This is a genomic window from Kitasatospora sp. NPDC058190, from assembly GCF_042883685.1.
In the GTDB taxonomy this organism is placed as follows: Bacteria; Actinomycetota; Actinomycetes; order Streptomycetales; family Streptomycetaceae; genus Kitasatospora.
Genome location: NZ_JBHVVI010000079.1, coordinates 1 through 43836 on the forward strand (window position 1 = coordinate 1; position 43836 = coordinate 43836).

A 43836-nucleotide genomic window follows, 5' to 3' on the forward strand; every position below is an offset into this window, starting at 1 on the left:
ATCGCGCAGGGTGCGCTGGACTACGCGAAGGGCTATGTCCAGGAGCGTCGGCAGTTCGGCAAGGCGATCGCGGAGTTCCAGGGTGTGCAGTTCATGCTGGCGGACATGGCGATGAAGCTGGAGGCCGCGCGGCAGATGACGTACGTGGCGGCGGCGAAGTCGCAGCGCGGGGACGCGGATCTGACGTTCTTCGGTGCGGCGGCGAAGTGCTTCGCGTCGGACGTGGCGATGGAGGTGACCACGGACGCGGTGCAGCTGCTGGGTGGTTACGGCTACACCCGGGACTACCCGGTGGAGCGGATGATGCGTGACGCGAAGATCACCCAGATCTACGAGGGCACCAACCAGGTCCAGCGCATCGTGATGGCCCGCAACCTCCCGTAACGGGTCCGACCTCGAACTCCTCGGAGCCCCCGACCGATTCCGATCGGCCGGGGGCTCCGGCGTTTCCGGGCGGGCCTGACCGCCGGCCGCGGCGGTGTCGTATAAATGATCGTCAACTTTCCTGTAGTGCAGCTGAGTACGGAGGAATGCAGATGACCGCCCACGAGACCACCGGCAGGGTCTGGCTGATCACCGGTGCCAACTCCGGCTTCGGCCAGGCCATCGCCGAGGCCGCCATCGCCGCCGGCGACACCGTGGTCGCCGCCGCCCGGCGCCCCGAGGCGCTGGCCGAGCTGGAGGCCGCCCACCCCGGCCGGGTCGTCCCGGTCCGGCTGGACGTCACCGACCAGGAGCAGATCCCCGCCGTCATCGAGGAGGCCGTGTCCCGGCTCGGCCGGATCGACGTCCTGGTGAACAATGCCGGGCGCGGCGTGATCGGCGCCGTGGAGGAGACCACCGACCGCGAGCTGCGGGACCTCATGGACCTGCACTTCTTCGGTCCGGCCGCGCTCACCCGGGCCGTGCTGCCACACATGCGGGCCCAGGGCTCGGGCGCCGTGGTGCAGATGAGCAGCATGGGCGGCCGGTTCTCCTTCCCCGGTGTCGGCGCCTACTCGGCCACCAAGTTCGCCCTGGAGGGGCTGTCGGAGGCGCTGGCCCAGGAGGTGGCCGGCTTCGGGATCAAGGTGCTGATCGTCGAGCCGGGCGCGTTCCGGACCGGCTTCGCGGGCGGCGGCGCGCTCGCCCACTCCGCCCCGATCGACGCCTACGAGCCGGTGGTCGGCCCGGTCCGCACCGGCCTGCCGGACTCCGACGGCAAGCAGGCGGGCGACCCGGTGAAGGCCGCCGAGGCGATCCTGACCGCGCTGGACGCCGAGCAGACCCCGCTGCGGCTCGCGCTCGGCACCGACGCCGTGGACGCGATCCTCGACAAGCTGGACGGCGCGCGCAGCGAGGCCGAGGCCTGGGCGGCGGTGGGCCGCGCCACCGACTTCCCGGCGGGGGCGTAACACCGCGGGAATCCCCGCGACGGCGGGCGGCCGGACTGCCTAGGCTGCCCGCCATGTCCTCCACGCTCAGCCTCGCCGTGCTCACCCCCGACAACATCGACGCCGCCCTCGACCTGCGGGTGCGCCCGGACCAGGAGGGCCTGGTCACACCGGTGGCGACGTCGCTGGCCGAGGCGTACGTGTACGGGGAGACGGCCTGGCCCCGGCTGATCCTGGACGGCGGCCGGCCGGTCGGCTTCGTGATGGCCTTCTTCGACGTCCGCTTCGACCCGGAGCGGCCCGGCGACCGCCCCCGCTCCGGCCTCTGGCGCCTGCTGGTGGACGCCGGGCAGCAGCGCGGCGGCTACGGCCGGTTCGCCGTCGAGCAGGTTTGCGCGGAGATCCGCCGCCGCGGCGGCACCCGCGCAACGGTCACCTACCACCCGGGCCCGGACGGCCCGGCCGGGTTCTACGCCCGGCTGGGCTTCCGCCCGACCGGCGAGCTGAGCGGCGAACAGGAGGTGGCGGAGGTCGAGCTGTGAGGCCTCAGTCGAGCAGTGCGGCGGCCTGCTCCCGGGCCTGCCGCAGCCACTCGGCCCGCTCGTCGGCGGGGGAGTCGGTGACGGTGCGGAACACCGTCCGCCGGACGTCGGTGACGCCGACGTACGGCAGCACGCAGGCCGCCCAGATCCGTTCCAGCGGGTCGCCGAACTCCTCGCGCTCCCGGGTCCCGGGGGTGTCCGAGGTGTTCAGCACCAGGGCCCGCCCGGCCCGCAGCAGTCCGGCCGGCTCGCCGTCGGCGGTGCCGAGCTTGTAGGCGACGCCGGGGGCCAGCACCCGCTGCACCCAGCCGGTCAGCACGGCGGGCGGCATGCCCCACCAGTTGGGGTGGATCAGCACCAGCGCGTCCAGGGTGGCCACCTCGGCGCGGTGCAGGGCGAGTTGGGGGTCGGTGGTGGCCCCGGCGTCGGCCACCGTGCCGGTCTCCTCGGCGGTGAGCAGCGGCGCGAACCCCTCGGCGTACAGGTCGTGTGCCCGTACCTCGCAGCGGCGCCCGCGCAGCTCGTCCACCACGGCCTGGTACAGCGCGTGGTTGAAGCTGCTCGGCCGTGGATGCGCCAGGTAGACCCCGATCCGCTTCATGTTCCGCCCCCCTCAAGGTGGTTGGAGGCCGATGCTACTGGTGCCGCCGGGGGTTGCGGGGCCGGACGGGCCTCAGGAGCGGGCGGCCGTGCAGTGCGCGAGCGCCTGCGCGGCCGGGACCGGGGTGAAGGGCTCGACGGCGGTGACCGCGAAGCGGGAGAGCCGCAGGTGGGGCTCGCCGGTGTCGGTCAGGGTCCACTGGTGCCGGGTCCGGGCCGTCATCGGGCGGCCGTCCTTGGCGATGCCCTGCCAGTCGAAGTCGATGGCCAGGTCGTACGTCCGGCCGGGCCCCGGGGTGACGGTCAGCTCGCGGACGTGGTGCAGGCTGAGCTGGACCGCCTCGCGGGTGCCCGCGTACCAGGCGGCGACCTCCTCGTAGCTGTGCAGCGCCCGCCCGTCGGGGAAGGTCATCGTCAGGTCGTCGGCGAGCAGTTCGCGCAGCGGCTCGGCGTCGCCGGTGGTCCGCTCCAGCAGCTCCAGCCAGCGGTAGAGGAAGGCGCGGGCCCGGTTCTCGCCGGCCGCGGCGGTCAGCGTGGCGCGCAGCCGGTCGAGGTCGGCCTGCTCGGCGGGGGTGGTGTGCTCGGACATGTTTCGGCCCTCTCGGCGTGGTGGGGATGCATGTTGCGTGCGCACGCACACACTAGAACTGTGTGCGCACGCACGCAACCTCGGTACGATGAACGCCATGGACCGTGCTGATCTCACCCTGGGCCCGCTGTCGGAGCAGGACCACGCCTTCTACGGCCTGGTCTGGGCGGGAACCACCCTCGCCGCCCGGATCGACCGGGAGCTCACCCGGGCGCACGGGCTGCCGCTGTCCTGGTTCGAGGTGATGCTCTGGCTGAACGGCCAGCGGGAGCCGGTGGCCGCCTCCGACCTCGGCGCGAAGACCATGCTCAGCCGCAGCCAGGTCTCCCGGGTCGTGGACGCCCTGGCGGGGCGCGGGCTGGTGTCCCGCGCGCCCTCCGCCTCGGACGCGCGCTCGGTGCGGATCGAGCTGACCGAGCAGGGCCGCGCCGTCTTCGCCGAGGCCGACGCCACCCGGCGGGCCGTCCTCGCGCCGGTCTTCACCGAGCGGCTGGACGAGGCGGACATCGCCGCCCTGGAGACGGTCTGGCGCAAGCTCAAGGCCTGAGCCCCCTACGCCGCCGCCGACTTCCCGGAGGCGCCGGCGATCACCTCGTCCAGCACCTCCCGCGAGCGCAGCAGGTCGGTGATCATCCGGTCGATCCGGTCACGCTCCGCGGTGAGCTCCTGGACCAGCAGCGGCGTGGCAGTCCTGTTCGGGCCGCCGTCGGAGTCCCGCATGCAGGGCAGGATCTTGTGGATGGTGCGACTGTGCAGCCCGGCCGCGAACAGCTCCTGGATGTGGACCACTCGGTCCACCGCCGTCTCCGGGTACTCCCGGTGGCCGCCCTGGGTGCGTTGCGCGAGCAGCAGGCCCTGCTGCTCGTAGTACCGCAGCGAGCGCTCGCTCACGCCCGTCCGCCGGGCCAGTTCACCGATCCGCATGCCGTCCACCCCGTCGTCCCGGTCGAAGCGCCCGTCGAGTCGCTCAAGCGAACCGGACATCGATGGTAGCTTCCGCCCGGCGCCCGCCGGATAACACGCCGATCCGACCTCGTGCGCTCCGGGGGTGGCGAGCGACGGCGGGCCGCTCGTGCCATGATCCCTGCATGGGTTCCAACGTTTTCTTCGACATCACCATCAACGACGAGCCGGCCGGCCGCATCGTCTTCAAGCTCTTCGACGACGTCGTCCCGAAGACCGCCCGCAACTTCCGCGAGCTGGCCACCGGCCAGAACGGCTTCGGCTACGAGGGCTCCGGCTTCCACCGCGTGATCCCCGCCTTCATGCTGCAGGGCGGTGACTTCACCAACCACAACGGCACCGGTGGCAAGAGCATCTACGGCGAGAAGTTCGCGGACGAGAACTTCGAGCTGAAGCACGACCGCCCGGGTCTGCTCTCGATGGCCAACGCCGGTCGCAACACCAACGGTTCGCAGTTCTTCATCACCACCATCGTCACCGACTGGCTGGACGGCAAGCACGTCGTCTTCGGCGAGGTCGTCGAGGGTATGGACCTGGTGAAGAAGATCGAGGGTCTCGGCTCGCAGAGCGGCCGCACCTCGGCCAAGATCACCATCGCCAAGTCCGGCGAGATCGCCTGATCACCGTCCTCCGGGACCGGTGACAACCCACCGCCCCGGAGCGGGGAGTCGGACCTGCCGACCTTCCGCTCCGGGGCGGTGGTGTGCCCGCCCACCCGTGGCGGGCCCTAGGACGAAGGACCGATGGTCGATCGCCCGCCGCCCGGGTGGAATGGGCGGGTGGATCACGAGAAGGCGTACGAGGGGCTGGCACCGGCCGTACGGGCGGCGTACCTGGAGCGGATCGGCGTGACGGAGCCCGGGCCGCCCACGGCGGAGGGCCTGGCGCTGCTGCAGCGGGCCCACCTGCGGGCGGTCCCGTTCGAGAACCTGAGCATCCACCTCGGCGAACCCGTGGTGCTGGAGCCGGCCGCCCTGGTGGCGAAGCTGGTGGACCGGCGGCGCGGCGGCTTCTGCTACGAACTCAACGGCGCCTTCGCCGAGTTGCTGCGCACACTGGGGTACCGGGTGAGCCTGCTGGCCGCCCGGGTCTTCGACGGGGAGCGGCCCGGGCCGCCGTTCGACCACCTGGCGCTGCGGGTCGACCTGGACGAACCCTGGCTGGTCGACGTGGGGTTCGGCCGGTTCAGCCTGCTCCCGCTGCGCCTGGACGAGCGCGGCGCCCAGCCCGACCCGCACGGCACGGTCGTGATCAGTCCGTACGGCGACCACGGCGAGCTGGACGTACGACTGGACGGCGTGCCGCAGTACCGGCTCGACCAGCGCCCGTACCGACTGGCCGACTTCGGGCCGACCTGCTGGTGGCAGACCACCTCGCCGCAGTCCCACTTCACCCGGTCGGCCACCTGCTCGCTGCTCGCCCCGGACGGCGGCCGGACCACCCTCAGCGGCACCCGGCTGATCCGGACCGCCCCCGACGGCGGCCGCACCGAGGAGCAACTCACCGACGCCGGGGCGCTGTCCGCGTACCGGGAGCACTTCGGGATCGTGCTCGACCGGCTGCCGACCCCTCCGTCCGCCTGACGCCGGGGCGGTGGTGTGCCGTCAGGCGGGGGCGGAGCCGGGCGCCCAAGTCCCTTCCCGCACGCCCACCTTGCGGGCGGGCGCCCCGGCCCAGATCTCGCCCGGCCCGGTCGAGCGGGTGAGCACCGCGTTGGCGCCGACGACGGTGCCCGCGCCCACGGTCAGCACGCCGTCCTTGCACACCACCTTGGCGCCCGCGCACAGCACCGCGCCGTCCTCGACCACCACCCGCCGCATCGTGCTGCGCTCCTGCGGCACCCACGGGTCGGCCCGGCCGACGGTCACGCCGTTGTAGAGCGTCACGTTCGCGCCGAGCGTGGTGTACGGGTGCAGCACGGTGCCGAAGCCGCGGTGGAACACGGTGAGTCCGGGCCCGATCTCGCAGGCGGCCGGCACCTCCATGCCGTAGAGCGCGAGCGCCTCCTGGACCAGGCGGCCCAGGAGGCGGTGGCGTCGGCGGTAGACGAGTGCGGTGACGAGGGGCATTCACCCATTGTGGCGGGCTGGTCGCCCGGAGTCGCCGGTTACTTGAAGTCCGGCACCGCGGTGTCGTTCTTGAAGGCGTCGAAGACCTGCTTGGACTTGCCGGCGTCCCACTGCACCGCGGACTCGCCGGTCTTGGTGTGGTAGTCCGCGTTGCCGACCGGGACGGTCATGGTCTTGCCGTTGCCGCCGTTGACGTCCTTCATGGCGAGGAAGAGCGAGCCCAGGTCGGTCAGCCCGCAGTCGTCGTCGACGATCAGGGTGCCGAGCGCCGAGTCGACCAGCGGGTAGAAGGTGAACGGGTTGAGCACGTTGCCCGGGGAGGCGGCCTGGTGGGCGAGGGCGCCGAGGAACTTCTGCTGGTTGCGCATCCGGCCGAGGTCCTGGTCGGCCATCTGGTGGCGCTGGCGGACGAAGGCGAGGGCCTGCTTCCCGTTGAGGGTCTGGTCGCCGGCCTTGAGGTCGAGCCCGGAGTCCTTGTCCTTGACGTCCTGGTCGATGTGCATCTCGACGCCACCGATGGAGTCCACGATGCCGACGAAGCCGGTGAAGCCGATCTCGGCGTAGTGGTCGATGTGGATGCCGGTGTTCATCTCGACGGTCTGCGCCAGGAGCCGGCCGTTGCCGGTGGCGAAGGCCGAGTTGATCTTCGAGGTGGTGGCCTTGACGGTCTTCCCACCGCTCGTCTTGAACTCCGGTATCGGCACCCAGGAGTCGCGCGGGATGCTCATCAGGGTGTTCCCGTGGTCCCCGATGTGCAGGATCATCATCGAGTCGCTGCGCTTGCCCTCGACGTCGTGGCCGGTGTGCATGTCCTCCATCTGGGCATCGGTGAGGCCCTCGCGGCTGTCCGAGCCGACGATCAGCCAGTTGGTGCCCTTGCCCTCCGCCGGGCGGCCCGGGTAGTCGGCCAGCACGTTCTCGTGGTTGAGCTTGGAGTCCGCCCAGAAGTAGGTGGAGACGGCGGTCACCATCACGGCGATCAGCACGCCGAAGACCGACCACTTGACGATCCGCCGCCGCGGCCAGCGCTTGGCCTGGGCACCGGCCGGCCGCGCACCGGCCGGGCCGCCGGGACCACCCGGACCGCCGGGCCGGCCGGGACCACCCGGACCGCCGGGCCGGCCCGGGCCACCGGGCACGCCCTGCGGCGGGACGCCGCCGTACCGGGACGGCTCGGGCTGCCGCGGCGCGGGCGCCCCCGGCCCGCGCGGGTTCAGCGAGGACGGCAGCGGCGGCTCGGCCGCCGCCCCGCCTCCGCCGTTGCCTCCGTACGGGTTCCCGCCGCCGCCCGGGCGGCCCTCCTGCCACGTGTTCATGCCGTCGAGGATGCCCGACCCCGCTCGGCCTGACTCCCCCCGGGGGCCCCACCAGGCCTCTTGTAGCAGTTTTGATGCACGTCCCGGATCGTTCCGCTGAAACGTCCCGTCACCCGCGTTCCGGCTGCCGAAACGATTCTTGACCGCCTCGAACACAGCGTGTTTGCATTTCAGGCATGGATCAGCGTTGGGCACTCACGCGTCGGCGGCACGTCGACCTGCGGCGTGGGGTGGCCTGTTCGCTCTGTCGCGGCTGACACTCGCGCCTCGCGCCCGTCGAGACGCCCCCTTCCGAGCACCGAACCGCAGCGCCCCGCCCGCTGCGGCGCCGTTTCGAAGAGCCGCCCCGCTTCCAGCCAGAGGTGAACCATGGCCACCGTCCTGTCCGTTTCCGGCTCCCCGTCCGCCACCTCCCGCACCACCCGCCTGCTGCGCCACGTCGACGCCCGCCTCGCCGACCGCGGCCACCACGTCATCCCCTTCGAGGCCCGCAGCCTGCCCGCGCACGCGCTGCTGTCGGGCGACTTCGACCACCCCGAGATCGCCGCCGTCACCGAGCTGTTCGCCCGCGCCGACGGCGTGGTCATCGGCACCCCCGTCTACAAGGCCGCCTACTCGGGCCTGCTGAAGGCCCTGCTGGACGTGCTCCCGCAGTACGCGCTCACCGGCAAGGCCGTCCTGCCACTGGCCACCGGCGGCTCGCCCGCGCACGTCCTCGCGGTCGACTACGCGCTGCGCCCGGTGCTCAGCTCGATGGGCGCCGGCCACATCACCCAGGGCTGGTTCGTGCTCGACCGCCACATCACCGCCGGGGAGGACGGCACCACCCTGGTCGAGCGCGAGACCGACGCCCTGCTGGCCCCCGTCGTGGCGGGCTTCGCCGACGCCCTGGAACGGCTGGCCGCACCCGCGCTGACCGGCTGAGCAGCGGCCGGCGCGACCCCGTACGGGGCGACCCCGAGACGGCCCGCGGCGCCCCCTAGGGGGAGGGGGCGCCGCACCCCGTAGAACCTTGGTTGCACCGCTTCATTCCGACGGAGGACGAGCGGCCCGCAACCGACTCCTACCGTGGATCTCACGTCCTCATCCGCCCGAACGCGGCCCGACTCCGTCGGGTCCGCGGCCGACCGCGTCGGCAGGGTGGGGCCAACGGGTGGGCCCACTTCTTAGGAGACTCCAGTGACGACGGCAGCAGCCGTGTACGACCCCCAGCTTCCCGGCGGACCGTCCGCCGTCGCCGCGTCGGCCCGTCAGGTCACCAAGGCGTACGGCTCGGGCGAGACCAAGGTGACCGCCCTGGACGCGGTCGACGTGGACATCCAGCGCGGCCGCTTCACCGCGATCATGGGCCCCTCCGGCTCCGGCAAGTCGACGCTGATGCACTGCCTGGCCGGCCTGGACACGGTCAGCGGCGGTCGGATCTGGATCGGCGACACGGAGATCACCGGCCTCAAGGACAAGCAGCTGACCAGGCTGCGCCGCGACAAGATCGGCTTCATCTTCCAGGCGTTCAACCTGCTGCCGACCCTGAACGCGCTGGAGAACATCACGCTCCCGATGGACATCGCCGGGCGCAGGCCCGACCAGGCCTGGCTGGACCAGGTGGTGGAGACCGTCGGCCTGGCCGGCCGGCTCAAGCACCGCCCCACCCAGCTCTCCGGCGGCCAGCAGCAGCGCGTCGCGGTGGCCCGGGCCCTGGCCGCCCGCCCCGAGATCATCTTCGGCGACGAGCCCACCGGGAACCTGGACTCCCGGGCCGGCGCCGAGGTGCTGACCTTCCTGCGCCGCTCGGTGGACGAGCTGGGCCAGACCATGGTCATGGTCACCCACGACCCGGTCGCCGCCGGCTACGCGGACCGCGTGCTCTTCCTCGCCGACGGCGTGATCGTCGACGAGATGCACGCGCCGACCGCCGACTCCGTCCTCGAACGCATGCGCCGTTTCGACGGCAAGCGCACCAGCTGAGCGGCGGGACGACCTCACCATGCTGCTCAAGACCTCACTGCGGAGCTTCTTCGCCCACAAGGGCCGGATGGCGCTCTCGCTCGTCGCCGTCGTGCTGTCGGTCGCCTTCGTGTCCGGCACCCTGGTGTTCTCCAACACCGCCACCAGCACCTTCTCCAAGCTGTTCGCCGCGACCGCCTCGGACATCTCGGTCCAGCCGCCCACGCCGGCCGAGGACGACCGGCAGGACAGCGACAAGACGCCGACCGTTCCGGTCTCGCTCGCCCAGCAGGTCGCCGCGGTGCCCGGGGTGAGGACCGCCGTCGGCCAGGTCATGGTCGGCAACGCGATCCTGGTCAACCCGGCCACCAACAAGCTGGTCGGCCCGACCAGCGGCGCGCCGACCCTGGTCGGCAACTGGACCGACACCCCGCGCAACCCGGTGAAGATCACCTCGGGCCACGTCCCGCAGGGCTCCGGCGAGCTGGTGCTGGACGCGGACACCGCCAAGAAGGCCAAGCTCGGCCTCGGCGACAAGCTCCGGGTCGACAACGCCGGCGGCCAGCACCCGTACACGATCGTCGGCATCGCCACCTTCACCACCACCAACCCGGGCGCGGCGCTGGCCTTCCTGGACACCCCGACCGCCCAGCAGGTGCTGCTCGGCGAGCAGGCCTACACCACCGTCGAGGCCTTCGGCGACGGCAGCCGCAGCGACGACCAGCTCAAGGCCGACGCCCTCGCCAAGGTCGGCAGCGGCTACGAGATCAAGACCGCGGCCGAGCAGAAGGACCAGAACACCAAGACGATCGGCAGCGGCCTCAACTTCATGAAGTACGCGATGCTCGGCTTCGCCGGCATCTCGCTGATCGTCGGCGGCTTCCTGATCATCAACACCTTCTCGATGCTGGTCGCCCAGCGCACCCGCGAGATCGGCCTGCTGCGCGCCATCGGCGGCAGCCGCCGCCAGGTGAACGGCTCGGTGCTGGTGGAGGCGCTGATCCTGGGCGTGCTCGGCTCGACCCTCGGCGTGGCGGTCGGCCTGGGCGTCGCGGTCGGCCTGATCAAGCTGATGAACGCGATCGGCATGGACCTCAAGGCGAGCGACCTGGAGATCGGTCCCGACGTCTTCGTGGCCGGCTACGCGGTGGGCATCCTGATCACCGTCATCGCGGCCTGGATCCCGGCCCGCCGGGCCAGCCGGATCGCCCCGATGGCCGCCCTGCGCGACCACGGCACCCCGGCCGAGGCCCGCTCCAACATCGTCCGGACGATCCTCGGCCTGCTGCTCACCGCGGGCGGCGCCGGCCTGCTGGTGCTCGCCGGCTCGGCGGACAAGGCGGCCACCGGCGGCCAGTACCTGGGCCTGGGCCTGCTGCTCACCCTGGTCGGCTTCGTGGTGCTCGGCCCGCTGCTGGCCACCGTCGTCATCAAGGTGCTCGGGGCCCTGCTCCCGGCCCTGTTCGGGCCCTCCGGCAAGCTCGCCCAGCGCAACGCGATGCGCAACCCGCGCCGCACCGGCGCCACCGCCGCCGCGCTGATGATCGGGCTGGCGCTGGTGATCGGCTCGTCGGTGTTCAGCTCCTCGGCCGTCACCTCGGCCAGCGCGCAGATCGACAAGTCGGTGGGCGTGGACTACATCATCTCGGGCGGCCGCACCCCGGTCACCACCGACATGATGGACGCGGTGAAGCGGACCCCGGGCATCGACCACGTCACCACCCAGGAGGAGTTCAAGCGCACCAAGGTCCAACTGCCGGACGGGCAGAGCGCCAGGACGGACCTGACCGCCGTGCCGACCAGCTTCTTCGGCACCGACTTCCACCCCACGGTCACCGCCGGCGCGGTGGACTCGGTCGGGCACGGCTCGCTGGGGATCGGCGAGACCTTCGCCAAGGACCACAACCTGAAGGTCGGCGACCGGCTGACCGTCGACTACGGCAAGGGCCGCACCCAGACCCTGCCGGTGGGCGTGGTCTTCCAGAAGGGCGGGCTGCTGGGCGACGGCACCTTCGTCGGCCTCGACACCGTGACCGAGGTCGTCCCGGCCGCCGAGCAGCCGCCGGTCTGGACCTTCTTCGCCAAGGCCTCCGCCGGCACCGACGTCGCCAAGACGCTCACCGCCCTGGAGGACGCGCTCAAGCAGTACCCGCAGCTGACCGTCAAGGACCAGGCCGGCTACAAGGAGCTGGTGCAGTCCCAGGTCAACACCCTGCTCTACCTGATCTACGGACTGGTCGGCCTGTCGATCACCGTCGCCGTGCTCGGCGTGGTCAACACCCTGGCGCTGTCGGTGGTCGAGCGGACCCGCGAGATCGGCCTGCTGCGGGCGATCGGGCTCTCCCGCCGCCAGCTGCGCCGGATGATCCGGCTGGAGTCCGTGGTGATCGCGGTGTTCGGCGCCGTCCTCGGCACCGGGCTGGGCCTGGCCTGGGGCATCACCGCCCAGCGGGTGCTGCGGGACCAGGGGCTCGGGACGCTCTCCGTCCCGACCACCGTGATCGCGGTGACGCTGGTCTCCTCGGTGGTGATCGGCCTGGTCGCCGCACTCGTCCCGGCCTTCCGGGCCGGACGCATGAACGTCCTCGCGGCCATCGCGACGGACTGACCCGGCGGCGGGGGACGCCGGGGCGAACCCTCACGGGGGAACGGGGGAACGGGGGAACGGGGGAACGGGGGAAACCGGGGGGAACGGGGGTCAGGGGCCGGGCGCACAGCGCCCGGCCCCTGCGGCATGGACGGCCACCGGACGGCCGAGACGATCATCCGATGCTGGGATGATCGCCGCATGCTCCCCTCGGACGCCCCGCCCCTGCCCAGCGCCGCGCCCCTCACCGCCGCCGCGGCCGCCCGCTGGCGCGCCGCCCGGACCGCCTGGCGGCTGGACACCCGCTGGCTCGCGCTCGCCCCGGCCGCCTTCCTCGCCCTGGCCACGGCCGTGGAACCGACCGACACCGGCGGCTGCGACGTCCAGGGCATCTGCCAGGACACCTGGGGCTCCGCACTGGCGTTCTGGACGGTGCTGGCCGAGGTGGTCCTGCTGATCGCCAAGCCCCGGATCCGGGCGCTGGTCCCCCCGGTCGCCCTGGCGGTGCTCTGGTACGCCCCCGGCGGCCTGGTCTCCCCGCTCGGCCGCTGGTCGGCCGTCCTGATGAACCTGCTGCTCGCCGCCGTGCTGATCGGCGCCGAACTCGGCCGCCGCCGCGCCCGCCAGCAGCTGGACGAACTGGCGGCCCCGCCCGTCCCCTTCCCGTGGACGGCCGCCGGGGCGCCCTCGCCCGTCCGGCCCGAGGACCCGCCGGCCGGCCGCCGCGTCCTCGGCGGCCTGCTGCTCCTGGCCGCCCTGGCACTCCCGCTGTACGGCCTCTGGGCGCAGGCCGGGCAGCGGGCCGCCGACCGGCAGGCCACCGGGGTGTACGGCACCGCCCTGTCGACCGACCGGGACGGCGTGCTGACCGTCCGCTTCCAGCCGCCCGGCGGCGGCCCGGAGCGCACCGCGGCCCTGGACGTCCGGTGGCAGCGGCAGCCGCAGCCCGGCGAGCCCGTCACGCTGCTGGTGAACGGCGACTCCGTGCGCGCCGCCGGCGACGACTACGACCTCTCCGGCGAGATGGCCTTCGGTGGCCTGAGCGCCCTGCTCGGCGTCCTGCTGCTCGGTTCGGCCGCCGCCGCGAACGCCCGCCGGGCCCGGCCCGCCTACGAGGGCTCCGCGCCCGCCCTGGCCGTCCGGGTCCGCGCCGACGCCCGCGGCGACCTGCTGGTGCTGCCGCTGGACGGCCCGCCGGACGGACCCGCGCTCTGGCGCGTGGTCGAGCGCGACCGCTACCTGTGGTCCCCGTACGGCGACCCGGACGGCGAGGGCCCGGCCTGGGTGCCCGAGTCCATGAAGATCGAGGGCGAGGGCGAGTATCCCGACTCCGAGCCACCGTCCGACGGGGCCGGGCCCTACGACCGGCCGACCCCCGCGCAGGCCGTCGCGCGGCTGGCCCGGACCGGCCGCAGCGTCCCCGCCGTGCTCTACCGCGGCCCGGACGGCCCGGACCGGCAGCTCCTGGTCCGCCCCGGACTGCTGGACCACGACCCGCACTGGGTGGCCGCCGAGGTCGCCGCCGTCGCCCGGGCCCCGCGGTCGAACCGCAAGGCCGAGTACGCGCACGAACAGGAACTCGCCGTCGCCGAGCTCACCGCCGAGACGGTGGCCGCCGCCCACCCGGCCGGACCGGACGCCCGACCGGTGGCCGCCCGCCGCTGGGAGATACCCGTACCGCTGCGCGTACTGCCCGGGCCCGCGATGGCGCTGCTGCTCGGCGCCGCCGTGGTGTTCCTGAGCGGCGACGGCTGGTGGCAGGGGCTGGTGCGCCCGCTCTGGTTCGGCTCCTCGGCGATCCTCGCCTGCGGCCACGCGCTGTCCTGGCAGATCGTGGCCGACCGGGACGGCCTGCGGGTGGCCACCGCGCTGCGCGTCCGCCACTTCCGGTGGCAGCAGATCACCGCCGCCGCCGTGCACCGCCGGCGGCTGATCATCCGGCTGCGCGGCGGCGAGGACCTCTCCGTGGCCGGCTGGCCGATGTCCCGGCTGGCCCGCCACCTCGGCGAGCGGTACGACCCGGTGGAGCTGGCCCGGATGGTCGCCACCGCCGCCCACCGCCCCGACCTGCGCCCCAAGCAGGTGCTGCCGGACCGGCTGGGCCGTCCGCAGCGCCTGGTGAACACCCTTTCGGTGGCCGGCTTCGCGCTGTTCACCGTCGTTCACCACTGGCTCTGAACCTGCCCCGAACCTGCACCGTTCCCACTCCGATTCGGGCCGGGGGGAACGGAGCGGTACGGTGGGCGTGATCACAGCGCCGGTACCGCCCTTCGGGGTGCCCGAGGCCACCCAGACCGGGACAAGACGGAGACGCGTCGGCACCGGTACGGTTGGCCCCGATGAACACCAAGGCTGCTGAGGAGCTGCCGGCTGTTTCCGTGATCATGCCGGTGCTCAACGAGGAACGACACCTGCGCACGGCGGTCCGGCGCATCCTGGACCAGGAGTACCCCGGGCCGATGGAAGTGGTGATCGCCCTCGGCCCTTCCACCGACCGTACTGCCGAGATCGCGGCCGCGCTCGTGGCCGAGGATCCGCGGGTGCGCACGGTGGAGAACCCCACCGGCCGGACCCCCGCGGGGCTGAACGCCGCCATCCGGGGCTCGCAGCACCCGATAGTGGTGCGCGTGGACGGTCACGGCCTGCTCACCCCGGGCTACATCACCACGGCGGTCCGGCTGCTCGGCGAGATGGACGCGGCCAACGTCGGCGGCATCATGCACGCCGAGGGCGAGACCGAGTGGGAGCACGCGGTCGCGGCCGCGATGACCTCCAAGATCGGTGTCGGCAACGCGGCCTTCCACACCGGCGGCCTGGCCGGCCCGGCGGACACCGTCTACCTCGGGGTGTTCCGGCGGGAGGTGCTGGAGAAGCTCGGCGGCTACAACGAGGAGTTCATCCGCGCCCAGGACTGGGAGCTGAACTACCGGATCCGCCAGGACGGCGGGCTGGTCTGGTTCACCCCGCAGCTCAGGGTGACCTACCGACCCCGGCCGTCGGTCCGGGCGCTGGCCAAGCAGTACAAGGACTACGGCCGCTGGCGCCGGGTGGTCACCCGCTACCACCGCGGCTCGGTCAACCTGCGCTACCTCGCCCCGCCGTCCGCGCTGCTCGCGGTCGTGCTCGGGCTGGTGCTCGGGGCCGCCGTCCACCCGGCCTTCCTCGCGGTGCCCGGCGCCTACCTGCTGGGCATCCTGGGCGGCGCGGTGGTCGAGGGCCGCGGCCTGTCCCTCAAGGCCAAGGCGCTGCTGCCGGTGGCGCTCGCGACCATGCACCTCAGCTGGGGCTTCGGCTTCATCACCTCGCCCCGCTCACTGGCCCGCCGGGTGATAAGGAGCATCGGCCCGTCCTCGAAGGACGTGCTCTCCCGGGCGGGTTGAGGGCGGTGACCGCCACCGCCGGTTTCGCCGGGGGCGGTTGAGCGCGGTCCGGGTGCGAGCCCGGCCGCCGTCCTCACCGATGGCGACGGAACCCAGGCCCCCCTGCCGACTACTTGGCGCAGACGTCGGTGTCGTCCGCCTGCACCCGCTGGAGGTCCTTCGGCGCCTCCGTCGGTGCCTGGGCGGGGGTCGCGAGGACGTCCTTGCCGAGCACCAGTACCAGTGCGCCCTTCGGGTCCGCCTTCGGGTCCTGCCGTGCGGCGTCCGCGGGCAGTCCGAGGGCGGCGGCCAGCGCGGCGGCCCCGGCCTCCTGGCCGGCGGGGTACGACACCGTGGTGGTCGCCGTGACCGCCGCGTCGGAGGCGACGGCGGCCCTGGCGAAGCCCTTGGCCTTCAGCTTCTCCACCGTCGGACCGGACTGCCCGCGCGTCCCGCTGCCGTTGCGCACCGTCACCCGGACGTCCTTGGCGTCCACCGCCGGAGCGGTGGTGGACGGGGCGGCGGAGGAGGGGGCGGCCGGGGCCGGGGTCTCGGCCGCCGGCGGGGTGGCCGTCCCGGTCAGCGAGCGGTCGCCCGCGATCATCGAGAACACCTGCCCGGCGTCGGGCTGCTTGAGGATCAGCCGGTCGTCGTCCTTGGGGTCGTCCAGGACCGGCACGGTGGTGAAGGTGATGTTCCTGGTGTCCACCTTGCTGATGTCCTGCGCCAGGTCCTTGAGCTTGTCGACGCTGCCGATGCCGGAGTCCACGGTGAGCGCCTTGGTGGCGGCGTCCGCGAGCTTGTAGAGCTTGGTGGGGCTGGTCAGGGTGTCGTCGCTCTTGATCTTGCGGATCATCGAGCTGATGAACTGCTGCTGGAGCGGGATCCGGGTGAGGTCGCCGCCGAAGCCGACCGCGTGCCGGGTGCGGACGAAGGCCAGTGCCTCCTCGCCCTGGACCGTGTGGCGGCCCTTGGGCATCTTCAGGTGCGAGTCCTTGTCGTCGATGTCCTTGGCCGCGCAGACCTCCACGCCGCCGACGGCGGTGGACAGGGTCTTCACCGCCTCGAAGTTGACCTGCACGAAGTGGTCGACCCGGATCCCGGTCATCTTCTCGACGGTCTTCCAGGTGCAGCCCGCGTCGCGCCCGTCCTGGCCCAGGCTGGTGTTGAACATCTCCCGCGCCGAGCCGGGGATCTTCTTCCCCTGGTCGCTCCGGCACTCCGGGATCGGCACCATCAGGTCGCGCGGGATGCTGATCACGGTCGCGTTGGTGCGGTCCTTGGCGACGTGGAACAGCAGCGTCGTGTCGGCGTGCCCGGTGCTGCCCTCGTCGCCGTACTCGCGCCCGAGGCCCTGCCGGCTGTCCGTGCCGATCACCAGGATGTTCAGCGCGTCCCCGGCGGCCCGGGGCCGCTCGGCCTCGTCGCCCAGCTGGACCTTGACCGAGGTCAGGTTGTCGTTGAAGTGCCGGTACAGGTAGTACGCCCCGCCGCAGCCCGCGACCATCACCAGCGCGCCGGTGCCGGCCGTCCACTTGAGTATTCGTCGGCGCCGGTTCCGCTTGGCGGCGGCCGCCGCCCGGCGCCTGGTCGTCCGGCGGTCCTCCCCGTTGCCCTGGCCGGTTTCCGGTATGTCCTGCTGCACGCGGCTCCCTTCGTCCGGCCGGTCACGGGGCGGCCCACTCGGGTAGCGGGCTGATCCGGACACACTAGACGAGCCGAACGGGGGAATCGCTCCCGGTATGACATCCGTCACGAAAGAGCAATGGATGGGCAAAGCCCGCGTGGGGCGTCAGTGCTGCGCGCAGGCGTCCACGTCGGCCGTGCGTCCCTCGAAGGTGGGTGGGGCGCTCGCCGAGGGCGACGCCGTCGCCTGGTCCGACCCCGCCCCGGCGGACGGGCTCGCCCCCGCCGTGGGCGCCGGGCCGGGCGGCCGGACGGCGATCGGCCGGTCGTCGCGCAGCGCGGTGAACAGCTGGGTGGTCTGTGGTTGCACGAACTCGTCCCGGTCCGAGTCGTAGCGGTACGGGCGGCGCGGCGCGGTCAGGAACTCCACGTCCGGCGAGGGGATGTCGCGCAGGTCCTGGGTGAGGTCGTACAGCGCGCCCAGCGACGACAGCCCGCCGTCCGCCTTGACCGAGGAGGTGGCCGCGTCCAGCACCGGCCACAGCTTCGCCGGGTTCAGCAGCACCCCCTGCGACTGCACCTTGCGGATCAGCGAGGCCAGGAACTGCTGCTGACGGCCCATCCGCTGGGTGTCGCTGCCGTCGCCCAGGCTCTCCCGGGCCCGGACGTAGCCGAGCGCCTGCTCACCGTGCAGCACCTGCCGGCCGGCCGCGAGATCCAGCTTGGCGTCCTTGTCGTGGATCGGCTGCGGCACGCACACGTCGACCCCGCCGATCGCGTCCACCATCGTCTTGAAGCCGTTGAAGTCGAGGATCAGGTAGTGGTCCATCCGGATGCCGCTGAGCTGCTCGACGGTACGGATCGAACAGGCCGGGCCGCCCAGCTCGAAGGCCCAGTTGAACTGCATCAGCCCCGGCTTGCTCCGGGTGCTGCCCGCCTTGTCGCAGGCCGGGACGGTGACCATGACGTCACGCGGGATGGAGACCGCCGTCGCGCGCTTACGGTCGGCGGCCAGGTGCAGCAGGATCGTGGTGTCCGAGCGCTGGGTGCCGGCCTCGCCGCCGTAGGAGGAGTTCGCGCCGGAGCGGTCGTCGCTGCCGATCAACAGGATGTTCTCGGCGCCGCCGGCCCCGGCCGTACGGCTCGGGCGTTCGGCCTCCAGCTCGGCCAGCAGCTTGTCGGTGACCGAGTCGGTCCGGATGTTGCCGTCCAGCGTGCGGTAGGCGACGTAGAGCAGCGCTCCGGCGGCGACCGCCAGGAACGCGACGACGCCGGCGGTGATCATCAGCCACCGCCGGCGCCTGCGCGGGCGTCCGGGTCCGTTCGGGGGAGTGTCCGTCGGGGGAGCGTCATCGGTCGGGGGGTGCTCGGTGTCGTCCTCGGCCATGGCAGGGATCCCTACCCGCCGGGCCCTCGCCGGGGGTCAGCCGAGGCGCAGTGTCACCCGTTCGGATTCGACCCGCTTCTCCCACTGCTCGGCGCTCAGGCCCTCGGAGTTGCGGCACAGCACCACCGAGGCGCCGGCCGCCAGCGGGGCCAGCAGGCCGGCCTCCAGGCCCGCCCAGTCGTCGAAGGAGGACGTGGACAGGACGCGCGCGCCGGGTTCCAGCCCGAGGCGCGCGGCCCCCTCCCGGGCCAGCGCGACGGTCTGCTCGCCGGTCAGCTTCAGCGGCAGCCCGTCCACCGAGGTCTCCAGCGACGGCCCCTCCGGGGGCACGGGGGAGTACGGTGCGAAGCGGTCGCCCTGGCCGGGCACCTCGGCGGCGTAGTCCAGGAAGCCGTCCGGGCGCTGCGGGAAGCGGCCGCCGAGCGGCCGCAGCGCGAGCGCGACACGCTCGCCCTCGCACGACTGGGCGGCCTCCAGGCCGTCCGGGCCGCTCACCACCAGGTCGGCGGCGGCCGGGTCGCCGCCCGGCACCGCCGTCACCCCGACCGACCAGCAGGCCAGCAGCCAGACGGCGCTCTGCCAGTGGGCGGGCAGGAGCAGCGCGGCGCGGTCGCCCGGACCGGCGTTCAGCTCGTCCTGGAGGAGGTTGGCGGTCTTGGCGACCCAGTTGTCGAAGGTCCGGGCGGAGAGTTCCACCCGTTCGCCGGTGGCGTCGTCGTAGAAGGTGACCAGCGGGGCCGCGGGATCGACCGAAGGGGTGCCGCCGCGCAGGTATGCGTGCAGCAGCTCGACGGGGGTGCGGGCATCGGCAGCGAATGGCGCAGTCATGGTGCGCCCCAGCCTACGGCCTTCGGGTGGGAGGCAGGGAGGGGCGGCCGAGCGGGCGCGAGGCGGCGTGGCGGGCCGCCCGGTTTGCGACGACGATCCCCTTTATGTGTCCAATCAAGGCTGCGTGCCCCTCAACCAAGCCCGCGCGTCGTGCCCTCCCGGCCGCGCTGCTCGCCGGATGCACCGCCGCCCTGCTGCTCCAACCCGCTCCCACCGCCACCGCCGCGCCCCTTGCGCCCGCCGCCGAACGCCGTGACTTCCCCGGCGGCGGCACGACCGTCTCGCTCCCCCTGACCACCGGCCACCGGCTCGGGCCACGCGCCACCCGGCCGTTCGAACTCGTCGGCGTCGGCTGGGACGGTCCGGCGGCGGCGATGGCCGGTGCCACCGTCCGGGTTCGCACCCGGGACGCCGCCACCGGCCGCTGGAGCGACTGGCACACCCTGGAAGCCGACGCCGAGGACGGCCCCGACCACGCCCCGCACGCCGCCACCGCCCCGCTGTGGACCGGCCGCAGCGACGGCGTCGCGGTCGAGGTCGCACCGGGCCCGGCCGGCCCGCCGGCCGGGCTGCGGCTCGACCTGGTCGACCCGGGTACCGGCACCGGCACCGATGCCGCGGCCGCCACCCGGACCCTGCCGGCCGTCCCCGCGGACGACAGTCAGGCCCCGCGCCCGGCCATCGTCACCCGGGCCGGCTGGGGCGCCGACGAGTCGCTGCGCGAGCCCGGCTTCGAGTACACCGGCCCGGTCCGCGAGGTCTTCGTCCACCACACCGCGACCGCCACCGACTACGCCTGCTCCGACGCCCCCCGGGTGATCAGGTCGATCCACCAGTACCACGTCAAGACCAGCGGCTGGCGGGACATCGGCTACAACTTCCTGGTCGACCGCTGCGGCACCGTCTACGAGGGCCGCGCCGGCGGCGTCGACCAGCCCGTCCACGGCGCCCACACCCTCGGCTTCAACACCGACTCCGCCGGTGTCGCCGCCATCGGCACCTACGTCGGCGACACCCCGCCCCAACCCCTCCTCGACGGCCTCGCCGCCCTCGCCGCCTGGAAACTCGGTCTCACCGGCCAGGCCGCCGACGGCCACACCACACTCACTTCCGCCTCCGACGCCAGCCGCTACCCCAAGGGCACGGTGGTCGACTTCGCCGCCATCTCCGGCCACCGCGACGCCTTCAACAGCGAATGCCCCGGCGCCGCGCTCTACGCCCGGCTCCCGGCGCTACGCGCGGCCGCGGCCAAGCTGCAGGTCCAGTAGGGCCGTTATCCACCCCCCCGACCTGTCGCCGTCCCCGCGTATCGTTCATAGCCCCAGGCACCACAGGAGGCGACAGCAGTGACGGGCGGCGAGACGGTACGGCGCTGGCGGCCGGGCTTCCCGCTCGACGTGGCCCGGACGCTGCTGCCCCTGCGCCGGGGCCCCGCCGACCCCTCCTACCGCACCGCCGGCGACGGCGCCGTCTGGCGCGCCTCCCGCACCCCGGCCGGCGTCGGCACCCTCCGGGTGCGGCCCCATCCCGCCGAGGGCGAGGTCGAGGCGACCGCCTGGGGCCCCGGCGCGCAGTGGCTGCTGGACCGGCTGCCCGCACTGCTCGGGGCGGAGGACCACCCGGAGGCGCTGGTGCTGCCGCCCGGCCCGCTGCGGGACGCCCAGCGCCGTACGGCGGGGGTGCGGCTCACCCATACCGGGCTGGTCCTGGAGTCCCTCGTCCCGGCGATCCTGGAGCAGAAGGTCACCACCGACGAGGCCTACCGCGCCTGGCGCACCCTGCTGCGGGACTTCGGCACCCCGGCGCCCGGCCCGGCCGAGGGCATGCGGGTGGCGCCGTCGGCCCGCGACTGGGCGATGGTCCCGAGCTGGGAGTGGCACCGGGCTGGCGTCGACCCCAAGCGCTCGGCAACGGTGATGCGCGCCGTGCGGCTGGCCCCGCGCTTGGAGGAGGCCTCGGCGATGGGCCACGAGGAGGCCTTCACCCGACTGACGGCCGTACCGGGCATCGGCGTCTGGACGGCCGCCGAGACCCTCCAGCGCAGCAACGGCGACCCGGACGCGGTCTCGGTCGGCGACTTCCACCTCCCCAACCTGGTCGGCTGGGCCCTGGCCGGGCGTCCCCGCAGCGACGACGCCCAGATGCTCGCCCTCCTGGAGCCCTACCGCCCGCACCGCCACCGCGTCTGCCGCCTCCTGACGGCCACCGGCGCCCACGCCCCCCGCTACGGCCCGAGACTCACCCCCAACGATCACCGCCACCGCTGAGCGGAAGGCCCTGCGATGCGTACACGTGTTGTGTACGCTTGGGGCATGGCTGACGAACTGAACATCCGTGAAGTCCGGGCCCACCTCGCTGAGGTACTGAGCCGGGCCGAGGCTGGTGAGGTCACCGTCATCACCCGCAAGGGCGAGCGTGTCGGGGCGGTCGTGCCGATCGAGATCCTCGACGCCATAGAAGACGCAGAGGACGAGCTCCTTGCCCGTGAGGCTGAGAAGCACCGGAACGAACCCACCGTGAGCATGGCCGAACTCCTGGCAGACCTCTTCGGAGCACCCCCGGGTGCGGCCGGGAGCGCCGCGTGAAGTACGCGTTTCGATTCACCGCGAGCGCCCGGCGGCAGCTACGCGGCATCGGCCAGGTCGACGCCATGCAGATTCTCGCGGCGCTCACCCGGCTCGGCGACGACCCGTACGCTGACGGCCCGGACGTCAAGAAGCTGACGGGCCACACGGGCCTCTATCGGCTCCGCGTCGGTATCTACCGCGTGGCGTACGAGATCCACGACGATGTTCTGGTGATCGTCGTCGTGAAGGTGGACAACCGCCGCGAGATCTGTCGGGGCCTCTGAATCCCTACCGAACCTCGATGAAGGCGTCCGCGCCGCGCTCCGGCCGCTCCCGCGGCGGCTCCGCCGGCCGGCCGACCGCCACGGCCCCCATCGGGTCCCACCCGTCCGGCAGGTCCAGCGCCGCCCGGACGGTGTCACGGCAGAACATGGTGGACGACACCCAGGCGGAGCCGTAGCCCTCACCCGTGAGCGCGACCAGCAGGTTCTGTACGGCCGCACCGGCGGCGACGGTGAACATCTCCCGCTCCGCCGCGGCCCGGCGCCGGTCGGGGTAGTCGTGGGAGCCGTCCATCACCAGGCAGGGCACCACCAGGTACGGTGCGTCGCGCAGGACGTTGCCGCGGGCGGTGCGGCGGGCGATCCTGGCGTCGTCCCAGCCGTCGAGTTCGCGCAGGTCGCGCTGCCAGGCGGCGAGCATCGCGTCCAGCAGCCGAACCCGGGTCTCGGCGGACTCCAGCAGGACGAACCGCCACGGCGTCGTGTGGTGCGGGGCCGGCGCGGTGACGGCGGCGGCGACGGCGCGGCGGACGGCGGCCGGGTCGACCGGGTCGGCGGTGAAGGCGCGGACGGTGCGTCGCAGGGTGACGGCCTGGCGCAGCGCCTCGGAGGTGCCGAGCCGGAACATGTCGTCGACGGCGGGCCGCACCAGCGGCCGGGTGCCGGCGCCGTCCTCGTCGGTGACGAGGTGTCCGAGGCCGCGCACGATCGCGACCGGGACGCCGGTGGCCTTGCCCTTCACCAGGTCGGCGGCGGCGGCGAGTTCGTCGGCGGTGGCGGTGACGGTGAGGACCAGCTCGTTGCCGTGGCTGTCGGTGCGGCCCCGGTGGTCCTCCAGGACGGACAGTCCGGCGGCGCCGATCGCGACGTCGGTGAGCCCGTTGCGCCAGGGCCGTCCGAAGGTGTCGGTGACGAGGACGGCGAGCCGGCGGCCGGTGAGCCGCTGGAGCCGGGCCCGCAGCGCGCGCGCCGAGGCGTCCGGGTCCTCGGGGAGCAGCAGGACGGTGCCGGGGGCGGTGTTGGAGGCGTCGACCCCGGCGGCGGCCATGACGAAGCCGTTGCGGTTCTCGACGATCCGGGCCGGGCCGCGCCGGGCGACCACCCGGACGGTCTCGGCGTCGATCGCGGCGTCGCGGTCGGTGGCGCGCAGCAGTCGGCCCTCGGCCTTGCTGACGATCTTCGAGGTGACCAGCAGGATGTCGCCGTCCTGGTACGTCCCGGCCTTGGCGATCAGCCCGGCGAGGTCGGCGCCCGCGTCGACCTCGGGGATCCCCTCGACGCCGAGGACCTCCAGTGAGGCGGTCACCTGCGCACCTGCTCCGCCAGTGTGAGCGCCGCCCGGGCCATCTCGGCGGTGGCCTCGACGTCGGTCATCAGCAGCGGGACGGCCCGGCAGGCGATCCCGGCGGCCTCGACGGCGGCGACGGCGTTCTCGTCCGCGGTGTCCACCAGCCAGCCGTCGATCAGTGCCGCGCCGTAGTTGAGCGCGACCGCGGCGGCGGTGGCCTCGACGCCGACGGCGGCGAGCACCTTGTCGGCCATGCCGCGCACGGGCGCCCCGCCGATGATCGGGGAGAGCCCGACCACCGGGGCCGGTGCGGCGGCGACGGCCTCCCGGATGCCGGGGACGGCCAGGATGGTGCCGATCGAGACGACCGGGTTGGACGGCGGGAAGAGGATGACGTCGGCCTCGGCGATGGCCTCCAGCACACCGGGCGCGGGCTTGGCGGTGTCCGCGCCGACCGGGATGATCGCCTCGGCGTCGACGGCGGCGTGCAGCTTGACCCAGTACTCCTGGAAGTGGATCGCCCGGGTGCCCTGCTCGTCGGTGATCCGCACGTGGGTCTCGACCCGGTCGTCGCTCATCGGGAGCAGTCGCACGCCGGGCTTCCAGCGCACGCACAGCGCCTCGGTGACCTGACTGAGGCTGTATCCGGCGGTGAGCATCTGGCTGCGGACGAGGTGGGTGGCGAAGTCCCGGTCGCCGAGCCCGAACCATTCGGGGCCGACGCCGTACTCCTTCATCTCGGCCTTGATCGACCAGGTCTCGTCGGTCCGGCCCCAGCCCTGTTCCTCGTGGATCCCGCCGCCGAGGGTGTACATCACGGTGTCGAGGTCGGGACAGACCTTGAGGCCGTAGAGGTGGATGTCGTCGCCGGTGTTGCCGATGACGGTGATCTCGTCCTGCGGTCCGACCGCCGCGAGGAGTCCGCGCAGGAAGCGCGCCCCGCCGATTCCGCCTGCCAGTGCCACGATGCGCATGGGGTCATCCTGCCACGGTCGGACTCTTCGTCAGTCCGCGCTCAATGCCTCTCGGCCTGCGTCCGCGGGTGCGGCTCCGGGTGCTGCTGGGGGTGCTGCTCGGGAACGGCGGTGGCGGCGCCGTACTGGTTCATCTCGGTCAGGCCCGGGGTGTAGAGGTGGATGGAGACGGCGGGTTCGAGCGCGCCGTTGACCACCTCGTGCAGGTAGCCGGAGGAGAAGACGCGCCGGCCGCCGGGGCGCAGGGTGCGGGAGCTCTCGCCCGTGTGGGTCAGGGAACGCTCGATCAGCTCGCCCTGGACGACGGCCATCACGCCGGAGGACTCACCGTGGTCGTGGAAGCCGCTGCTCTGGCCGGGCAGCCAGCTGAGCAGCCAGACCTCGTAGCCGGGGCCGGTCTCCAGCCGGGCGTACCAGCGGGTGAGCGCGTCGTAGCGGACCAGCGGCTCCCAGCGGGCGCGGTCGGCGGCGATCTCGCGCACCAGCCGGGCGTACTCGGCGACGGTGCCGGGGTGCCCGGGCAGGTCGGTGCGGGCGAGGTGGGGGAAGGCGAGCGGGTCGCCGGCGATGGAGACGTCGCTGAGTCCGTCCGTCCAAGGACGGGTGGGGGCGAGGCCCAGGCGGGCGAGCTTGTCGCGGTCGCGGTTCCGTTTGCGGATGCGGATGGTGCGCACAGGAGTCGTCCTCGGAGAAGTCGGCTGGTTCGTCGGGATCAGCCGGATCCGGGATGTCCTGGGACGGGAATCGCGGGCGGCCTCTGTGTGTCCTGGGGGCGGCGCGCGGTGGGACGCGGGCGCCTAGATACAGCAGGAACAGAGGCGACAACAAGAGTTCACGGCACGGCGGAGGGTGGAACCGCTCCGGGGGCTGGCGAACTCTGACATAGGGGCAAGGACACCGCATGCGCGGGGTCGGTGTCAAACCGGAGGATGCGGCATTCGAGTGGGTTAGGTCCGGATCTTTCCCTGATGGGGTGATTCATCACTCTCTATGTTTCGATGGGAAGATCGCCGGGAAGGCAGGCCGATGACCGGCCTGTGACGGTGACCGGGCGTCATTCCGCGAGTGGTTGCGGACGGTTCGATGCCGTCCGAGGCTTTCGGACCGAAAGTCCGATGTGTCCGGATATGTACACTATTCGTAATTGTTTGGTGCCAGGGAGTGAATCCCGGCCTCAATACCAGAGCTCGGCTTGACTGGGCCAGAGTGACGCAACTGTAATTTCACTCGTGTCGTCGGCCGCACGAGGCAACGGCAACCACGGGGACGCCAAGTAGGGGCAGAGGAGGCGCGCCACATGAGCGAGCTCTTTGAGCTGTTGATCGGGGACGGCATCGCGGAGGACGAGGAGGAACTCGGTTGGCAGGAGCGCGCGTTGTGCGCCCAGACCGACCCGGAGTCCTTCTTCCCCGAGAAGGGCGGCTCGACCCGCGAGGCCAAGAAGGTCTGCCTCGCCTGCGAGGTCCGTTCGGAGTGCCTGGAGTACGCCCTCGCCAATGACGAGCGCTTCGGCATCTGGGGCGGCCTCTCCGAGCGCGAGCGCCGTCGGCTCAAGAAGAGCGCGGTCTGACCGGGGCGACCCCCGACCCCGCTGACCCTCCGACAACGACGGACAACCACACAGCTGAACGAGCGCCTCACCGCGACGGTGGGGCGCTTTCGTGTCCCCGGGCAGTTCTTCCGGTGTTCCCGGACCCCTCCTCCACCGCCTCCGCACCGCCTCCGCACCGCCTCCGCACCGGCACCGCGCACGAGGCGGCCATCCGGAGCCGTTAGTGTGGTGCGCCATCCGGTTGCCGTTCACCGGCTGTGTCCACCGAGAACTGGGGCCCGCGCACTCGATGACCGTCTACAGCCACCAGAGCGGCTTCACCGCTTCCAGGCCGCCCGCCTACCCGCGTCACCTGGTCACCGCGGTGATCGTCTCGCACGACGGCGCCCGCTGGCTGCCGCAGGCCCTGGCCGGCCTGCTCGGCCAGGACCGCCAGGTCCAGCGGATCCTCGCGGTCGACACCGGGTCCACCGACAACTCCCCGCAACTGCTCGCGCAAGCGCTCGACGACTTCGGCCTCGCCGACGGGATGCCCGAGAGCGGCCCGCTGATCCTCGGCCGCCGCGCCGGCTTCGGCACCGCCGTCGCCGAGGCCGTCTTCAACAGCCCGCCGCTGCGTCCCGAGGACCTCCCGTACCGGCTCGACCCCTCCGGCTACGACCCGGTCACCGGCGGCTGGGACGACTTCGGCGACCCGCTCGCCCAGGAGGACGACCTCGGCCGCGGCGGCCCGCGCGAGACCCAGCCGGTCGAGTGGCTCTGGCTGCTGCACGACGACTGCGAACCGCAGACCGACGCGTTGCGCCGCCTCCTCCAGGTCGCCGACTCCACCCCCAGCGCCGGCGTGATCGGCCCCAAGCTGCGCAGCTGGTACGACCGCCGCCAGCTCCTCGAGGTCGGCGTGACGATCGCCCGCTCCGGCCGCCGCTGGACCGGCCTCGACCGCCGCGAGCAGGACCAGGGCCAGCACGACCAGGTCCGCCCGGTGCTCGCCGTCTCCAGCGCCGGCATGCTGGTGCGCCGGGACGTCTTCGAGGAGCTCGGCGGCTTCGACAAGGCCCTCCCGCTGATGCGGGACGACACCGACTTCTGCTGGCGGGTCAACGCCGCCGGCCACCGCGTGGTGATCGCCCCCGACGCCGTGCTGCGGCACGCCGAGGCGGCCAGCCGCGAGCGCCGCGCCATCGACTGCGGCTCCTCCCACCCGCACCGGGTGGACAAGGCCGGCTCCGTCTTCACCCTGCTCGCCAACTGCAAGGGCGCGCTCTTCCCGTACGTGCTGCTGCGCCTGGTGCTCGGCACCCTGCTGCGGGCCGTCACCAACCTGCTCGGCAAGGACCCGCGCCAGGCCGTCGACGAACTGGCCGGCCTCGGCCACGAACTCATCCGCTTCCCGCGGGTGCTGGCCGCGCGCAAACGTCGCTCCCGGACCAGGGCGGCGGACGCCCTGGACGACCGCACGCTCTTCCCGGCCCCCGGCGCCACCGCCCGGCTGGCCGTCGAGGGCGTCATCGGCTCGCTCGGGATAGGGGGCGGCGACGACACCGGCAGTCGGCACGGCAGCGTCGAGGCCGGCGGCGACGAGGAGTCCGAGGACCTGGTCGTCGAGCAGTTCGCACTGCTCAAGAAGCTGGCCCGGCGCCCCGCGCCGGTGCTGTTCGCCGCCCTGCTGGTGTTCGCCCTGGTCGCCTGCCGCAGCCTGCTCGGCGGCGGCGAGCTGTTCGGCGGCGCGCTGCTGCCCGCCTCCGACGGCGCCGGCGGCCTCTGGTCGATGTACGCGGACGCCTGGCACCCGATCGGCACCGGCTCCACCGCCGCCGCACCGCCGTACCTCGGCGTGCTCGCGGTGTTCTCCTGGCTGCTGTTCGGCCACGCCGACCTCGCGCTCACCGTGCTGGTCGTGCTCACCGTCCCGCTCTCCGCGGTCAGCGCCTACCTGGTGTCCCGGCCGCTGCTGGCCTCCAAGCTGGTCCGCGCCTGGGCCAGCGCCACCTACGCGCTGCTGCCCGCCGCGACCGGCGCGCTCGCCCAGGGCCGGATCGGCACCGCCGTCCTCGCCGTGCTGCTGCCCCCGCTGGCCCGCGCCGCCGCGATCGCGGCCGGCCTCGGCATCCGCGCGGAGAGCGCCGCCAAGGGCGCCCGCCCCGGCTGGCGACCGGTCTGGATGACCGTCCTGCTGCTCACCCTGAGCACCGCCTTCGTCCCGCTGACCTGGGCGCTCGCGGTGCCGCTGTGCCTGGCCACGCTGGTCGTCGCGGTGCTGCGCGGCGGCGCCTTCGGCTCCGGCGGCACGGCGCTGCGGCTGCTCGGCCTGCGCGTGCTGGTGATCCTCGCGGTGCCGGTCGCCGTGCTGGCCCCCTGGTCCCTGAAGGTGCTGTCGCACCCGCAGTGGCTGCTGCTGGAGGCCGGACTGCCCGGCCTGCACGGCGCCGGGGCGAGTGCGGCCGGCCTGCTGCTGGTCAACCCGGGCGGCGCCGGGGTGCCGCCGGTCTGGCTCTCCGCCGGTGTGGTGCTCGCCGCGCTCGCCGCGCTGCTGCGCGCCGACCGCCGCCGCGCGGTGCTCGCCGCCTGGGGCGCGGCCGGCGCCGGCCTGGTCTTCGCGGTCGCGGTGGCGGGCACCTCCGTCACCCCGGCCTCCGGCGGCCCGGCGGTGCCCGCCTGGGCCGGCCCGGCCACCCTGATCGCCGGGATCGCCCTGCTCGCCGCCGCCGCGATCGGCGCCGACGGCGCCAACGCCCGCGTCGCCGGGATCGCCTTCGGCTGGCGCCAGCCGGTCGCCGCCCTGGTGGTGGCCGCCGCCGTGCTGGCCCCGCTGGGCACCGGCCTGTGGTGGGCACTGACCGGTGCCGGCGGCCCGCTGCACCGCGGCGACGCCGGCCAGGTGCCCGCCTTCATCGCCGAGGAGGCCGGCACCACCGACCGGTCCCGCACCCTCGTCGTCACCGGGGAGAAGGGCGCCGTCCGCTACACCGTGGTCCGCGGCGCCGGCCTGACGCTCGGCCAGGCCGAGTCCACCGTCGACCCGGCCACCGGCACCCAGGACGGCCTCAACAAGATGGTCGGCAGCCTGCTGGCCGGCTCCGGCGCCGACCAGGCGAACGCCCTGGCCGGCTACGGCATCGCCTACGTCCTCGTCCAGCGCCCGGTGATCGACGCCTTCAAGGACGTCCTGGACACCACCCCCGGCCTGGTCAAGGCCAATCAGGACGGCGACGCCGCGCTCTGGCAGGTCAACGGCGCCCCGGCGGTCCGCGCGGTGATCACCGCCCCGGGCGCCAACCCGGTGGTCGTCCCGGCCGGCGTGCGCGACCTCAGCACCACCGTCCCGGCCGGCCCGGACGGCCGGGTGCTGCGCCTGGCCGAGGCCGCCGCCCCCGAGTGGAAGGCCACCGTGGACGGCACCGCCCTGGAGCCCACCACGGTGGACGGCTGGGCGCAGGGCTTCAAGCTCCCGGCCGCCGGCGGCAAGCTGTCCGTCACCCGTGAGGGCAGCCTCGCCCACACCGGCTGGATCTGGGCCCAGGTGCTGCTCGGCCTCACCATCCTGGTGCTGGCCCTGCCCGGCCGCCGCAACCACAAGGACGACGACCTGCCCGAGGAGGTGGTGGCCGCCGCCGCGCTGGCCGCCGCCGCCCAGGCGCAGGCCCCCGCCCCCGGCAGCCGCCGGGCCCGCCGGATGGCCGAGCGCGGCGAGGGCGCCGAGCCCGGCGCCGAGGAGCCGGGGGTGTACGAGGGCCGGCCGGGCGCGGTCCCGGCCCAGCCGGCCGGCGAGCCGGTGACCGAGGCGGTCCAGGCGGCCGCCGCCGTCCAGGAGGCCGAGCCGTACACCGACCCGTACCAGACCTATCAGCAGGCCGACCCGTACAGCTACGACCAGTACGCGGCCCAGCAGCCGGTGGCCGCGCCGTACGGCGGCCAGGGTTACGACACCCAGGGGTACGACGGGCAGCAGCAGGCCTACCCGCAGCAGGGCTACGAGCAGTACCAGCAGGGCCAGTACGGCTACGACCCGTACCCGCAGCAGCCCGAGCAGCACCAGCAGCCCTGGCTGCCGGGCCAGCAGCAGGGCGAGCCCTACTACGACCCGAACGACCCAGGCGGCCGGTACCCGCACCAGCACGGATCGGGGAGCTGACCCGCGATGAAGAAGCCCGCTTTCAGGAAGAAGTCCGCCGACCGGGCCGAGGAGCCCTTCGAGCCGGCCGAGGCCTTCGAGCCCGCCGGGGCTTTCGAGCCCGCCGGGGCCTTCGAGCCCGCCGGGGCCTTCGAGCCCGCGGGGTCGGCCGAGCCCGCCCGCGCCGAGGCGAAGGCCCCCGGCCGGTCCGCGGGGACGAAGACCACCCAGTCCCTGCTGGCCGCGGCCGTGGTGCTCGCGGCGGTGTTCGGGATCGCCCAGGTCCGCCAGCCGGCCGGCCCGGCCAAGGCGGACGGCGTCGCCCCGACCACCGCGCAGGTCGAGCGGACCGCCGCGGTCTGCCCGCAGCCGCTCCAGGGCCTGACCGGCTCGACCACGCTCACCGCCTACACCCCGCCCGGCACCGGCTCGGCCACCGGCGGCGCCGGCTGGCTCTCCGACCAGGCCGCCCCCGCCACCCCGCCGACCACCGCGCCCTCGGCCACCCCGACGGCGAGTGCCCCGGCGAGCCCGGCGACCCCTGCCCCGAGCGGCTCGGGCGCCCCTGCGGCCCCGGCCCCGGACAAGAACGCCGCGCCCGCCGACGCCAAGCTGACCGTCACCAAGCCCGGCACCCCGGCCACCGGCCCGGCCACCAACGGCGACGCCGCGCCCGGCACCGGGGCCGTCGCCACCGGCGCGCTCGCCCCCGGCTTCACCGTCACCCAGACCACCGTGGTCACCGAGCAGCGCGGCCTGGGCCTGTCCGGCCTCACGTGCACCCCGGCCGGCACCGACTTCTGGTTCGCCGGGGCCAGCACGGCCGGCGACCGGGTCGACTACGTCAGCCTGGTCAACACCGAGTCCTCCGCCGCCGTGGTCGACATCAAGCTGTACGGCGACAAGGGCGTGATCGACAACGACGCCGCCAATGGCATCACCGTCGCCCCCGGCAGCTCGCAGTCGGTGCTGCTGTCCACCATCAGCAAGGGCGCCGTCACGGACCTCGCCGTGCACGTGGTGGTCCGCTCCGGGCGGGTCGGCGCGGCGCTGCACGCCGCCGACGGCAACAAGGGCGCCGACTGGATCCCCGCGTCGGCCGACCCGGCCGCCACCCAGGTGCTGCCCGGCCTGCCCGCCGACACCTCGGCGGCCCGCCTGGTGGTCTGGGCGCCGCCGGAGGACGACGCCGACCTGAAGATCCAGCTCTCCGGCAAGAACGGCTGGTTCACCCCGGCCGGCAACGAGTCGATCCACGTCAAGGCGGGCATGGTGGCCGCCGTCGACCTCGGCAAGATCACCCGCGACGAGGTCGCCGGGCTGCGGCTGTCGCCCAGCGACGACAAGCACCCCACCCCGATCGTGGCCGGCCTGCGGGTCGACCGTACGGGGAACAACGGCAAGAGCGACGCGGCCTGGCTCACCGGCAGCAACCCGATCGGCGCCCGGGCCACCGTCGCCGACAACCGGGCCGGCGCCTCCACGCTGTTCCTGACCTCCACCGGCGACGCCGCCACCGTCAAGGTCACCGGCTCGGCCGGCAGCGGCGGCGGCACCCCGGCGACCAAGGAGGTCCAGATCCCGGCCGGCGGCACGGTGGCCGTCCCGGCGCCCGAGCCCGCCGGACTGAACGGCGTCTTCGCGCTCACCGTGGAGACCGAGTCCGGCGGCCCGGTGGTGGCCGCCCGGATGCTCGCCATCCCCACCAAGGACGTGCCGATGTTCACCGTCCAGGCACTGCGCGACGACCACAGCACCGTCAAGGTCCCGCAGGCCGCCCAGGACCCGGCCGTCGTCCTGCGCTGACCGCGCGCCAGGGGCGGGCACCCGTTCGCGGGTGCCCGCCCCCGGCGCTCACTCCTCGTCGTAGCGCGGGTCGATCGCGTCCGGCGACAGCCCCAGCAGCTCGGCCACCTGCTCGATCAGGATCTCGTGCACCAGTGCCGCCCGGTCCTCCCGGGTCTTCGCCCGGATCTCCACCGGCCGCCGGTACACCACGATCTGGCTCTTGCGCCCCTTCTCGCCCGGCGACACCCGGCCCAGCGGCACGCCGTCCTCGGTGTCGGCGCCGCCCGCCTCGTGCAGCGGCACCTCCTGGACGGCGAACTCCACCTCGATCAGCTGCGGCCAACGCCGCTCCAGCCGCTCCACCGACTCGCGCACGTAGTCGTCGAACAGTTCGGAGCGGGTGAGCGAGATCGGCACCTGGGGCGGCGCCAGGGGGCCGCGCAGCCCTCTGCCGTGCCGGTCGCGGTGCCGGGGGCGGCGCGAGGGCCCTGTCGATGACTGCGGTGCGGAGCTGTCCATATCACTGCCGAGAGTAGTCCTTGGACGGTCGGAAGTGGACCACTCCGACGGGGAAACGCCCGGGGGATCGGCGCACTGACGAGCGTGCGGCGGGCGACACGGCACCGCCTCCGGGCAGGCGGTCTTCGCTCCCCGGCGGGGAGTGCGGTACCGTCCACCCTCGTGAGCTCTGTACGTCGTTGTTCGCGGACCGCGTGCGGCCGACCGGCCGTCGCGACGCTGACGTACGTCTACGCGGACTCCACCGCCGTACTGGGCCCGCTCGCCACCTACGCCGAGCCGCACTGCTACGACCTGTGCGCCGAGCACGCCGAGCGGCTCACCGCCCCGCGCGGCTGGGAGGTCGTCCGGCTCGCCGCCGAGGCCGGGCCGCTGCGCCGCAGCAGCGACGACCTGGAGGCCCTCGCCAACGCCGTGCGCGAGGCCGCCCGCCCGCCGACCCCCCGTCAGGGCCGCGCCACCGAGGGCGAGTCCACCGAGGGCGGTCGCCGCGGCCACCTCCGGGTGCTGCGCTCTCCCGACAGCTGACACCTCACCCGGCACGGAGCGTTCGCCCGGCCCGGGTACGCTGCCCGTCTGACGTCACCGTGACCCCGTCGACCGGACGGCCCGGTGGCCCGACGTATCGATCAGCACAGAACCAGGGTGGAGCCGCAGTGCGCGACCTCAAGCAGCTCGTGAAGGCGTACGACGTCCGAGGCGTCGTCCCGGACCAGTGGGACGAGAGCCTCTCCCGGGCCTTCGGAGCCGCCTTCGTGCAGGTCACCGGCGCGTCCGCGATCGTGGTCGGCCACGACATGCGCCCCTCCTCCCCGTCGCTCAGCCGGGCCTTCGCCGAGGGCGCCGCGGCCTACGGCGCCGACGTGGTCGAGATCGGCCTCTGCTCGACCGACCAGCTCTACTACGCCAGCGGCAAGCTCGACCTGCCCGGCGCGATGTTCACCGCCAGCCACAACCCGGCCCAGTACAACGGCATCAAGCTCTGCCGGGCCGGCGCCGCCCCGGTCGGCCAGGACACCGGCCTGGCCGAGATCCGCGAGCTGGTCGAGTCCTGGACCGCCGAGGACGACACCGTCACCGTCCCGGCCAAGGACGTCGAGCCCGGCGTGCTCTCCGAGCAGGAGACCCTGCGCGGCTACGCCGACCACCTGCTGGGCCTGGTCGACCTCACCGCGATCCGCCCGCTCAAGGTCGCGGTGGACGCCGGCAACGGCATGGGCGGCCACACCGTGCCGACCGTCTTCGACGGCCTGCCGATCGAGCTCGTCCCGATGTACTTCGAGCTGGACGGCACCTTCCCCAACCACGAGGCCAACCCGCTCGACCCGAAGAACCTGGTCGACCTGCAGGCCAAGGTCCGCGAGGTCGGCGCCGACATCGGCCTGGCCTTCGACGGCGACGCCGACCGCTGCTTCGTCGTCGACGAGCGCGGCGAGCCGGTCTCCCCGTCCGCCATCACCGCCCTGGTCGCCGTCCGCGAGATCGCCCGCGCCAAGGCCGCCGGCGAGGCCGAGCCGACCGTCATCCACAACCTGATCACCTCCTGGACCGTCCCCGAGGTGGTCCGCGAGCTCGGCGCCACCCCGGTGCGCACCCGGGTCGGCCACTCCTTCATCAAGCAGGAGATGGCCGTCACCGACGCCGTCTTCGGCGGCGAGCACTCCGCGCACTACTACTTCCGCGACTTCTGGCGCGCCGACACCGGCATGCTGGCCGCGCTGCACGTGCTGGCCGCGCTCGGCGGGCAGCAGGGCACGCTCTCCGCGCTGACCGCCGAGTACGACCGCTACGCGGCCTCCGGCGAGATCAACAGCACCGTCGCCGACCAGGCCGACCGCTCGGCCGCCGTCCGTGCCGCCTACGCCGGCCTGGAGGGCACCACCGTGGACGAGCTGGACGGCCTCACCGTGGCCGGCCCGGACTGGTGGTTCAACCTGCGCGCCTCCAACACCGAGCCGCTGCTGCGCCTCAACGTCGAGGCCAAGGACCCGGCGAAGATGGCCGAGCTGCGCGACGGCGTGCTCGCCATCGTCCGCGGCTGACCGAGCGCCGCTGAGCGAAGCGCGCCTGGCAACAGGCCCCAGTGCCCCGGCCGGTAGGGTTGCCTATCGGCCGGGGCACCTCCGTGCCACCCCCGAACTTTGGAGAGCCCCATGAAGCTCGAATCCTTCCTGCTGGAGATCCTGGTCTGCCCGCAGTGCCGGGCCGCGCTCGCCGAGGGCGGCACCGAGGAGCAGCCCGAGCTGGTCTGTACCGGCGCGGACTGCGGCCTCGCGTACCCGGTCCGGGACGGCATTCCGGTCCTCCTGGTGGACGAGGCCCGCCGCCCGGCCTGATCCTGGGAAGCCCCCACCCGCGCCCGCCGCCCACAGGACAGCCGGAGGCCCGCCGCATGCTCGACGACACCCTGCTCGACGACCCGGCCGCCCTCCAGCGCGCCGACCGCGACCGCGCCCTGCTGGCCCTGGCCGGCGCCGGCGCCCGGGTCCGCACCGCGCTGCGGCAGGCCGACGCGGCCGGCCTCGACCGGCTGCGCCCGGACGGCCGCCCGCGCGCCGTCCTGGTCGCCGGACACGGCAGCGCGCTGACGGCGGGAGAGATCCTGGCCGCGCTGGCCGGGTCCGCCAGCCTGGTCACCCCGCTGCCGCCGACCGAGGCCGCCGCCCCGCGCACCGACCGGACCGGCGCACCGCCCGCCTTCACCGCCGGACTCGGCTGGCAGCTGCCCGGCTGGGCCGGCCCGCTCGACCTGCTGGTGATCAGCTCCGCCGACGGCGGCGAGCAGGGCCTGATCAGCCTCGCCGAGCAGGCGTACGCGCGCGGCTGCGCCCTCGTCGTCACCGCTCCGGCGGGCAGCCCGCTGGCCGAGGCCGCGCTCCAGGTGCGCGCGCTGCCGCTGCCGTACACGGCCTCGGTGCTGCCCGACGAGGGTCTGCCGGCCGTGCCGGCCGCCGAGCCGGACCTCCCGGCCGAGGACCCGGCCGCGCTCTGGTCCCACCTGACCCCGATGCTGGCGCTCGCCCAGAAGCTCGGCCTCACCCAGCTGCCGTACGACGCCCTGTCGAGCGTCGCCGACCTGCTGGACGCCGCCGCCGTGCGCTGCCGCCCGGACGCCGCCGCGTACACCAACCCGGCGAAGGGGCTGGCCGCCCGGCTGGCCGGGACCGTCCCGCTGCTGTGGACCGAGGGCCCGATCGCCGGGGCGGCCGCCGCCCGGTTCGCCGCCCAGCTGGCCGACCGGGCCGGGCGTCCGGCGCTGGCCGGGCCGCTGCCGCAGGTGCTCACCGCCCACCGCGGCATGTTCACCGGCCAGTTGGGCGCGGGCGCGGACCCGGACGACTTCTTCCGCGACCGGGTCGAGGAGCCCGACCCGCTGCACCTGCAGGTCCTGCTGCTGCGGCACGTCCCCGGCACCGGTTCGCCGGAGGAGCCGGAGGGCCCGGCCGAGGTGCCGGAGGACGACGTGCGCCCGCGCAGCTTCGGCGTCAGCCGCGCGCACCGGTTGGCCGCCGCCCACGACGTCCGGCTGACCGAGTACGCGAGCACCCTGGCGGACCCGCTGCTCGCGCTGGCCGACCTGATCGCGCTGACCGACTTCGCCGCCGTCTACCTGGGGCTCGCCGCCGCGCAGTCCTGAGCCCGCTGCCGCTAAGTTGGCGGCATGAGTACTGAGGGTGGGACGAGGGCACTGGTCGCGGCGCTGTCCGCGAACCTGGCGATCGCGGTGGCCAAGTTCACCGCCTTCGGCTTCACCGGCTCCTCCTCGATGCTGGCCGAGGGCGTGCACTCGGTGGCCGACTCCGGCAACCAGGTGCTGCTGCTGGTCGGCGGCAGGCGAGCGCGCCGGGCCGCGGACGAGGAGCACCCGTTCGGGTACGGCCGCGAGCGTTACGTGTACGGCTTCCTGGTGGCCATCGTGCTGTTCACCGTCGGCGGCCTGTTCGCGATCTACGAGGGCTGGCACAAGGTCAGCCACCCGGAGGCGCTGGACTCCTGGGGATGGGCGGTCGGCGTGCTGGTCTTCGCCATCGCGATGGAGGGCTGGTCCTTCCTCACCGCGATGCGCGAGTCCGCCAAGGCCAAGGGCCGTCAGGGCTGGGTGCAGTTCATCCGCACCGCCAAGGCGCCGGAGCTGCCGGTGGTGCTGCTGGAGGACACCGGCGCGCTGATCGGCCTGGTGCTCGCGCTGTTCGGCGTCTCGCTCACCGTGATCACCGGCAACGGCGTCTGGGACGGCGTCGGCACCCTGTGCATCGGCGCGCTGCTGGTGGTGATCGCCGTGGTGCTCGCTCTGGAGACCAAGTCGCTGCTGCTCGGCGAGTCCGCCGACAAGGAGTCGGTGCGGCGGATCCGCGCCGCGCTGGTGGACGGCGAGGCGGTCACCGGGGTGATCCACATGCGCACCCTGCACCTCGGCCCGGAGGAGTTGCTGATCGCCGCCAAGGTCTCCGTCAACGCGCAGGACAGCGCGGCCCGGGTGGCGCAGGCGATCGACGCGGCCGAGGAGCGGGTCCGCGCCGCCGTCCCGATCGCCCGGGCGATCTACCTGGAGCCGGACGTCTACAGCGCCGAGAAGGCCGCCGCGGGTGAGGACCCGGCCGCCACCCCGGGCGGGCCCGGGCCCGGCGCGGCGCACTGACGGACCGTCCCGGCCCCGGCTGGTGTCCGGGTCGAGCGGCGGTCGGATCCGCGGCCTAAATCGGTCATCGGCGGACGGCCGGTGGGGCCGCCGGTGTAGATTCGTCACCAGAGCCAGAACGTCGCTGCTGATGGCGGTCGATCGGCGGTCCGTGCCCGTAGGGTGTGCGCCGGTCGAGGGAGAGAGGTCCTCCGACGGTTTGTGCTGCGCAGCAGGGAGTCGGCCCGCCACCACGGGATCCGGCGGCCCCGGCGTAGCCGTGCGTCCGTACGGCCCGCCATGCGCGACACATCCGGACCATGGCCGTGCCCCACCCCATCAGCGAGGAGCAGACGCATGTCGACCGACATCACCGGTGACTTCAAGGTCGCCGACCTTTCCCTGGCGCCGTTCGGCCGCAAGGAGATCCAGCTGGCCGAGCACGAGATGCCCGGCCTGATGGCGATCCGCGCCGAGTACGCCGAGTCGCAGCCGCTGGCCGGCGCCCGGATCACCGGCTCGCTGCACATGACCATCCAGACCGCCGTGCTGATCGAGACCCTGACGGCGCTCGGCGCCGAGGTCCGCTGGTGCTCCTGCAACATCTTCTCCACCCAGGACCACGCGGCCGCCGCCATCGCCGTCGGCCCGGAGGGCACCCCGGAGAACCCGCAGGGCGTGCCGGTCTTCGCCTGGAAGGGCGAGACCCTGGAGGAGTACTGGTGGTGCACCGAGCAGGCGCTGACCTGGCCTGACGGCCAGACCCCGAACATGATCCTGGACGACGGCGGCGACGCCACCCTGCTGATCCACAAGGGTGTCGAGTTCGAGAAGGCCGGCGCCGCCCCGGACCCGTCCACCGCGGACAACGACGAGTTCCGGATCATCCTGGAGCTGCTCAACCGCACCCTCAAGGACACCCCGAACAAGTGGACCGAGGTCGCCTCCACCATCAAGGGCGTGACCGAGGAGACCACCACCGGTGTCCACCGCCTGTACGAGATGCACCGTGACGGCAAGCTGCTGTTCCCGGCGATCAACGTCAACGACTCGGTCACCAAGTCGAAGTTCGACAACAAGTACGGCTGCCGCCACTCGCTCATCGACGGCATCAACCGCGCCACCGACGTCCTGATCGGCGGAAAGGTCGCGGTCGTCTGCGGCTACGGCGACGTCGGCAAGGGCTGCGCCGAGTCGCTGCGCGGCCAGGGCGCCCGCGTCATCGTCACCGAGATCGACCCGATCTGCGCGCTCCAGGCGGCGATGGACGGCTACCAGGTCGCCACCCTGGACGACGTCGTCGAGACGGCCGACATCTTCATCACCACCACCGGCAACAAGGACATCATCCTGGCCTCCCACATGGAGCGGATGAAGCACCAGGCCATCGTCGGCAACATCGGCCACTTCGACAACGAGATCGACATGGCCGGCCTGGCGCAGCTGCCGGGTGTCGTGAAGACCGAGGTCAAGCCGCAGGTCCACGAGTGGCGCAAGGCCGACGGCCGCACCATCATCGTCCTCTCCGAGGGCCGCCTGCTGAACCTGGGCAACGCGACCGGCCACCCGTCCTTCGTGATGTCCAACTCCTTCGCGAACCAGACGATCGCCCAGATCGAGCTGTTCACGAAGACCGAGCAGTACCCGATCGGCGTCTACGTGCTGCCGAAGCACCTGGACGAGAAGGTCGCCCGCCTGCACCTGGACGCGCTGGGCGTGAAGCTGACCACCCTGACCCAGGAGCAGGCCGACTACATCGGCGTCCCGGTCGAGGGCCCGTACAAGCCGGAGCAGTACCGCTACTGATGCGGTGAGCCGCCGCTGACGCGGTGACAGGCGAACGCCGGTGGCCGGCACCCCCCCCGTGGGTGCCGGCCACCGGCGCGTTCGGCGCGTGTCGGTCAGTCGTCAGGTCGTCCCGCCGTCCGGTCGTTCAGCGGACGAACACGTCGGTGGTCCAGTCGCGCTCGTTCACGCCGATCGGCTCGGTGCGCGAGAGCAGCCCGGACAGCCCGCCGATCTGCTCCAGGGCCTGCGGCGTGCCCTGGGGCGCTTCGGCGCAGATCCACACCCCGTTCCGGGACTCGCAGGTCGGGGCGGGGGTGGGGTGCGGGGTCGGCATCGTGCCGGGTTCGTCCGTGTCCGGCCGCAGTTCGAGGGTGACGGTCTTTCCCTGGACCTGGAATTTCAGGTAGAGGTTCCAGGCTCCCCGGCCGCCCGGGTCCGGGCGGGAGAGCTGCACCGTGTCGGGTGTGCCGAACCCCTCGGGCAGGCCGGTGAACTGGACCGGCAGCGGGACGTCCCGGTGTCCGTACTTGACGCCGTTGGCCACCTTGAGGAGCACGTCGCGACTGGTCTGCTCCGGGGTGCCGTTGCTCGCGCTGAGCTCCGCCCAGCGGCCCGAGGGGGTCAGCCAGCGCAGCGACCACGTCTGCGTCCCGCTCGGCAGGGTCGTCCAGTAGGCCGTCCGCCCGTCGATCGGGGGGGCGTCCTCCCGCTTGAGGTGCATTTCGTACGGGAACGCCTGGTAATCGATCGGCGGCTCGACTCCGGCCGGGTAGAGCTGGAGGTTCAGGCGCGGGATGCTCCGGCCGGTGTCCTTGGACGCGGAGTAGACGCCCTTGGCCTGGATCTCGCGGTCGATCCGGCCCGGCTGGTCCACCCAGTCGGGCAGCCAGCCGTAGGAGATCTCGGTGCTGAGCGGGTCCGCGGCGGCTCCGGTGGCGGTCGACGTCGGAGTCGGGGTCGGCGTCGCCGTCGCGGTGACCGCCGGGAGGATCTGCACCGCCGGTGCCGTGTTGCCGGGCTTCGTCAGCATCGTGGCCGTGAGGGCGGCGGCCGCCACGACGGCCACCGCGCCGGCCGTGGCCCGGTACCGGCGGTGCAGGCGGGCCCGTCCGCGGGTGATGGACGCGGTGATGTCGAAGGCCGCGGGCGGGGCCGGCTCGTCGGCTAGGGCCGACAGGGCGGCGGTCAGCTCATGGTGATCGGTGGCGGTCATGACGTCCTCTCTGCGAGGGCCGGGACGAGAACGAGGCTGCGACGGAGGGTGTCCAGGGCGCGCGCGCTCTGGCTCTTCACGTTGCCGGAGGAGCAGTTCAGCGCCTCGGCCGCCTGATCGATCGACAGATCGCAGTAGTACCGGAGCACGACCGTCGCGCGCTGGCGCGGCGGGAGCGCCGCCAGGGCCTTTCGCAGGTCGAGCGAGACGTCCAGGTCGATGCTCGCGGCCGCGATGTCCGGGTCGGTGCCGGTCCGTACCGTGCGGCGCCACCAGGAGGTGCGCTGCTCGGCGAGGAAGGTGTTCACCAGCGTCCGGCGGGCGTAGCCGTCCACGTTCTGCGCGCGGCTCGCCTTCGCCCAGTGCACGTACAGCTTGGTGATGGTCTCCTGCACCAGGTCGTCGGCCCGGTGCCAGTCCCCGCACAGCAGATAGGCGACCTTCCGCAGCCAGCCGCTCCGGGAGGCCACGTACTCCGTGAACTCCGCGTCGCGTGTCTGCTTCGCCATCCGCACCCCCTCTCGTCGTGGCGGCGGCGCCTCTCCTGCGCCGTCCACCCCACTAATGCGCGGAGCTCCGGAGAATGTTGCATGCGGGCTCGGACGTAGGCTTTCGGGCATGCCCAACGGTCGGTACTCGCTCCACGACACCCATGACCACGTGCTGCTCGGCGAGGAGCGCTTCAGCTGCGCGCCCGGGGCGGCCGGGTGGCGGTACGTCTCCAAGACCTACGCGCCGGACGGCCGGGTGATCGGCAGCGTGGACCTCACGCTGGACTCGCGCGCCCGGCCGCTGCGGATGGAGCTGCGGGCCGGCGGCTGGCAGGTGCGCGGCGGCGCGGTGGACGGGGTGGCCTGGGTCCGTACCGACGCGGCGGACCCGGGTGGCGCCTCGGCGGTGGAGGGGCACGACCGGGCACACGGCTTCACCGGGCGCTCGCCGGGCTTCCTGGTCGCCACCGCCCGGATGCTGCGGCTGCGGGAGGGGGCGAGCGCGCGGGTGCGGCTGGTGGCGTTCACCGAGCCGGTGCTGGCGCCGCGGACCTTCGACCAGGGGTGGCTGCTGGAGGGCGTCGACACCCATGAGACGGACTCCGGGCCGCTGCGCGTCGAGCGGTACCAGGTGGCTGACCTGGAGACGGGGGAGCAGCAGGTCGTGCACCTGGCGGGTGACGTGGTGCTGGCGGCGGAGGGGATCGAGCTGGAGGAGCTGGCGTCGCCGCCGAACGCCTGGCCGGTGGGGGAGTAGCGGGTGGGGGAGTAGCCGGTGGGGGAGCAGCCGGTGGGCGAGTAGGGCGCGGCCGGGCTCAGGCGGGCGGGGCGAAGCCGGTGTCGGGGGCGGGCTTGTCGAAGGACGGAGCTGTGGGGGGCAGGGGTGCTGCCGAGGCCGGCACGGGGGCGGTCGGCGCCAGGGTGGGCGCGGGCGTTCCGAGGACACGGTGGGGCCGGCCGCCGACCGGGGCCGCCGGTGCTGCCGGCGTCGCCGGGGTCGTCGGTCGCAGGGCGGGCGGCTGCGCGGCCGCCTGTGCCGCGAACTGCTGCTGGGCGCGCAGCCACTCCCGGCGCTGGCGCTCGGTGAGCACCGCGCCCAGGTAGGCGACCGGGTGCAGCCCCGGCGGTATCGGGTGGCCGGTCCGGGCGGACAGGTCCCCGGCCAGCCCGACGGCCATCCGCAGTGCGACGGACTGATCCAACTGTCCTATCCGGCCGAGCAGTTGGCGGATCGCGAGCCAGAGCGGCTCGGGTACCGCGGACAGGTCCATCGCGACCAGCTCGCGACCCATGTCGTGGAGCAGCTGCGGGTGCACCGGGGGCAGCGGGTTGGTCGGCCCGCCCGCACCCGGGGTGCGCTCGCGGACGACCACCGTCCCGGCGAAGATGTCGCCGAGCCGCTTGCCGTCCGAGTTCACCGCCGAGGTGATCACGGCGGCGGCGCCGGTGGTCACGATCAGTTCGATGAAACCGACCAGCCCGCGCACCAGCGAGTGCCGGAACCGGACCGGGCCGCCGTCGGTGCGCACCACCCGCAGGCCGAGCGCGGCCTTGCCGAGCGAGCGCCCGTGGGTGAGGGTCTCGATCATCACCGGCAGACCGACCAGGAAGAACACCATCAGGCCGAGCAACGAGGCCGCCGCGGCGGCGCCGTCGAGGTCGATCAGGGTGACGCTCAGTACCAGCGAGACGATGAACAGGGCGGCGAACTGGACGAGCAGGTCGAGCACGATCGCCAGCGCCCTGCTCGGAAGCTTCGCCGTCTGCAGGTCGAGGACGACCGCCTCACCCGTCACCAGGTCGCTCAAGACACCTGTCCGTTCACGCTCGTGCGGGGAAGAGGGGAGTTCGAATGGATCGGCCCCCACGACCCGCTCTCCACAGTCCGATCCGCAGCCGCCAACATACGGCGCCCGGTGGGCGCACGGGAAGTGAGATCCCGACGGCCGTGGTGGCGGCGGCTCCTGGCATGCTGGGCCGCACGTGTCCGTACGTACCTGCCCGACCGCGTACGCGCGCCACGCGCCCACCGCAGACCATGGAGCCGCCGAATGGACCTGGACGTCTTCGTCGCCACCCACCAGGGGGAGTGGGCCCGGCTGGACGCCCTCGCCCGTCGGCGCCGGCTCAACGGCGAGGAGGCCGACGAGCTGGTGGGGCTGTACCAGCGCGTCACCGGCCACCTGGCCAAGGTCCAGGCCGCAGCGCCGGATCCCGCCGTGGTCAGCCGGTTGACCGGTCTGGTGTCGCGGGCCCGCAGCGCGGTGACCGGCGCCCGGACCAACGGTTGGCAGGACGTCGCCCGCTACTACACGGTGAGCTTCCCGGCCGCGCTGTACCGCGCCCGCCGCTGGTGGGTGCCGGTGGCGGTCGTGTCGATGATCGCCACCGCACTGCTCGCCTGGTGGATGGCGACCCACCCGGAGGTCCGCAACAGCCTCATCGCCCCCGACGAGCTGCGGGAGTTGACCCGCCCCGGCGGCCAGTACGAGGCGTACTACTCGGACCGGCCGGCCAGCTCCTTCGCGGCGCAGGTCTGGACGAACAACGCCTGGATCGCCGTGCAGTGCCTGCTGTACGGAATCGCGCTGGGCATTCCGGTCCTGTGGGTGATGTGGAGCAACGTGGTCAACCTCGGCATCGGGGTCGGACTGATGGCCTCCGCCGGCCGGCTCGACACCTTCCTCGGTCTGCTCATTCCGCACGGCCTGCTGGAGCTGACCGCGGTCTTCGTGGCCGGTGGCCTCGGCCTGCGTCTCGGCTGGACCGTCATCGACCCCGGCCCGCGCACCCGTACCGTGGCGCTGGCGGAACAGGGCCGCTCGATCATCGGGATGTCGATGGGCCTGGCGACCGTACTGGCGGTCTCCGGTGTCCTCGAAGCCTTCGTGACCCCGTCCGGTCTGCCCACGTGGGCGCGCATCTCCATCGGCGTGCTGGCCGAGGCGGCCTTCCTCCTGTACGCCCTGGTGTTGGGCCGAAAGGCTGCCGAGGGCGGAGAGTCCGGTGACGTGGATGCCTCCGATCGGGCGGACCTGCAGCCCGTCGCGGCCTGAGCCGGCGTGATCAACAGGCCGCTGACCTGCTACTCTTCTCGCATCCCAACCAAACCATTGACGTGGCGAGGGCGGGCTAGTAGGTTTGAACGGTTGGGACTGACTGGACAACGGTCGGGCCCGGGCGTTAGTGTCTACGACACCGCCGAAATCGAGGCGAGCGCGTTTCACGAAATGCGCGCCCTCCGATGAAGCAAATCCAGCGGACTGAGCACACCGAAAGCTTTGATAAGCTTCGGAGCGAAGTTTGAAGGAAATCCCGCCAGCGGGAATTCAGAGAAAACGAAGCCGGTAAGAACGGCCGAGAAGATCTGATAAGCTGGAAACACGAAAGAACGAAGCGCCCGGAGGGCCCGCTGGAAGGCGGTCCGAAGGAAGCGTCCGTTCCTTGAGAACTCAACAGC

The 43836-nt window shown here is 73.3% G+C and carries 42 protein-coding genes; 26 read left to right on the top strand and 16 right to left on the bottom strand.

From position 1 onward, the window contains the following. The 3 genes from ACFVWU_RS30005 to ACFVWU_RS30015 all read left to right on the top strand — a co-directional run. On the top strand, window positions 1-384 hold a 384-nt coding region (locus ACFVWU_RS30005), incomplete at its 5' end, for an acyl-CoA dehydrogenase family protein (RefSeq protein ID WP_387626784.1). 152 nt (window positions 385-536) lie between these two features. Next, window positions 537-1394, top strand: a complete 858-nt coding sequence (locus ACFVWU_RS30010) for an oxidoreductase (protein WP_387626786.1) — start codon at window positions 537-539, stop codon at window positions 1392-1394. A 53-nt stretch (window positions 1395-1447) separates the two neighbouring features. Beyond that, the gene (locus ACFVWU_RS30015) at window positions 1448-1915 is read left to right on the top strand and encodes a GNAT family N-acetyltransferase (RefSeq protein WP_387626789.1); all 468 of its coding nucleotides are present in this window, start codon (window positions 1448-1450) and stop codon (window positions 1913-1915) included. Between the two features lie 4 nt (window positions 1916-1919). On the opposite strand, the gene ACFVWU_RS30020 is transcribed toward ACFVWU_RS30015, so the two are convergent. Together ACFVWU_RS30020 and ACFVWU_RS30025 are read right to left on the bottom strand one after the other, a co-directional pair. After that, on the bottom strand, window positions 1920-2516 hold the full coding sequence (locus tag ACFVWU_RS30020; protein ID WP_387626792.1) for an NAD(P)H-dependent oxidoreductase: 597 nt from the start codon (window positions 2514-2516) through the stop codon (window positions 1920-1922). A 72-nt stretch (window positions 2517-2588) separates the two neighbouring features. Then, the gene (locus ACFVWU_RS30025) at window positions 2589-3104 is read right to left on the bottom strand and encodes a nuclear transport factor 2 family protein (RefSeq protein ID WP_387626794.1); all 516 of its coding nucleotides are present in this window, start codon (window positions 3102-3104) and stop codon (window positions 2589-2591) included. A 97-nt stretch (window positions 3105-3201) separates the two neighbouring features. Between ACFVWU_RS30025 and ACFVWU_RS30030 the strand changes: the two genes are divergently transcribed. Beyond that, window positions 3202-3651 (top strand): MarR family winged helix-turn-helix transcriptional regulator, encoded by a 450-nt coding sequence (locus ACFVWU_RS30030; RefSeq protein WP_387626797.1) that lies wholly within the window; start codon window positions 3202-3204, stop codon window positions 3649-3651. Window positions 3652-3656: 5 nt separating this feature from the next. Here the strand turns inward: ACFVWU_RS30030 and ACFVWU_RS30035 are convergent, their stop codons facing one another. Next, entirely contained in the window at window positions 3657-4028 is a 372-nt protein-coding gene (locus ACFVWU_RS30035; protein WP_387626875.1) for a MerR family transcriptional regulator, read from the bottom strand. A gap of 164 nt (window positions 4029-4192) precedes the next feature. Here ACFVWU_RS30035 and ACFVWU_RS30040 point away from each other — a divergent pair, with 164 nt between their 5' ends. Both ACFVWU_RS30040 and ACFVWU_RS30045 read left to right on the top strand, forming a co-directional pair. Beyond that, window positions 4193-4687 (top strand): peptidylprolyl isomerase, encoded by a 495-nt coding sequence (locus ACFVWU_RS30040; protein WP_387626800.1) that lies wholly within the window; start codon window positions 4193-4195, stop codon window positions 4685-4687. Window positions 4688-4846: 159 nt separating this feature from the next. Then, on the top strand, window positions 4847-5650 hold the full coding sequence (locus ACFVWU_RS30045; protein WP_387626803.1) for an arylamine N-acetyltransferase: 804 nt from the start codon (window positions 4847-4849) through the stop codon (window positions 5648-5650). Window positions 5651-5671: 21 nt separating this feature from the next. Here ACFVWU_RS30045 and ACFVWU_RS30050 read toward each other — a convergent pair whose 3' ends face one another. Both ACFVWU_RS30050 and ACFVWU_RS30055 read right to left on the bottom strand, forming a co-directional pair. Further along, the gene (locus ACFVWU_RS30050; RefSeq protein ID WP_387626806.1) at window positions 5672-6136 is read right to left on the bottom strand and encodes a hypothetical protein; all 465 of its coding nucleotides are present in this window, start codon (window positions 6134-6136) and stop codon (window positions 5672-5674) included. 38 nt (window positions 6137-6174) lie between these two features. Further along, on the bottom strand, window positions 6175-7452 hold the full coding sequence (locus ACFVWU_RS30055; RefSeq protein ID WP_387626809.1) for an LCP family protein: 1278 nt from the start codon (window positions 7450-7452) through the stop codon (window positions 6175-6177). A gap of 369 nt (window positions 7453-7821) precedes the next feature. On the opposite strand from ACFVWU_RS30055, the gene ssuE reads away from it, so the two are divergent. From ssuE to ACFVWU_RS30080, 5 genes are all read left to right on the top strand, one after another. Next, entirely contained in the window at window positions 7822-8376 is a 555-nt protein-coding gene (gene ssuE, locus ACFVWU_RS30060) for an NADPH-dependent FMN reductase (protein WP_387626812.1), read from the top strand. A 255-nt stretch (window positions 8377-8631) separates the two neighbouring features. Next, window positions 8632-9417, top strand: a complete 786-nt coding sequence (locus ACFVWU_RS30065) for an ABC transporter ATP-binding protein (protein WP_270146623.1) — start codon at window positions 8632-8634, stop codon at window positions 9415-9417. 19 nt (window positions 9418-9436) lie between these two features. Beyond that, complete coding sequence (locus ACFVWU_RS30070; RefSeq protein WP_387626815.1) at window positions 9437-12004, top strand: ABC transporter permease; 2568 nt, start codon at window positions 9437-9439, stop codon at window positions 12002-12004. 180 nt (window positions 12005-12184) lie between these two features. Beyond that, a complete protein-coding gene (locus tag ACFVWU_RS30075) occupies window positions 12185-14161 on the top strand; it encodes a hypothetical protein (RefSeq protein ID WP_387626818.1) in 1977 nt (658 codons plus the stop codon). Between the two features lie 161 nt (window positions 14162-14322). Beyond that, window positions 14323-15363, top strand: a complete 1041-nt coding sequence (locus ACFVWU_RS30080; RefSeq protein WP_380613567.1) for a glycosyltransferase family 2 protein — start codon at window positions 14323-14325, stop codon at window positions 15361-15363. A 109-nt stretch (window positions 15364-15472) separates the two neighbouring features. On the opposite strand, the gene ACFVWU_RS30085 is transcribed toward ACFVWU_RS30080, so the two are convergent. The 3 genes from ACFVWU_RS30085 to ACFVWU_RS30095 all read right to left on the bottom strand — a co-directional run bounded on the left by ACFVWU_RS30085 (window position 15473) and on the right by ACFVWU_RS30095 (window position 19183). Beyond that, on the bottom strand, window positions 15473-16987 hold the full coding sequence (locus tag ACFVWU_RS30085) for an LCP family protein (RefSeq protein WP_387626821.1): 1515 nt from the start codon (window positions 16985-16987) through the stop codon (window positions 15473-15475). Window positions 16988-17134: 147 nt separating this feature from the next. Beyond that, window positions 17135-18355: an LCP family protein gene (locus tag ACFVWU_RS30090; protein WP_387626824.1), complete on the bottom strand. Its 1221-nt coding sequence runs from the start codon at window positions 18353-18355 to the stop codon at window positions 17135-17137. 36 nt (window positions 18356-18391) lie between these two features. Next, a complete protein-coding gene (locus tag ACFVWU_RS30095; RefSeq protein ID WP_387626826.1) occupies window positions 18392-19183 on the bottom strand; it encodes a TIGR03089 family protein in 792 nt (263 codons plus the stop codon). A 104-nt stretch (window positions 19184-19287) separates the two neighbouring features. On the opposite strand from ACFVWU_RS30095, the gene ACFVWU_RS30100 reads away from it, so the two are divergent. The 4 genes from ACFVWU_RS30100 to ACFVWU_RS30115 all read left to right on the top strand — a co-directional run bounded on the left by ACFVWU_RS30100 (window position 19288) and on the right by ACFVWU_RS30115 (window position 22034). Next, window positions 19288-20451 carry a peptidoglycan recognition protein gene (locus ACFVWU_RS30100; protein WP_387626829.1) on the top strand — a complete coding sequence of 388 codons (1164 nt, stop codon included), beginning with the start codon at window positions 19288-19290 and terminating at the stop codon, window positions 20449-20451. A 78-nt stretch (window positions 20452-20529) separates the two neighbouring features. Then, window positions 20530-21450 carry a DNA-3-methyladenine glycosylase family protein gene (locus ACFVWU_RS30105; RefSeq protein WP_387626831.1) on the top strand — a complete coding sequence of 307 codons (921 nt, stop codon included), beginning with the start codon at window positions 20530-20532 and terminating at the stop codon, window positions 21448-21450. Window positions 21451-21495: 45 nt separating this feature from the next. Continuing rightward, window positions 21496-21768, top strand: coding sequence for a type II toxin-antitoxin system Phd/YefM family antitoxin (locus ACFVWU_RS30110; RefSeq protein ID WP_387626834.1), 273 nt, complete (start codon window positions 21496-21498; stop codon window positions 21766-21768). Then, complete coding sequence (locus tag ACFVWU_RS30115) at window positions 21765-22034, top strand: type II toxin-antitoxin system RelE/ParE family toxin (RefSeq protein ID WP_387626836.1); 270 nt, start codon at window positions 21765-21767, stop codon at window positions 22032-22034. Before ACFVWU_RS30110 ends, ACFVWU_RS30115 begins: the two co-directional genes overlap by 4 nt. A gap of 4 nt (window positions 22035-22038) precedes the next feature. Here ACFVWU_RS30115 and ACFVWU_RS30120 read toward each other — a convergent pair whose 3' ends face one another. Genes ACFVWU_RS30120 through ACFVWU_RS30130 form a run of 3 tightly spaced genes read right to left on the bottom strand, consistent with a single transcriptional unit; the run spans window position 22039 to window position 24913 of the window. Continuing rightward, window positions 22039-23337 carry a coenzyme F420-0:L-glutamate ligase gene (locus tag ACFVWU_RS30120; protein WP_387626839.1) on the bottom strand — a complete coding sequence of 433 codons (1299 nt, stop codon included), beginning with the start codon at window positions 23335-23337 and terminating at the stop codon, window positions 22039-22041. Continuing rightward, a complete protein-coding gene (gene cofD / locus ACFVWU_RS30125; protein WP_387626841.1) occupies window positions 23334-24293 on the bottom strand; it encodes a 2-phospho-L-lactate transferase in 960 nt (319 codons plus the stop codon). Before cofD ends, ACFVWU_RS30120 begins: the two co-directional genes overlap by 4 nt. A 41-nt stretch (window positions 24294-24334) precedes the next feature. Continuing rightward, window positions 24335-24913 (bottom strand): cysteine dioxygenase, encoded by a 579-nt coding sequence (locus ACFVWU_RS30130; protein ID WP_387626876.1) that lies wholly within the window; start codon window positions 24911-24913, stop codon window positions 24335-24337. A gap of 677 nt (window positions 24914-25590) precedes the next feature. Between ACFVWU_RS30130 and ACFVWU_RS30135 the strand changes: the two genes are divergently transcribed. The 3 genes from ACFVWU_RS30135 (at window position 25591) to ACFVWU_RS30145 (ending at window position 31765) form a co-directional block, all read left to right on the top strand. Further along, window positions 25591-25863 (top strand): WhiB family transcriptional regulator, encoded by a 273-nt coding sequence (locus ACFVWU_RS30135; RefSeq protein ID WP_030062195.1) that lies wholly within the window; start codon window positions 25591-25593, stop codon window positions 25861-25863. 271 nt (window positions 25864-26134) lie between these two features. Then, window positions 26135-29980, top strand: a complete 3846-nt coding sequence (locus tag ACFVWU_RS30140) for a glycosyltransferase (RefSeq protein ID WP_387626843.1) — start codon at window positions 26135-26137, stop codon at window positions 29978-29980. A gap of 6 nt (window positions 29981-29986) precedes the next feature. Then, window positions 29987-31765: a DUF5719 family protein gene (locus tag ACFVWU_RS30145; RefSeq protein ID WP_387626846.1), complete on the top strand. Its 1779-nt coding sequence runs from the start codon at window positions 29987-29989 to the stop codon at window positions 31763-31765. Window positions 31766-31813: 48 nt separating this feature from the next. Here the strand turns inward: ACFVWU_RS30145 and ACFVWU_RS30150 are convergent, their stop codons facing one another. Then, window positions 31814-32266: a metallopeptidase family protein gene (locus ACFVWU_RS30150; RefSeq protein ID WP_380613556.1), complete on the bottom strand. Its 453-nt coding sequence runs from the start codon at window positions 32264-32266 to the stop codon at window positions 31814-31816. Between the two features lie 84 nt (window positions 32267-32350). Here ACFVWU_RS30150 and ACFVWU_RS30155 point away from each other — a divergent pair, with 84 nt between their 5' ends. The 6 genes from ACFVWU_RS30155 (at window position 32351) to ahcY (ending at window position 38690) form a co-directional block, all read left to right on the top strand. After that, window positions 32351-32794, top strand: coding sequence for a DUF3499 domain-containing protein (locus ACFVWU_RS30155; protein ID WP_387626849.1), 444 nt, complete (start codon window positions 32351-32353; stop codon window positions 32792-32794). Window positions 32795-32922: 128 nt separating this feature from the next. Beyond that, window positions 32923-34308 (top strand): phosphomannomutase/phosphoglucomutase, encoded by a 1386-nt coding sequence (locus ACFVWU_RS30160; RefSeq protein ID WP_387626852.1) that lies wholly within the window; start codon window positions 32923-32925, stop codon window positions 34306-34308. A 111-nt stretch (window positions 34309-34419) separates the two neighbouring features. Then, on the top strand, window positions 34420-34602 hold the full coding sequence (locus ACFVWU_RS30165; RefSeq protein ID WP_097237660.1) for a Trm112 family protein: 183 nt from the start codon (window positions 34420-34422) through the stop codon (window positions 34600-34602). 56 nt (window positions 34603-34658) lie between these two features. Next, the gene (locus ACFVWU_RS30170) at window positions 34659-35903 is read left to right on the top strand and encodes an SIS domain-containing protein (protein ID WP_387626855.1); all 1245 of its coding nucleotides are present in this window, start codon (window positions 34659-34661) and stop codon (window positions 35901-35903) included. Window positions 35904-35927: 24 nt separating this feature from the next. Then, a complete protein-coding gene (locus ACFVWU_RS30175; RefSeq protein ID WP_387626858.1) occupies window positions 35928-36905 on the top strand; it encodes a cation diffusion facilitator family transporter in 978 nt (325 codons plus the stop codon). A 336-nt stretch (window positions 36906-37241) separates the two neighbouring features. Continuing rightward, complete coding sequence (gene ahcY, locus ACFVWU_RS30180; protein ID WP_387626860.1) at window positions 37242-38690, top strand: adenosylhomocysteinase; 1449 nt, start codon at window positions 37242-37244, stop codon at window positions 38688-38690. 127 nt (window positions 38691-38817) lie between these two features. Here the strand turns inward: ahcY and ACFVWU_RS30185 are convergent, their stop codons facing one another. Then, on the bottom strand, window positions 38818-39885 hold the full coding sequence (locus ACFVWU_RS30185) for a hypothetical protein (RefSeq protein ID WP_387626863.1): 1068 nt from the start codon (window positions 39883-39885) through the stop codon (window positions 38818-38820). After that, window positions 39882-40394, bottom strand: coding sequence for a SigE family RNA polymerase sigma factor (locus ACFVWU_RS30190; protein WP_387626865.1), 513 nt, complete (start codon window positions 40392-40394; stop codon window positions 39882-39884). The genes ACFVWU_RS30185 and ACFVWU_RS30190 overlap by 4 nt, the downstream gene beginning before the upstream one ends. Window positions 40395-40503: 109 nt before the next feature. On the opposite strand from ACFVWU_RS30190, the gene ACFVWU_RS30195 reads away from it, so the two are divergent. Further along, a complete protein-coding gene (locus ACFVWU_RS30195) occupies window positions 40504-41133 on the top strand; it encodes a hypothetical protein (RefSeq protein ID WP_387626868.1) in 630 nt (209 codons plus the stop codon). A gap of 58 nt (window positions 41134-41191) precedes the next feature. Here ACFVWU_RS30195 and ACFVWU_RS30200 read toward each other — a convergent pair whose 3' ends face one another. After that, entirely contained in the window at window positions 41192-42184 is a 993-nt protein-coding gene (locus tag ACFVWU_RS30200; protein ID WP_387626870.1) for an RDD family protein, read from the bottom strand. 243 nt (window positions 42185-42427) lie between these two features. On the opposite strand from ACFVWU_RS30200, the gene ACFVWU_RS30205 reads away from it, so the two are divergent. Continuing rightward, window positions 42428-43432: a stage II sporulation protein M gene (locus ACFVWU_RS30205; protein WP_387626871.1), complete on the top strand. Its 1005-nt coding sequence runs from the start codon at window positions 42428-42430 to the stop codon at window positions 43430-43432. A 167-nt stretch (window positions 43433-43599) separates the two neighbouring features. Here the strand turns inward: ACFVWU_RS30205 and ACFVWU_RS30210 are convergent. Beyond that, the coding region (locus tag ACFVWU_RS30210; RefSeq protein WP_387626873.1) for a hypothetical protein at window positions 43600-43836 on the bottom strand (237 nt) is incomplete at its 5' end.

Bases quoted from the DNA above. Each gene is read 5' to 3' on its own strand.
- ACFVWU_RS30010 (WP_387626786.1), top strand. From the start codon at position 537: ATGACCGCCCACGAGACCACCGGCAGGGTCTGGCTGATCACCGGTGCC.
- ACFVWU_RS30015 (WP_387626789.1), top strand. From the start codon at position 1,448: ATGTCCTCCACGCTCAGCCTCGCCGTGCTCACCCCCGACAACATCGAC.
- ACFVWU_RS30020 (WP_387626792.1), bottom strand. From the start codon at position 2,516: ATGAAGCGGATCGGGGTCTACCTGGCGCATCCACGGCCGAGCAGCTTC.
- ACFVWU_RS30025 (WP_387626794.1), bottom strand. From the start codon at position 3,104: ATGTCCGAGCACACCACCCCCGCCGAGCAGGCCGACCTCGACCGGCTG.
- ACFVWU_RS30030 (WP_387626797.1), top strand. From the start codon at position 3,202: ATGGACCGTGCTGATCTCACCCTGGGCCCGCTGTCGGAGCAGGACCAC.
- ACFVWU_RS30035 (WP_387626875.1), bottom strand. From the start codon at position 4,028: ATGCGGATCGGTGAACTGGCCCGGCGGACGGGCGTGAGCGAGCGCTCG.
- ACFVWU_RS30040 (WP_387626800.1), top strand. From the start codon at position 4,193: ATGGGTTCCAACGTTTTCTTCGACATCACCATCAACGACGAGCCGGCC.
- ACFVWU_RS30050 (WP_387626806.1), bottom strand. From the start codon at position 6,136: ATGCCCCTCGTCACCGCACTCGTCTACCGCCGACGCCACCGCCTCCTG.
- ACFVWU_RS30055 (WP_387626809.1), bottom strand. From the start codon at position 7,452: ATGAACACGTGGCAGGAGGGCCGCCCGGGCGGCGGCGGGAACCCGTAC.
- ssuE (WP_387626812.1), top strand. From the start codon at position 7,822: ATGGCCACCGTCCTGTCCGTTTCCGGCTCCCCGTCCGCCACCTCCCGC.
- ACFVWU_RS30070 (WP_387626815.1), top strand. From the start codon at position 9,437: ATGCTGCTCAAGACCTCACTGCGGAGCTTCTTCGCCCACAAGGGCCGG.
- ACFVWU_RS30075 (WP_387626818.1), top strand. From the start codon at position 12,185: ATGCTCCCCTCGGACGCCCCGCCCCTGCCCAGCGCCGCGCCCCTCACC.
- ACFVWU_RS30080 (WP_380613567.1), top strand. From the start codon at position 14,323: ATGAACACCAAGGCTGCTGAGGAGCTGCCGGCTGTTTCCGTGATCATG.
- ACFVWU_RS30090 (WP_387626824.1), bottom strand. From the start codon at position 18,355: ATGGCCGAGGACGACACCGAGCACCCCCCGACCGATGACGCTCCCCCG.
- ACFVWU_RS30095 (WP_387626826.1), bottom strand. From the start codon at position 19,183: ATGACTGCGCCATTCGCTGCCGATGCCCGCACCCCCGTCGAGCTGCTG.
- ACFVWU_RS30100 (WP_387626829.1), top strand. From the start codon at position 19,288: ATGTGTCCAATCAAGGCTGCGTGCCCCTCAACCAAGCCCGCGCGTCGT.
- ACFVWU_RS30110 (WP_387626834.1), top strand. From the start codon at position 21,496: ATGGCTGACGAACTGAACATCCGTGAAGTCCGGGCCCACCTCGCTGAG.
- cofD (WP_387626841.1), bottom strand. From the start codon at position 24,293: ATGCGCATCGTGGCACTGGCAGGCGGAATCGGCGGGGCGCGCTTCCTG.
- ACFVWU_RS30135 (WP_030062195.1), top strand. From the start codon at position 25,591: ATGAGCGAGCTCTTTGAGCTGTTGATCGGGGACGGCATCGCGGAGGAC.
- ACFVWU_RS30140 (WP_387626843.1), top strand. From the start codon at position 26,135: ATGACCGTCTACAGCCACCAGAGCGGCTTCACCGCTTCCAGGCCGCCC.
- ACFVWU_RS30145 (WP_387626846.1), top strand. From the start codon at position 29,987: ATGAAGAAGCCCGCTTTCAGGAAGAAGTCCGCCGACCGGGCCGAGGAG.
- ACFVWU_RS30150 (WP_380613556.1), bottom strand. From the start codon at position 32,266: ATGGACAGCTCCGCACCGCAGTCATCGACAGGGCCCTCGCGCCGCCCC.
- ACFVWU_RS30165 (WP_097237660.1), top strand. From the start codon at position 34,420: ATGAAGCTCGAATCCTTCCTGCTGGAGATCCTGGTCTGCCCGCAGTGC.
- ACFVWU_RS30170 (WP_387626855.1), top strand. From the start codon at position 34,659: ATGCTCGACGACACCCTGCTCGACGACCCGGCCGCCCTCCAGCGCGCC.
- ACFVWU_RS30175 (WP_387626858.1), top strand. From the start codon at position 35,928: ATGAGTACTGAGGGTGGGACGAGGGCACTGGTCGCGGCGCTGTCCGCG.
- ahcY (WP_387626860.1), top strand. From the start codon at position 37,242: ATGTCGACCGACATCACCGGTGACTTCAAGGTCGCCGACCTTTCCCTG.
- ACFVWU_RS30185 (WP_387626863.1), bottom strand. From the start codon at position 39,885: ATGACCGCCACCGATCACCATGAGCTGACCGCCGCCCTGTCGGCCCTA.
- ACFVWU_RS30190 (WP_387626865.1), bottom strand. From the start codon at position 40,394: ATGGCGAAGCAGACACGCGACGCGGAGTTCACGGAGTACGTGGCCTCC.
- ACFVWU_RS30195 (WP_387626868.1), top strand. From the start codon at position 40,504: ATGCCCAACGGTCGGTACTCGCTCCACGACACCCATGACCACGTGCTG.
- ACFVWU_RS30205 (WP_387626871.1), top strand. From the start codon at position 42,428: ATGGACCTGGACGTCTTCGTCGCCACCCACCAGGGGGAGTGGGCCCGG.